Origin of the sequence: Arthrobacter hankyongi (genome assembly GCF_022012395.1) — a bacterium.
Classification (GTDB): domain Bacteria; phylum Actinomycetota; class Actinomycetes; order Actinomycetales; family Micrococcaceae; genus Crystallibacter; species Crystallibacter hankyongi.
The window spans coordinates 1-56,607 of sequence record NZ_JAKLTQ010000026.1; the positions used below are offsets into that span (position 1 = coordinate 1).

Annotated in this window: 54 protein-coding genes, 1 tRNA gene and 1 pseudogene (1 of these 56 only partly in view); 20 read left to right on the plus strand and 36 right to left on the minus strand. The window is 67.1% G+C overall.

What is annotated here, in order from left to right; all coding sequences use genetic code 11:
* Window positions 1-44: 44 nt before the first annotated feature.
* The 4 genes and pseudogenes from LVY72_RS21590 to sigE all read right to left on the minus strand — a co-directional run bounded on the left by LVY72_RS21590 (window position 45) and on the right by sigE (window position 2,064).
* The gene (locus LVY72_RS21590; protein WP_237826439.1) at window positions 45-428 is read right to left on the minus strand and encodes a sec-independent translocase; all 384 of its coding nucleotides are present in this window, start codon (window positions 426-428) and stop codon (window positions 45-47) included.
* A 14-nt stretch (window positions 429-442) separates the two neighbouring features.
* Entirely contained in the window at window positions 443-1,330 is an 888-nt protein-coding gene (locus LVY72_RS21595; protein ID WP_237826442.1) for a hypothetical protein, read from the minus strand.
* Window positions 1,331-1,348: 18 nt separating this feature from the next.
* Window positions 1,349-1,441 (minus strand): annotated as a pseudogene (locus tag LVY72_RS24985) (zf-HC2 domain-containing protein); the annotation flags it as partial.
* 8 nt (window positions 1,442-1,449) lie between these two features.
* On the minus strand, window positions 1,450-2,064 hold the full coding sequence (gene sigE / locus LVY72_RS21600; protein WP_237826446.1) for an RNA polymerase sigma factor SigE: 615 nt from the start codon (window positions 2,062-2,064) through the stop codon (window positions 1,450-1,452).
* A 422-nt stretch (window positions 2,065-2,486) separates the two neighbouring features.
* On the opposite strand from sigE, the gene LVY72_RS21605 reads away from it, so the two are divergent.
* Window positions 2,487-3,119 (plus strand): O-methyltransferase, encoded by a 633-nt coding sequence (locus tag LVY72_RS21605; RefSeq protein WP_237826448.1) that lies wholly within the window; start codon window positions 2,487-2,489, stop codon window positions 3,117-3,119.
* Window positions 3,120-3,130: 11 nt separating this feature from the next.
* Here the strand turns inward: LVY72_RS21605 and LVY72_RS21610 are convergent, their stop codons facing one another.
* The 5 genes from LVY72_RS21610 to LVY72_RS21630 form a co-directional block, all read right to left on the minus strand.
* Window positions 3,131-4,750 carry a leucyl aminopeptidase family protein gene (locus tag LVY72_RS21610; protein ID WP_237826452.1) on the minus strand — a complete coding sequence of 540 codons (1,620 nt, stop codon included), beginning with the start codon at window positions 4,748-4,750 and terminating at the stop codon, window positions 3,131-3,133.
* A 9-nt stretch (window positions 4,751-4,759) separates the two neighbouring features.
* Window positions 4,760-4,927: a DUF3117 domain-containing protein gene (locus tag LVY72_RS21615; RefSeq protein ID WP_168485075.1), complete on the minus strand. Its 168-nt coding sequence runs from the start codon at window positions 4,925-4,927 to the stop codon at window positions 4,760-4,762.
* A gap of 193 nt (window positions 4,928-5,120) precedes the next feature.
* Complete coding sequence (locus tag LVY72_RS21620) at window positions 5,121-6,356, minus strand: hypothetical protein (RefSeq protein ID WP_237826454.1); 1,236 nt, start codon at window positions 6,354-6,356, stop codon at window positions 5,121-5,123.
* A complete protein-coding gene (locus tag LVY72_RS21625; RefSeq protein WP_237826456.1) occupies window positions 6,353-6,769 on the minus strand; it encodes a DivIVA domain-containing protein in 417 nt (138 codons plus the stop codon). Before LVY72_RS21625 ends, LVY72_RS21620 begins: the two co-directional genes overlap by 4 nt.
* A gap of 120 nt (window positions 6,770-6,889) precedes the next feature.
* Window positions 6,890-7,672, minus strand: coding sequence for an LOG family protein (locus LVY72_RS21630; protein ID WP_237826458.1), 783 nt, complete (start codon window positions 7,670-7,672; stop codon window positions 6,890-6,892).
* A gap of 123 nt (window positions 7,673-7,795) precedes the next feature.
* On the opposite strand from LVY72_RS21630, the gene LVY72_RS21635 reads away from it, so the two are divergent.
* From LVY72_RS21635 to LVY72_RS21650, 4 genes are all read left to right on the plus strand, one after another.
* On the plus strand, window positions 7,796-8,548 hold the full coding sequence (locus LVY72_RS21635; protein WP_308190857.1) for an amino acid ABC transporter ATP-binding protein: 753 nt from the start codon (window positions 7,796-7,798) through the stop codon (window positions 8,546-8,548).
* A 71-nt stretch (window positions 8,549-8,619) separates the two neighbouring features.
* A complete protein-coding gene (locus LVY72_RS21640; protein WP_237826460.1) occupies window positions 8,620-9,516 on the plus strand; it encodes a glutamate ABC transporter substrate-binding protein in 897 nt (298 codons plus the stop codon).
* A gap of 71 nt (window positions 9,517-9,587) precedes the next feature.
* A complete protein-coding gene (locus tag LVY72_RS21645; RefSeq protein WP_237826462.1) occupies window positions 9,588-10,235 on the plus strand; it encodes an amino acid ABC transporter permease in 648 nt (215 codons plus the stop codon).
* Window positions 10,232-11,098, plus strand: coding sequence for an amino acid ABC transporter permease (locus LVY72_RS21650; protein ID WP_237826465.1), 867 nt, complete (start codon window positions 10,232-10,234; stop codon window positions 11,096-11,098). The genes LVY72_RS21645 and LVY72_RS21650 overlap by 4 nt, the downstream gene beginning before the upstream one ends.
* Before the next feature lie 12 nt (window positions 11,099-11,110).
* Here LVY72_RS21650 and dapE read toward each other — a convergent pair whose 3' ends face one another.
* Window positions 11,111-12,199 (minus strand): succinyl-diaminopimelate desuccinylase, encoded by a 1,089-nt coding sequence (gene dapE, locus LVY72_RS21655; RefSeq protein WP_237826471.1) that lies wholly within the window; start codon window positions 12,197-12,199, stop codon window positions 11,111-11,113.
* Between the two features lie 178 nt (window positions 12,200-12,377).
* Between dapE and dapD the strand changes: the two genes are divergently transcribed.
* The gene (gene dapD, locus LVY72_RS21660; RefSeq protein ID WP_237826472.1) at window positions 12,378-13,349 is read left to right on the plus strand and encodes a 2,3,4,5-tetrahydropyridine-2,6-dicarboxylate N-succinyltransferase; all 972 of its coding nucleotides are present in this window, start codon (window positions 12,378-12,380) and stop codon (window positions 13,347-13,349) included.
* Between the two features lie 9 nt (window positions 13,350-13,358).
* Window positions 13,359-14,213 (plus strand): hypothetical protein, encoded by an 855-nt coding sequence (locus LVY72_RS25015; RefSeq protein ID WP_443627203.1) that lies wholly within the window; start codon window positions 13,359-13,361, stop codon window positions 14,211-14,213.
* A gap of 18 nt (window positions 14,214-14,231) precedes the next feature.
* Here the strand turns inward: LVY72_RS25015 and LVY72_RS21670 are convergent, their stop codons facing one another.
* A complete protein-coding gene (locus tag LVY72_RS21670) occupies window positions 14,232-14,843 on the minus strand; it encodes a hypothetical protein (protein ID WP_237826473.1) in 612 nt (203 codons plus the stop codon).
* 125 nt (window positions 14,844-14,968) lie between these two features.
* On the opposite strand from LVY72_RS21670, the gene galE reads away from it, so the two are divergent.
* On the plus strand, window positions 14,969-15,982 hold the full coding sequence (gene galE, locus LVY72_RS21675; RefSeq protein ID WP_237826474.1) for a UDP-glucose 4-epimerase GalE: 1,014 nt from the start codon (window positions 14,969-14,971) through the stop codon (window positions 15,980-15,982).
* A gap of 153 nt (window positions 15,983-16,135) precedes the next feature.
* Here the strand turns inward: galE and LVY72_RS21680 are convergent, their stop codons facing one another.
* The 3 genes from LVY72_RS21680 to fdxA form a co-directional block, all read right to left on the minus strand.
* Window positions 16,136-17,419, minus strand: a complete 1,284-nt coding sequence (locus LVY72_RS21680) for a citrate synthase (RefSeq protein ID WP_237826476.1) — start codon at window positions 17,417-17,419, stop codon at window positions 16,136-16,138.
* A gap of 188 nt (window positions 17,420-17,607) precedes the next feature.
* Entirely contained in the window at window positions 17,608-18,735 is a 1,128-nt protein-coding gene (gene dapC, locus LVY72_RS21685) for a succinyldiaminopimelate transaminase (protein WP_237826482.1), read from the minus strand.
* A 2-nt stretch (window positions 18,736-18,737) separates the two neighbouring features.
* The gene (gene fdxA / locus LVY72_RS21690) at window positions 18,738-19,061 is read right to left on the minus strand and encodes a ferredoxin (protein ID WP_237826490.1); all 324 of its coding nucleotides are present in this window, start codon (window positions 19,059-19,061) and stop codon (window positions 18,738-18,740) included.
* Between the two features lie 89 nt (window positions 19,062-19,150).
* Between fdxA and LVY72_RS21695 the strand changes: the two genes are divergently transcribed.
* Window positions 19,151-19,381, plus strand: a complete 231-nt coding sequence (locus LVY72_RS21695) for a putative acetyltransferase (RefSeq protein WP_237826492.1) — start codon at window positions 19,151-19,153, stop codon at window positions 19,379-19,381.
* Window positions 19,382-19,802: 421 nt separating this feature from the next.
* Here the strand turns inward: LVY72_RS21695 and LVY72_RS21700 are convergent, their stop codons facing one another.
* From LVY72_RS21700 to LVY72_RS21710, 3 genes are all read right to left on the minus strand, one after another.
* A complete protein-coding gene (locus LVY72_RS21700) occupies window positions 19,803-20,333 on the minus strand; it encodes a hypothetical protein (RefSeq protein ID WP_237826494.1) in 531 nt (176 codons plus the stop codon).
* Window positions 20,334-20,444: 111 nt separating this feature from the next.
* Window positions 20,445-22,367 (minus strand): translational GTPase TypA, encoded by a 1,923-nt coding sequence (typA, locus tag LVY72_RS21705; RefSeq protein WP_237826504.1) that lies wholly within the window; start codon window positions 22,365-22,367, stop codon window positions 20,445-20,447.
* A gap of 147 nt (window positions 22,368-22,514) precedes the next feature.
* Window positions 22,515-24,353, minus strand: a complete 1,839-nt coding sequence (locus tag LVY72_RS21710; protein ID WP_237826506.1) for an ABC transporter ATP-binding protein — start codon at window positions 24,351-24,353, stop codon at window positions 22,515-22,517.
* A gap of 65 nt (window positions 24,354-24,418) precedes the next feature.
* Between LVY72_RS21710 and LVY72_RS21715 the strand changes: the two genes are divergently transcribed.
* Window positions 24,419-25,039, plus strand: a complete 621-nt coding sequence (locus LVY72_RS21715) for a PH domain-containing protein (RefSeq protein WP_237826508.1) — start codon at window positions 24,419-24,421, stop codon at window positions 25,037-25,039.
* Window positions 25,040-25,121: 82 nt separating this feature from the next.
* Here LVY72_RS21715 and LVY72_RS21720 read toward each other — a convergent pair whose 3' ends face one another.
* The 3 genes from LVY72_RS21720 to LVY72_RS21730 form a co-directional block, all read right to left on the minus strand.
* Window positions 25,122-26,207: an ABC transporter permease gene (locus LVY72_RS21720; RefSeq protein ID WP_237826510.1), complete on the minus strand. Its 1,086-nt coding sequence runs from the start codon at window positions 26,205-26,207 to the stop codon at window positions 25,122-25,124.
* Window positions 26,204-27,739 (minus strand): ABC transporter permease, encoded by a 1,536-nt coding sequence (locus LVY72_RS21725; RefSeq protein WP_237826511.1) that lies wholly within the window; start codon window positions 27,737-27,739, stop codon window positions 26,204-26,206. The genes LVY72_RS21720 and LVY72_RS21725 overlap by 4 nt, the downstream gene beginning before the upstream one ends.
* 184 nt (window positions 27,740-27,923) lie before the next feature.
* Complete coding sequence (locus tag LVY72_RS21730; protein ID WP_237826513.1) at window positions 27,924-29,726, minus strand: ABC transporter family substrate-binding protein; 1,803 nt, start codon at window positions 29,724-29,726, stop codon at window positions 27,924-27,926.
* Window positions 29,727-30,170: 444 nt separating this feature from the next.
* Here LVY72_RS21730 and LVY72_RS21735 point away from each other — a divergent pair, with 444 nt between their 5' ends.
* Window positions 30,171-32,504: a coiled-coil domain-containing protein gene (locus LVY72_RS21735; RefSeq protein WP_237826515.1), complete on the plus strand. Its 2,334-nt coding sequence runs from the start codon at window positions 30,171-30,173 to the stop codon at window positions 32,502-32,504.
* Between the two features lie 161 nt (window positions 32,505-32,665).
* Here LVY72_RS21735 and selB read toward each other — a convergent pair whose 3' ends face one another.
* From selB to LVY72_RS21750, 3 genes are all read right to left on the minus strand, one after another.
* Window positions 32,666-34,453, minus strand: coding sequence for a selenocysteine-specific translation elongation factor (selB, locus tag LVY72_RS21740; RefSeq protein ID WP_237826517.1), 1,788 nt, complete (start codon window positions 34,451-34,453; stop codon window positions 32,666-32,668).
* Between the two features lie 2 nt (window positions 34,454-34,455).
* Window positions 34,456-35,787: an L-seryl-tRNA(Sec) selenium transferase gene (gene selA / locus LVY72_RS21745; RefSeq protein ID WP_237826518.1), complete on the minus strand. Its 1,332-nt coding sequence runs from the start codon at window positions 35,785-35,787 to the stop codon at window positions 34,456-34,458.
* A 23-nt stretch (window positions 35,788-35,810) separates the two neighbouring features.
* Window positions 35,811-35,905, minus strand: a tRNA-Sec gene (locus tag LVY72_RS21750).
* Window positions 35,906-36,004: 99 nt separating this feature from the next.
* Here LVY72_RS21750 and selD point away from each other — a divergent pair.
* Window positions 36,005-37,018: a selenide, water dikinase SelD gene (selD, locus tag LVY72_RS21755; protein WP_237826519.1), complete on the plus strand. Its 1,014-nt coding sequence runs from the start codon at window positions 36,005-36,007 to the stop codon at window positions 37,016-37,018.
* A gap of 43 nt (window positions 37,019-37,061) precedes the next feature.
* Here selD and nrfD read toward each other — a convergent pair whose 3' ends face one another.
* From nrfD to LVY72_RS21790, 7 genes are all read right to left on the minus strand, one after another.
* Entirely contained in the window at window positions 37,062-38,144 is a 1,083-nt protein-coding gene (nrfD, locus tag LVY72_RS21760; protein ID WP_237826521.1) for an NrfD/PsrC family molybdoenzyme membrane anchor subunit, read from the minus strand.
* Window positions 38,141-39,136: a 4Fe-4S dicluster domain-containing protein gene (locus LVY72_RS21765; RefSeq protein ID WP_237826523.1), complete on the minus strand. Its 996-nt coding sequence runs from the start codon at window positions 39,134-39,136 to the stop codon at window positions 38,141-38,143. Before LVY72_RS21765 ends, nrfD begins: the two co-directional genes overlap by 4 nt.
* Window positions 39,137-42,436, minus strand: a complete 3,300-nt coding sequence (fdh, locus tag LVY72_RS21770; RefSeq protein WP_237826527.1) for a formate dehydrogenase — start codon at window positions 42,434-42,436, stop codon at window positions 39,137-39,139.
* A gap of 130 nt (window positions 42,437-42,566) precedes the next feature.
* On the minus strand, window positions 42,567-43,130 hold the full coding sequence (locus LVY72_RS21775; protein ID WP_237826530.1) for a dihydrofolate reductase family protein: 564 nt from the start codon (window positions 43,128-43,130) through the stop codon (window positions 42,567-42,569).
* Window positions 43,131-43,225: 95 nt separating this feature from the next.
* A complete protein-coding gene (locus LVY72_RS21780; protein WP_237826532.1) occupies window positions 43,226-43,663 on the minus strand; it encodes a VOC family protein in 438 nt (145 codons plus the stop codon).
* A gap of 210 nt (window positions 43,664-43,873) precedes the next feature.
* Window positions 43,874-44,170, minus strand: coding sequence for a HigA family addiction module antitoxin (locus LVY72_RS21785; RefSeq protein ID WP_237826594.1), 297 nt, complete (start codon window positions 44,168-44,170; stop codon window positions 43,874-43,876).
* Between the two features lies 1 nt (window position 44,171).
* On the minus strand, window positions 44,172-44,453 hold the full coding sequence (locus LVY72_RS21790) for a type II toxin-antitoxin system RelE/ParE family toxin (protein ID WP_308190859.1): 282 nt from the start codon (window positions 44,451-44,453) through the stop codon (window positions 44,172-44,174).
* 346 nt (window positions 44,454-44,799) lie between these two features.
* Between LVY72_RS21790 and LVY72_RS21795 the strand changes: the two genes are divergently transcribed.
* The 3 genes from LVY72_RS21795 (at window position 44,800) to LVY72_RS21805 (ending at window position 47,365) form a co-directional block, all read left to right on the plus strand.
* The gene (locus LVY72_RS21795) at window positions 44,800-45,942 is read left to right on the plus strand and encodes an ABC transporter permease (protein WP_237826533.1); all 1,143 of its coding nucleotides are present in this window, start codon (window positions 44,800-44,802) and stop codon (window positions 45,940-45,942) included.
* Complete coding sequence (locus LVY72_RS21800) at window positions 45,939-46,670, plus strand: ABC transporter ATP-binding protein (protein ID WP_237826535.1); 732 nt, start codon at window positions 45,939-45,941, stop codon at window positions 46,668-46,670. Before LVY72_RS21795 ends, LVY72_RS21800 begins: the two co-directional genes overlap by 4 nt.
* Window positions 46,671-46,765: 95 nt before the next feature.
* Entirely contained in the window at window positions 46,766-47,365 is a 600-nt protein-coding gene (locus LVY72_RS21805) for a TetR/AcrR family transcriptional regulator (RefSeq protein ID WP_237826536.1), read from the plus strand.
* A 448-nt stretch (window positions 47,366-47,813) separates the two neighbouring features.
* Here LVY72_RS21805 and LVY72_RS21810 read toward each other — a convergent pair whose 3' ends face one another.
* The 5 genes from LVY72_RS21810 to LVY72_RS21830 form a co-directional block, all read right to left on the minus strand.
* Entirely contained in the window at window positions 47,814-48,227 is a 414-nt protein-coding gene (locus tag LVY72_RS21810) for a PIN domain-containing protein (RefSeq protein WP_237826539.1), read from the minus strand.
* Window positions 48,224-48,442, minus strand: coding sequence for a type II toxin-antitoxin system VapB family antitoxin (locus LVY72_RS21815; RefSeq protein WP_237826541.1), 219 nt, complete (start codon window positions 48,440-48,442; stop codon window positions 48,224-48,226). The genes LVY72_RS21810 and LVY72_RS21815 overlap by 4 nt, the downstream gene beginning before the upstream one ends.
* A 224-nt stretch (window positions 48,443-48,666) precedes the next feature.
* A complete protein-coding gene (locus LVY72_RS24800; RefSeq protein ID WP_237826543.1) occupies window positions 48,667-48,939 on the minus strand; it encodes a HepT-like ribonuclease domain-containing protein in 273 nt (90 codons plus the stop codon).
* A gap of 60 nt (window positions 48,940-48,999) precedes the next feature.
* Window positions 49,000-49,443 (minus strand): helix-turn-helix domain-containing protein, encoded by a 444-nt coding sequence (locus LVY72_RS21825; protein WP_237826546.1) that lies wholly within the window; start codon window positions 49,441-49,443, stop codon window positions 49,000-49,002.
* A 172-nt stretch (window positions 49,444-49,615) separates the two neighbouring features.
* Window positions 49,616-50,551: an alkaline phosphatase family protein gene (locus LVY72_RS21830; RefSeq protein WP_237826547.1), complete on the minus strand. Its 936-nt coding sequence runs from the start codon at window positions 50,549-50,551 to the stop codon at window positions 49,616-49,618.
* A gap of 1,570 nt (window positions 50,552-52,121) precedes the next feature.
* Between LVY72_RS21830 and LVY72_RS21835 the strand changes: the two genes are divergently transcribed.
* From LVY72_RS21835 to LVY72_RS21850, 4 genes are all read left to right on the plus strand, one after another.
* Window positions 52,122-53,279: a DUF1611 domain-containing protein gene (locus tag LVY72_RS21835; RefSeq protein ID WP_237826548.1), complete on the plus strand. Its 1,158-nt coding sequence runs from the start codon at window positions 52,122-52,124 to the stop codon at window positions 53,277-53,279.
* 18 nt (window positions 53,280-53,297) lie between these two features.
* The gene (locus LVY72_RS21840; RefSeq protein WP_237826553.1) at window positions 53,298-54,923 is read left to right on the plus strand and encodes an ABC transporter ATP-binding protein; all 1,626 of its coding nucleotides are present in this window, start codon (window positions 53,298-53,300) and stop codon (window positions 54,921-54,923) included.
* Between the two features lie 189 nt (window positions 54,924-55,112).
* The gene (locus LVY72_RS21845; RefSeq protein WP_237826555.1) at window positions 55,113-55,325 is read left to right on the plus strand and encodes a hypothetical protein; all 213 of its coding nucleotides are present in this window, start codon (window positions 55,113-55,115) and stop codon (window positions 55,323-55,325) included.
* Window positions 55,325-55,801, plus strand: coding sequence for an alpha/beta hydrolase-fold protein (locus LVY72_RS21850; RefSeq protein WP_237826556.1), 477 nt, complete (start codon window positions 55,325-55,327; stop codon window positions 55,799-55,801). Before LVY72_RS21845 ends, LVY72_RS21850 begins: the two co-directional genes overlap by 1 nt.
* 13 nt (window positions 55,802-55,814) lie before the next feature.
* Here LVY72_RS21850 and LVY72_RS21855 read toward each other — a convergent pair whose 3' ends face one another.
* The gene (locus LVY72_RS21855) at window positions 55,815-56,384 is read right to left on the minus strand and encodes a TetR/AcrR family transcriptional regulator (RefSeq protein ID WP_237826557.1); all 570 of its coding nucleotides are present in this window, start codon (window positions 56,382-56,384) and stop codon (window positions 55,815-55,817) included.
* Between the two features lie 55 nt (window positions 56,385-56,439).
* On the opposite strand from LVY72_RS21855, the gene LVY72_RS21860 reads away from it, so the two are divergent.
* Window positions 56,440-56,607, plus strand: partial view of a DUF4188 domain-containing protein gene (locus tag LVY72_RS21860; RefSeq protein ID WP_237826559.1) — the 5' end (the start) only. 336 nt of this gene lie beyond the right edge of the window; 168 of the gene's 504 nt are visible here — the first part of the coding sequence; the start codon lies at window positions 56,440-56,442; its stop codon lies beyond the right edge, outside the window.

A 56,607-nucleotide genomic window follows, 5' to 3' on the forward strand; every position in this document is an offset into this window, starting at 1 on the left:
GTGGAAAGGGCGTTAAATGGCGAGTGGATGGGGGTGGGAGGGGCTTAAGTGGCTTCTGGGTCGAAGGGTGCCGGGACACCGGGCTCGAGCTGTTCCACGGGCCTGGCCGCCGGCCGCGCCTGGGCAGCGACGGCCGCCGTGCCCGCCGCGGCGGCCATGCGCACCGGTGCCTCGTCGTCGTCCATCAAGGCCTCGCGGATGATCCGGCGCGGATCGTACTGCCGGGGATCGAGCTTGCGCCAGTCCATGTCCACGATCTCGTCGCCGACTTCCTCGCGCAGCTGCTCTTTGGCGCCGGCTGCCATATTGCGCAGCTGCTTGACCAACCGGGCCAGCTGAGCGGCGTATTCGGGCAGACGCTCGGGACCGAGCACAATTACGGCGATGACCGCAAGAATGATCAGTTCCGATCCATTAATTCCGAACACCTTTGAAGATTACCCTACGGCCGGGCGGGCTGGACCATCATGCCCAGTCCGCGCACGATGCGGCTGATCGGATCATTCTCCGCCTTGGAACGGGGCAGCATCAGGCGGGACTTCTCCGTCACCACCACCTGGTTGACGGTCGCCGGCAGTTCCGACACCGGCAGGTCCGACCACACCGTATAGGTGACGTACTTGGAGTCCAGCACCACCGTCCACTCGTCTGAGGCACGCACCCACATCTGACGGTCCATGCCGTCCACCTGCCACAGACCGTCCTGCGAGACCCGGTGGCCGGTGAGTCCGTTGACCGGCTCCTCCGAGGGCACCACATCCAGTTCGCTGCCGGCCATGTCTTCGACGCCGCGCCGCTCCTCGACCACCACCACGGTGTCCTTGCCGTTGCTGAGCTTGAGCTGCACTGCCGGGTAGCCGTCCACTTCCTTGCCGCTGGCGGCAACCATGCGGTATCCCAAGGCACCGAGCTGGGGGCAGTTCCAGCCCTCGCTGCGCAACTGGCGCAGGGCTTCCTGGTCCAGCGATGTGGCCGTGGCCGCGCCGCCGGCGGGCGCGACGCCGGGCGTGGACCAGACCGAGGCGAGGGAGGGCGCCCGGCCGGACACCAGTTCTTCCTCGCCGCCGAGCATATATGCCCCGGCAACGGTCAGCACGGAGATGCCGGCCAGCGCCGCAGAAGCGGTCCAAGCCACCCGGCGCACCGCCCTGCGGCGGCTAGCAGTATTGCGCGGGGGGACACCGGCGGACGGCGCTGCCGGCCGCGCCGGCGGACCGGACCGGACCGAGGCCGTCTGGCTTTCGCGCAGGATCTTGTTGGCCAGGTCAGGGCGGGGCGCCGGCACGTCCAGCGAGCGCAGACGCGCCTGCACATCCCGCTGGTCTGCCACTGCTTCACGGCATCGGGCACACCTTTCCAGATGCCGTTCGAGCAGCAACCGGCGGCTGTCCGGCAGTTCACCGTCCAGAAACTCACCTAGCTCACGTACAGGATGACGCATCGCAATTATCAGTGTGCACCGGCCACACGGGGTAGTTTCAGGCGGGGGGAACGCTTGGCGGCGGGGTCGCGGTGGGCGAGCTTCTCACGAAGCATTGTCCGCCCCCGGTGGATCCGCGAACGCACGGTGCCAAGCTTGACGCCCAGCGCTTCGGCCACTTCGTCATACGAAAGGCCCTCCAGGTCGCACAGCACTACGGCGGCCCGGAAGTCCGGCGGCAGTTCTTCCAGGGCCGCCTGGACATCCACGTCGAGGTTGTTGAATTCAAAGCTGCGTTCGGGCCCGGGTTCCTTGCCGGGGATGCGCGCTTCGGCGTCGTCGCTGAAGCCGTCGAAGCGGATACGGCTGCGCCGGCGCGCCTGGTCCAGAAAAAGGTTGGTGGTGATGCGGTGCAGCCAGCCGTCCAAGGTACCAGGCTTGAAGTTGTCCAAGGCCCGGAAGACCCGGACGAAGACTTCCTGCGTCAGGTCCTCGGCATCGTGCCTGTTCCCAGTGAGCCGGAAGGCGAGGCGGTAGACCTTGGCAGAGTGATCGGTCACGACTTCTTCCCAGGTGGGCCTGACCCATTCCTGGTCGGCGCCGGCAGGACTTTTCCGCCCGGCTCGCTGGCGCAGCTGTGACATCGTCACTCCCCTCCAAGCTACCGAGGCCGGCCCCGGTCCTGGAACCGGTGGAGCCGGCACGGACAGACGTGCCGATGCAGCCTTGTGGTAGCCGTAATGTTATCCGGAACTCCATCTTTGCCCACGAAGCTGTGAGAATTCTGGAAACCGGCTGCATAAACGCTTCTACTGGTATCCTCCAGCCTCGGCCGCAGAACCGGCAAGAGGGCAGGGCCGCGGCGGTCCTGAATTCACCCTCGGAGGCAGTACTCTTGACATTGACTTCTGCCACCGGCAGGAGCTGGTGACAGCTTCTGCTCCAGAGGGCTGCCCCCGTTGCACAATTTCAGCGGGGCCGTGCCGCCATGGCCGGTGGCCTCCCGGACCGCAGCACCGCGCTGCGTCCCGCCCCATTCCGCCTTGATCAGAAGGAGCGATTCTTCATGAGCGCCGACAAGCAGACCAGCTGGTCCTACGCGGAGGGCCTGCCCACCGAGGACGAGGTCCTGCTGCGGGCCCGCGAACGTTCCTTCGAGCTCGGAGTAGCCAGCATCAGTCCCGGTGTGGCTGCGGCCCTGACCGTCTGCGCCGCCGCCACGAAAGCCCAGACCGTCGTCGAAATTGGCTCCGGCGCCGGTGTCTCGGGCGTCTGCCTGCTGCGCGGGCTTCCGGACACCGCGGTACTGACTACCATCGACAGCGACGTGGACCATCTGCGGGCCGCGCGGGAGGCCTTCCACGACGCCGGCATCCCCGGCAACCGGACCCGGACCATTTCCGGCCGTGCCGCTGACGTGCTGCCCCGGCTCACCGATAACGCGTACGACCTGGTCTTTATCGATGCCGACAAGCAGTCCTACCTGAATTACGTGGAACAGGCCGTGCGGCTGCTCAAGCGCGGCGGCACGCTGATCATCAACGATGCCCTGGACCAGGACCGGGTGTCGGATCCGGCAATCCGGAACGAAACCACCACCATCCTGCGCCAGGTGGGCAAGGCCGTGCGGGCGAACAAGCAGCTGGTCTCGGCCATGCTGACCACCGGCAACGGCCTGCTGGTGGCCGTCAAGAGGTAAGCCCGGCGGCGTCAGGCCAGGCTGCGCAGGAATTCCAGCAGCAGCCGCGTGCCGTAGCCCGTGGCACCCTTGGTGACTTCGGCCTCGTCCTTGTCCGCGCGGGCCGGGCCGGCGATGTCCAGATGGACCCACGGGGTATCCGCGACGAACTGGCTGAGGAACAGCGCTGCCGTAATGGAACCTCCGCCCACCTTCGAGGCGGCGGAGGCAATGTGCGAAATGTCCGCCACAGAGGACTCGAGCGCGAAGCCATACTCCTCCTGGACCTCGGCCAGCGGCATGTGCCAGACCCGCTCCCCGGAGCCGTCCGCCGCAGCCTCGAACGCGGATACCAGTTCCTGCCGGTTCGAGTACAGCGCCGCATGCCGGCGTCCGAGGCCGCGCGAGGCGGCACCGGTGAGGGTGGCAATGTCCACCAGCACGTCGGGGGCCAGCCCGGCGACCGCGTAGGCCAGTGCATCCGAGAGCACCATCCGGCCCTCGGCGTCGGTATTGCCGATTTCCACCGTGGTGCCCCCGTAGACCGTCACTACGTCGCCCGGGCGGTAGGACGAGGCGCCGATCGCGTTCTCCGCCAGCGGCAGCAGGCCGGTGATGCGGTGCGGCAGGCCCAGTTCGGCCGCTGCGGACAGCACGGCAAGTACGACGCCGGCACCCGCCATATCGGTTTTCATCGGGACCATCGCCTCGCGCGGCTTCAGCGACAATCCGCCGGTATCGAAGGTGATGCCCTTGCCGACGAGCACAATGTGGCTGCCGCTGCCCGCCGGACCGGTTGGCGTGTAGGACAGCTCCAGCAACCGGGGTGGGCTGGCCGAGCCTTGGCCCACCGCGAGGGTCCCGCCGAAGCCTTCCCGCGCCAGGTCCTGCTCGTCCCGGACTTTGAGCTGCAGCCCGTGCCCGGCCGCCAGCCGCTGTGCCTGCGAGGCCAGCCAGGCGGGGTTCTTCAGGTTCGACGGCATGTTCGCCAGGTCCCGCGCCAGCCAGACGGCCTTGGCTGTGGCGGCAGCCCGCCGCAGCACCTCGGCAGCTGCACCGGTCAGCTCCAGCACGGACGCCATCGGCTTTGGTCCGCTAGCCAGACCGGCGCGCGGCGGACGGTAGCCACCCAGGAGGAACCCTTCGACAAAGGCGGCCTGCAGCGGCTCGGCGAGTCCGTCCACGACGCTCGAGCGGAGCAGCTCCAGCCCGGCGGTGGCCTTGGCCAAGGCTGCCCCGGCCGTGCGCAGCGCGGCGGCGGATTCGTCCCCGACGCCAAGGAGGATCAGCCGCTGCGGCAGCCCGCCACCGCCGGTGCCAGTGCGGCGGCTCGGCGCGGCGACGGTCAGCAGATCGCCTGCCTTGGCGGCGAAGGAGGTGACATCGGCCCAAGCGGCCACATCGACCTCGAAGCTGACGGCGGCTTCCGCCGCACCCCGCCGGGGCTGGGGCGTGCTCGGTCCGGAGCCCTCATCGGGTACGGCGGCCACCGGGACCACCACCGCGGCCACCTGCTGTGCGCCGTCGGCCAGCGACATGCCCTTGGGCAGCGCGGGCACGGCGGACAGCCGGGTGGGCGTCCGGGCTTCCAAGGCATCCTCGAGGGCTTGTTCCGTCCGCTGTTTACCGGGTACTGCAGCATGCACGCTCACGGACACTGCCTACTGCGTCACGTCCAGCAGGCAGTCCTTCAGGTGACCGGCTTCTTCGGCGTTCATCTCGAGCACCAGGCGGCCGCCGCCATCGATGGGCACGCGCAGGATCAGACTGCGCCCTTCCTTGGTGACTTCCATGGGTCCGTCACCCGTACGCGGTTTCATCGCAGCCATCCGGAATTTCCCTTTCCACCGTGGACCCTGCCGCCATGGCTCACCGTGGCTGGCAGGGTCCGTCAACATCACTGGCGCGCCTGGGACCTGGCCCGTGGCCGCACCCTCCACCGTCCACTTTATCGTCCACATCACACGTTCGCGCGAATTGTGCCAAAACACACCTGAACGCCGGCTTGAACATGTCTGCAGGTCACGGCGGATAATCTCCGCCGCCGGGCAGCTCAGCCCAAGACCAGAGCCAGGTCACCCAGACCACCTGGCCGGCCAGGAACATGACCAGCAGGCACACCCGGTAGGCTCTGCTGCCAGAGACCAGCGACGCCGCCAGGGCCAGTGGAAACAGCGGCAGCAACATGCGGAAGGTGCTGGTCTGCGGATGCAGGAAGGCAAAGAGGTACACGGCGTAACTGGCACACCATAGCCGCAGCACCGGTCCCAGTTGGCGGACAGGCTTGGAAAACAGGCTCCACAACGCCGCCGCGGCCAGGACCAGTGGGGCGAGCACGCCGCCAACCGGGCCGAAGAGCTGGGTCCCCATATCGAACCACGGCTTGAACAGCACGAGGTCCCCGCCGCGCCAGGCCGTTTCGGTATCCGTATAGGCCCGGGGGTCGCCCGTGACGGTCCAGGCCAGCACGGGCCAGACCAGTGCGGCCGCGCCGCTGGTAACGACCAGGGCCGCCAGGCCGGCGAATTCGCCGGCTGGCAGCGGAACGGTGCCACGCCGGCGGAACCGCCACAACAGATACAGCCCCGCCATGGCTGCGAAGGGCACACCGACCGGCCGGGACAGGCACATCAGCACCGTTACCGGTATGGCGGCCAGATAGCGGCCCCGCACCATCAGGTACAGGCTGGCAGCCAGCAGAGCCAGGTTCAGCGACTCGGCATACGGCACCTGGAGGATCGGCGAGACTGGGAAGGTCGCGACGAACACCACCCCCCAGAGGGATTCCCGATGCCCCGCGAACTGCCGGAAGAGCTTGTAGATCAGCAGTGCCGCAGCAAATCCTGCGGCCGTGGCCAGCAGGGGCGCCAGCACCCGCCACTCCAGCCCGGTGACTGCATTTCCGGCACGGACCAGTGCAGGGAACAGGGCGTAGAAGGCCCATTGGTTTTCCAGCGCCCGGCCGTCCGTGCCGCGTGGAATCTGGTCCGGATAGCCTTCGCGGTAGATCCGCTCGTACCAGGCACTGTCCCAGATCCCGATGAAGTCCAGGTAGCCCGGATGCGCAGGACCCCACGGGCTCGGGCCCTGCTGCCGGGCGACGGCCAGGAAGACCAGCAGCGAGAACAGGCGGGCCAGCGCGTAGATTCCGCAGGTCTGGACCCACCAGGGCCAGCGGGCAAGCTGCAGCCGGCCGCGGCGCACGCCGTCAGCCAGCAACGTGTGCAGGCCCGCCGGCCGCTGTCCGAGTCCTGTCACTGCTGCGGTTCCTCCGACGCGGTACCGCGGCCCCCCGCAGGTCCAGTCCTGGCCAGCTCGCGGATCAGCGCTTCCTTGGCAGCCAGTTCCGCACGCAGGGCGTCCAGCACCTCATCCACCTGATCCATCCGGTACCCGCGCAACGCCACCGAAAACCTGATGCTGTCAATGTCCTCGGCGCGGGGATGATCCGGCAGCAGGACCGCCGGCAGCCTCGCTTCGTGCTCGCTCAGTCCGCCCAGTGCCGCCACTTCGCCCCGCCGCCAGCCGGCACCGTCCTCGTCCGGCCCGTCCGATGCGGGCCGTTGCGGCGCATCGATCCGGCGCTGCAGCCTCGCCGGCAGCTTCCCGCCGGCCGCTGCCGCGGCGGCACCGGCGACGGCAATGGCCAGGAAAACGAGGAAGAAGCTCACTGCACCATCGTGCCAGAGATTGGGGCACTCCCGCGGTGTCGGCTGCGCCCGTTCGCAGCCCGCCCCGCACGCTTCGGCGGGTCCCTCGTGCCCCACTCTATTGGGGCGCTCCCGGGGGCCTTACGGACGGGGCAGCGACCCGACGCCGGCGACGATCTTCTGGACGGCATCTTCCGCCGTGTCCACCACGTTCACCAGGCTCAGGTCCCGTTCGGAAATCATGCCCTCGCCCAGCAAGGTCGAGCGCACCCAGTCCATCAGCGGCGTCCAGAAGGAGGAACCGACCAGCACGATCGGAAACGAGGTGACCTTTTCGGTCTGGACCAGTACCATCGCCTCGAACAGCTCATCCATGGTGCCCAGTCCGCCGGGCAGCACGACGAATCCCTGCGCATACTTGACGAACATTGTCTTGCGGGCGAAGAAGTAGCGGAAGTTAATGCCCAGGTCCACCCACTCGTTGAGCCCCTGTTCAAAGGGCAGCTCGATGCCCAGCCCCACCGAGAGGCCTCCCGCCTCGCTGGCGCCCTTATTGACCGCTTCCATCGACCCCGGACCGCCGCCGGTGATCACGGCGAAATTGCGCTGGACCAGCAGCCTGCCGATGGCCTCGGCAATCGCATAGTGCTCCGTGCCCCGCTTGGTCCGGGCCGAGCCGAACACGCTGATCGCCGGTCCAAGGTCCGCCAGGGTTCCAAAGCCTTCCACGAACTCGCTCTGGATCCGCAGCACCCGCCAGGGATCGGTGTGCGTGAAGCCGGCCTGGTCACGCGTGTCGAGCAGGTATTGGTCGGCTTGCGGAATGTCCGCCTGGCTGCGCCGCAGTTCAACCGCGCCTTTGTAGCGCGTCTTGAGCGCCGTCGGCAGCTCGGACGGCAGCGGGATCCCTGACTGATTACTCATGTCCATAGGCTACTCACCGCCACAAGATGACAGCACCGGAGCAGGTTGCTCTTGAGTTACGATTCACCTCCGGTAACTGCAGGGGGGATGGTGCCGCCGTCGTGTCCTCGCTAGATTCAGTGCATGACTACTGAACCGGCCGTCCGCCCGCTGGTGTCGCTGAAGAACGTCAACAAGCACTTCGGCGCCCTGCATGTGCTGCAAAACATCAACCTGGACGTGTCCAAGGGTGAGGTTGTCGTCATCATTGGTCCATCCGGCTCCGGCAAGTCCACCTTGTGCCGGGCCATCAACCGGCTGGAGACCATCGACGACGGCGAAATCCTCATCGACGGCAAGCGCCTGCCGTCGGAGGGCAAGGAGCTGGCGGCCCTCCGGGCAGACGTAGGCATGGTGTTCCAATCCTTCAATTTGTTCGCCCACAAGACGATCCTCGAAAACGTCACCCTGGGGCCGATCAAGGTCAAGAACATGCGGCCGGCCGATGCCAAGGAACTCGCCACGAACCTGCTGACCCGGGTCGGCGTGGCCACCCAAGCCGAAAAACTTCCCGCGCAGCTCTCTGGCGGACAGCAGCAGCGCGTGGCGATCGCCCGTGCTCTGGCCATGAAACCCAAGGTCATTCTCTTCGACGAACCGACCTCGGCGCTGGACCCGGAAATGATCAACGAAGTCCTCGACGTCATGGTGGAACTGGCCGCCGAGGGCATGACGATGGTGGTCGTGACCCACGAGATGGGTTTCGCCCGCAAGGCTGCCAACCGGGTTGTCTTCATGGCGGACGGGGAAATCGTCGAGCAGGACACCCCGGAGCAGTTCTTCACCAACCCGCGGAGCCTCCGGGCCCAGGAATTCCTCTCCAAGATCCTGAAGTAACCACTCCGATCCGTGCCGGCACGGACTACCGAACCGCATAATCCGGAGCCGGCCACCAGAAAGGAAGTTGTATGAAGCCCGCAAAGAAAAAGGCAGGCCTGCTGGCGTCGCTGGCGGTGGCCGCCCTGGCCCTCACCGCCTGTGGCGGGGGCGGCAGTGGCGGGGGCGGCGGTGAAACCGCTGCCAGCGCACCGTACACGGTGGCGAGCAACGTATCGCTGGACGGCAGCCCCACGTTCGACAAGATCAAGCAGGACGGCAAGGTGGTCATCGGCGTCAAGCAGGACCAGCCCGGCCTCGGTTTCAAGGACGCGGCTACGGGCGAATACAGCGGCTTCGACATCGAAATTGCCCGCTGGATTGCCGCGGACCTGGGCTACCCCGCGGACAAGATCGAGTACAAGGCCATCCCCTCGGCGAACCGCGAATCCGCGATCGTCAACGGGGACATCGATTACTACGTCGGCACCTACTCCATCACCGACAAGCGCAAGCAGTCCGTTGATTTCGCCGGGCCGTACTTCGAGACCGGGCAGGGCCTGCTGGTGAAGAAGGACAACACCAGCATCAACTCCGAAAAGGATCTGGCGGGCAAGAACGTCTGCTCCGCCACGGGTTCCACCCCGATCCAGAACATCAAGGAAAACTTCCCCGATACCAAGACCACCGAATTCGACACCTACTCGCAATGCATCGACGCGCTGAACAACGGCCAGGTGGATGCGGTCACCACCGACCAGGCCATCCTGATCGGCTATGCGGCCCAGGATCCGGAACACCTGAAGGTAGTCGGCGAGCCGTTCACGGTGGAGAAGTACGGCGTCGGCCTGAAGAAGGGCGACGATGTGCTGCGCAAGCACATCAACGAGATGTTCACCAACGGCAATGACACCTGGACCAAGATCTACGACCAGACCTTGGGCCAATCCGGCACCAAGGTGGAACAACCGGCAGTGGACAACTACTAAACACCAGGACCGCGGTGGTGCGGCGGCTTGCGCGGCCGCACCACCGCCCGGCCCGGAAGTGGCAGCGATCTGTGGACACTCTGCTGAACAACCTCGACATCTTCACCACCGGATTCAAGAACACGGCCATCCTCTTCGTCGTCTCCGCCGTTTTCGCCCTGATCCTCGGCACCATCGTGGGAGGCATGCGCGTATCCCCCGTCCCGGTGATGCGGGCGATGGGAACCGTGTACGTGAACATCGTGCGCAACACGCCGCTGACGCTAATCTTCTTCTTCTTCGTCTTCGGCTATCCCAAGCTGGGCCTGGCGGAGCTCTCCTACCCGGTGCTGGCCATCATCGCGCTGACGCTGTACACGGCAACCTATGTGGCCGAGACGCTGCGCGCCGGCATCAACACGGTGCCGCTGGGTCAGGCAGAGGCGGCCCGCGCGATCGGGCTGCCCTTCATGCAGTCGCTCAGCCTGGTCATCCTGCCGCAGGCCTTCCGTGCGGTGATGCCGCCAATGATCAGCGTCTTCATCGCACTGTTGAAGAACACCACCGTGGCGGCCGGTTTCTCGGTGGCCGAAGCCGGCGCCATCCGCGCGAATCTGTCCGAACGCGGTGAACCGGCCATCGTCGTGCTGCTCTGGGTGGCGTTCGTCTTCGTGGTCCTGGTCGCGCTGCTCTCCGCGATCCAGCACCACTTCGAAAAGAAATGGCAGGTAACCCGATGAGCTCCGTCCTCTTTGACGCGCCCGGCCCCGCGGCCGTCCGACGCAACAAGTGGCTGGCGGTGCTCACCGTCATCGTGGTGCTGGCCATCCTGGCGTTCGTGCTCTACAAGTTCGCCGAGACGGGCCAGTTCTCCGCCACCAAATGGCGGATCTTCACCTTCCCCCTGGTGCAGCAGACAATTCTCGGGGCAATCGGCAACACGCTGCAGGCCTTTGCCGCCGCCACGGTGCTGAGCCTGGTGCTCGGCCTGGTGCTCGCCGTCGGCCGATTGTCCGAACGGCGGTGGATTAACACCCCCTGCCACTGGTTCACCGAACTGTTCCGCGCCATCCCGCTGCTGATCCTGATGATGATCATCTACTATGGCCTGCCCCCGCTCGGGGTACAGGGCATTACCCCGTTCATCGCCGTCGTCACCGGCCTGACCCTGTACAACGGCTCGGTCCTGGCCGAAGTCTTCCGCGCCGGCATCCAGTCGCTGCCCCGCGGGCAGTCGGAGGCCGGCTACGCGATCGGGCTGACCAAGAGCAACGTGATGAGCAGCATCCTGCTGCCGCAGGCGGTGCGGGCCATGATGCCGGTCATCGTGTCCCAGCTGGTGGTCATCCTCAAGGACACGGCGCTGGGCTTCATCGTGACCTATGACGAGATCCTGTTCCAGGCCAAGTTCTTCGGGTCGCAGGTCCAGTACGGCTCCCCCATCATTCCGGCAGCCATGGTGGCGGCCGTCATCTACATCGGCCTGTGCCTGCTGCTGGCCGGCGTCGCCAAGTGGGTGGAGTGGCGGATGTCGCACAGCCGGAAGATCGCTGCGGGAACACACCTCGTGGCGCCGGCGGGAACCGGCATCCCGCAGGTCTGAGCTACGGCCCGGTCAGCCCAGCCAGGTCCGCAGCGCGGCCAGGCAGGCGCGGATGGCCTCGGCGCTGACATGCTCGTTGTCCGTGTGTGCCAGCAGCGCGTCCCCGGGACCGAAGTTGACGGCCGGGATCCCCAGTTCGCTGAAGCGTGCGACGTCGGTCCAACCGTACTTGGGCTTCGGCTCCTGCCCGACGGCCCGGACAAAATCCGCCGCGGCTGGGTGGTCCAGACCCGGCCGGGCACCGGCGGCAGCGTCCGTGCGGACGACGGCGAAGCCGTCCAGGAGCCGGCGGACGTAGGCTTCGGCGTCATCCGGCGTCTTGTCCGGCGCAAAGCGGTAATTGATTTCGACGACGGCATGGTCCGGAATCACATTGCCGGCCGTCCCGCCGTGGATCTTCACGGCGTTGAGGCTCTCCCGGTAATCCAGCCCGTCCACGGTGACGGTTGCCGGCTCGTGGTCGCGGAGCCGGACCAGGATTTCGGCCGCCGCGTGGATGGCGTTCTGCCCCATCCACGCCCGAGCCGAGTGGGCCGCCTTGCCGACCGTGCGTGCCTCGAGACGGATGGTGCCGTTGCAGCCGCCTTCCACGGTCCCGTCGGTGGGCTCGAGCAGAATGGCAAAGTCACCCTGCAGCAGCTCCGGCTGGTTCCGGACCAGCCGGCCAAGACCGCTGAGCGAAGCCTGGACTTCCTCGTGGTCATAGAAAACGTAGGTCACGTCACGGGTCGGTGCGGCCAGCGAGGCGGCCAGGGCCAGCTGTACCGCCACGCCGCCCTTCATGTCCGTGGCGCCACGGCCGTAGAGCAATCCGTCCTGCCAGCTCGATGGCACGGTGCCCCGCGATCCCGGTACCGCCGGCAGCGGCACCGTGTCCAGATGCCCGGCCAGGATGACGCGTTCGGCCCGGCCAAGGTTGGTCCGGGCCAGCAAGGCGTCGCCGTCGCGCAGCACCTGAAGGTGTCCCAGTTCCCGCAAGGCGGACTCGACGGCGTCCGCCAAGGCCGCCTCGTTGCCGGAAACGCTCTCGATGTCGATCAGCGCCGCGGTCAGGTCGGCGACGTCGGCGTGCAGGTCCAGTGCGGGTGTGGAAGTAGTCACTTCCCTAGGTTACCCAGCGGCCGCTGCGTCTGCGGCGGGTCCCTCGGCCAGGGAGGACGCGCGGGAACCGGCACGGCGACGAAGTCGACGGACTGGGGAGCGTACTCCCGTAGCGTCCAGCGGCCTCCCACCCTTCGCTGCGCTCAGGGCGGGTCCCTCGGCCGCTAGACTGGAGCGCATGACTGAGAGCACTTCTGCTACCGCTTCCCCACGCACCGCCCACGGTACGGGTCTGGCCACGGTGGCCGCGAACGGCACCATCCTGGACGTCTGGTATCCGCGCCCCGCACTCGGTGCGGCTCCGGCTGGAGACGACCCCGCCGCGGCCGAACTGGCCGGGATTGCCGCCGACGGCGAAGACACTGCCCGGGGCACCCGCCTCGAGGTGGTCAGCCGCAGCATCAACCTGGACGACGCACCGGCTGACACTGCCGATGCCTACCTGCGCCTGCATCTGCTCTCCCACCGGCTGGCCGCTCCCAACACGCTGAACATGGACGGCATTTTCGGCCTACTGGCCAACGTGGTGTGGACCAACTTCGGGCCTTGCTCCGCCGACGACTTCGAAGCGGCCCGGCTGCGGCTGCGCCGCCGCGGTCCGGTCACGGTCTACGGCGTGGACAAATTCCCGCGCATGGTGGATTATGTGGTCCCCGCCGGAGTGCGCATCGCCGACGCGGACCGGGTGCGGCTCGGCGCCCATCTGGCGGCCGGGACCACGGTGATGCATGAGGGCTTCGTCAACTTCAACGCGGGCACCCTGGGCACCTCCATGGTCGAGGGCCGCATTTCCGCCGGCGTGGTCGTGGCGGACGGTTCCGACGTCGGCGGCGGCGCCTCGATCATGGGCACCCTGTCCGGCGGCGGCAAGGAGCGCATCACCATCGGCGAGCGTGTGCTGCTCGGCGCCAACTCGGGCGTCGGCATCAGCATCGGGGACGACTGTGTGGTCGAGGCCGGACTCTACGTCACCGCCGGCACCCGCGTGGCTGTGCTGGATGCCGGCGGCGACAGCCGCCAGGCCAAAGCCGTGGAACTGTCCGGGGTGTCCAACCTGCTCTTCCGCCGCAATTCGGTCACCGGCGTCGTCGAGGTCCTGCCGCGCAAGGGACAGACCGTCGAACTGAACGCTGCCCTGCACGCCAACTAGGAGCCGGCAATTTCCACAGCGTTACGGACACGGCGGCAGCGCAGACTGATCGCGCTGCCGCTGTGCCTCGCCCTGATCGGCGGGGGCATCTATGCGGCCGCCTCCTACCTTGAACAGTCCCAGATACTGGTCCTTGAGCGGTGCACCGCGGCGGCCGGCGATGAAACCTTCAACCTGGCTCCGGACCAGGCGGCCAACGCGGCGCTGATCGCCGGCATTTCACTGCAGCGGGGCCTGCCGGCCCGTGCCGCTTCGATTGCGCTGGCCACCGCCATCCAGGAATCCAAGCTACGGAACCTGGACTATGGCGACAAAGCCGGGCCCGATTCGCGCGGGCTCTTCCAGCAGCGTCCGTCCCAAGGCTGGGGCACGGAAGCGGAAGTGATGGACCCGGTCTATGCGGCCAACAGGTTCTTTACCGAACTTCAGAAGGTGGACGGCTACGAACAAATGTCCGTCACCGAGGCCGCCCAGCGGGTCCAGCGCAGCGCCTACCCGGAGGCTTATGCGGACCACGAGGCCGAAGGGAAGGCCTTCGCCTCGGCCCTGACCGGGCACTCCCCCGCCGCACTGACCTGCGTGCTGAAGCGGGCGACGGCTGCCGGCGACCCGGCTACCGTGGCGGCGCAGCTGGAATCGTCGTATCCCGCGCTGGAGACGGTGGCCGGGGACGGTTCCGTGGCGGTTGCCGCGGCGGGCCCCACCGGCTGGGCTGTGGCGCAATGGGCGGTAGCCACCGCCGACGAGCTGCAAATCGAGTCCGTGGACTATGCAGGCCTGGGCTGGACCAGGCAGGACGGCGGCTGGCAGCCGACCGGCCGGAACACCCCCAACGTGCAGATCACCCTGGCAGACCGGCCCTAGAGCGGCAGCTCCGCCGGGTCAGACGAGCAGTTCAATGATCGGCTGGAGGTAGCTGCGGAAGTCCTGTTCGTCGTCGAGCAGTGTCTGGCACAGCAGTACCCGGTCCGGCTCCACGTACCAGGCGCGCGGCTCGCCCAGCGGCAGCTCGATCAGCTTCAGCTCGAAACTGCGGGCGCCGCGGCCGAGTTCCATCTCCCGGTCCTGGACCAGCCGGCCGATCAGCTTGTCCTTGCCGCTGGCCTCCCGCTCCTGGGTAAGGACACGGTATTCGCTCATCCGCTCGCGGGCCCAGGTGATGGCTGCGCCGAAGTGGGCCTGCAGCAGCTTCTGCAGCGCCGGACTGTCCGTAAATGCCGGGAAGGACGGCGGTGCCAACGCCGCCATGATGTCCGGGTCCTCCGCAAGCAGCAGGGACCACCATTGCTCCCATTCGCTGCGCAATGCCCCGGTACCGCCTACATGGGCGGTGAGCTGCCGCGGATCCGCCCGACGAACTTCGGGCTTGGCGGCGCACAGGGCCGGAGTTCCTGCTCCGACCAGCCCGGCGACATCCTTCAGATATAAGGCTATGAGCATTTGTCCGGAGGTGTCGGAGGATATCCGCCATCCCGGTCCGCCGGTCTCGTGCATACTGGCATGAATCCTTTCGCGCCCGTACGTTGATAAATCCACTGTAGACCTTGCGCCGGAGGGCGGCCACAGTGCCGGAGACCGGCCTCGATCCGCCGGCAAAACAAACCGATAGGCTGGGAACCATGAAGATACTGGTCACCGGGGGAACCGGCTACATTGGTTCACACACCACCCTCGCCCTGCTCGAAGCCGGGCACGACGTCGTCGTCCTGGACAACCTGTCCAACTCCAGCACCGAGTCCCTGCGCCGGATCGAGGAACTGACCGGACGGTCCGCCCGCTTCCACCGGGTGGACCTGCTCGACGAGGCAGGACTGGACGCCGCGTTCGCCGCGGAGCAGGTGGAGGCGGTAATCCATTTCGCCGGGCTGAAGGCCGTCGGTGAATCGGTGGCCGAGCCGCTGCGCTACTACCGCAACAACGTCGGCGGCACCCTGAACCTGCTGCGCTGCATGGACGCGCATGGGGTACGCACCTTGGTCTTCAGCTCTTCGGCGACCGTGTACGGCGCCACCGAAGAGGTGCCGCTGACAGAGAAGATGCCGCTGGACGCGACCAACCCCTACGGACGGACCAAGGAACAGATCGAGGACATCCTCAGCGATCTGGGGGCCGCGGACAGCCGCTGGCGGATCGCCATGCTGCGCTACTTCAACCCAGTGGGCGCCCACCCCTCGGGCCGGATCGGCGAAGACCCCACGGGGGTGCCGAACAACCTGCTGCCGTTCGTGGCGCAGGTGGCCGTCGGGCGCCGCGACAAGGTCCGAGTCTTCGGCAGCGACTATCCCACGCCCGACGGCACCGGCGTGCGGGACTACATCCATGTGGTGGATCTGGCAGCCGGCCATCTGGCGGCGCTGGACTACGTTGCGTCCCGGCCCGGCGTCGGGCGCTGGAACCTTGGGACGGGCAAGGGATCCTCCGTCCTGGAAGTCCTCGACGCCTTCGGCCGGGCGGCGGGAGCGCCCGTCCCCTACGAACTCGCCGACCGGCGGCCCGGGGACGCGGCCGTCAGCTATGCCGACCCTGGTGCGGCGCTGGCGGAACTGGGCTGGGCAGCCACGCGGGACCTGGACACCATGTGCGCGGACCACTGGCGCTGGCAAAAGAACAACCCGAACGGCTACGCAGACTGACCCCCTGCCCCACGCCTCCCCAATTCGAGTTGCCACATAACGACCGTTTCAGCGCTGGGAAGGTCGTTATGTGCCAAGTCGATTTAGAGACGACGGAAGGCCCCGGATTGCTCCGGGGCCTTCCGCCTGCTGCGCCGCTCCGCCGTCGTACGGTTAGCGGACCGGGTAGTTGCGCTCGTGCTCGCCGACGTAGAGCTGCCGCGGGCGGCCGATCTTGGTCTGCGGATCCTTGATCATCTCGCGCCACTGGGCAATCCAGCCCGGCAGGCGGCCGATGGCGAACAGGACGGTGAACATCTTCTCCGGGAAGCCCATGGCCTTGTAGATCAGGCCGGTGTAGAAGTCCACGTTCGGGTACAGCTTGCGCTCGATGAAGTAATCGTCCGCCAGCGCCTTTTCCTCCAGACGCAGGGCGATGTCCAGCAGCTCGTCATTGCCCCCAAGCTTGCCCAGGATCTCGTGGGCGGTGTACTTGACCAGGCGGGCGCGCGGATCGTAGTTCTTGTACACCCGGTGGCCGAAGCCCATCAAGCGCACGCCCTCTTCCTTGTTCTTGACCTTCTCCATGAACTGCTCGGGGGTCTGGCCGGTGGCCTGGATCTGGCGGAGCATGTTCAGCACCGCCTCGTTGGCGCCACCGTGCAGCGGGCCGAAGAGCGCGTTGATGCCGGCGGAGATGGAGGCGAACATGTTGGCGTTGGAGCTCCCCACCAGACGTACCGTGGAGGTGGAGCAGTTCTGCTCGTGGTCCGCGTGCAGGATCAGCAGCAGGTCCAGGGCCTTGACTACCGTCGGGTCCAGTTCATACGGCTCGGCGGCGAGGCCGAAGCTCAGGCGCAGGAAGTTCTCCACCAGGTTCATCGAATTGTCCGGGTAGAGCAGCGCCTGGCCGATCGACTTCTTGTGCGCGTAGGCCGCGATGACCGGCAGCTTGGCCATCAGCCGGATGGTGGAGAGCTCCACCTGCTCGTCATCGAACGGGTCCAGGGAGTCCTGGTAGAAGGTCGACAGCGCGCTCACCGCGGAGGACAGCACCGGCATCGGGTGCGCGTCCCGTGGGAAGCCGTTGAAGAACCCCTTGAGCTCCTCGTGCAGCAGGGTGTGCCGGCGGATCTTAGAATCGAAGTTCTCCAGCTCGGTCGGCGTCGGCAGGTTGCCGTAGATCAGCAGGTAGGAGACCTCAAGGAAGCTGGAGTGCTCGGCCAGCTGCTCGATCGGGTAGCCGCGGTAGCGCAGCACGCCGGCGTCGCCATCGATGTAGGTGATGGCCGAGGCGGTCGCCGCGGTGTTCATGAACCCGGGGTCGAATGTGACCGCACCGGTCTGCTTCAGCAGCTTCGAAACGTCGAAGCCGTCGTTTCCTTCGGCTGCCTTCAGCCGCGGGAGTTCCAGCTCGCCACCCGGATAGTGCAGGGAGGCACCGCTTTGCTCAGTCATTGAATCCCCTTCAGGAGGTGTTCGAAAACAACTGCGCACGCATCGCTCCGATCGGAGCCGCAAACCCGTGCACACTCGGATAAGACGCTACCTGCATCGGGCCTCAGTTTTCTAATCGGCAAGTCACCGGCCCGTCACGCTGGCCGCGCCCCTGCCCGTGATCGGGGCCGGGGCGCGGGCCGGGCGAATCAGCCCAGCCGCTCCACCGCGGCGTCGATGCGCTCGTCCGTTCCCGTCAGGGCAACCCGGACGAACCCCTTGCCATGGTCCCCGTAAAACACCCCGGGACCGACGACGATGCCTTGCTGGGCGAAGCGGTCCACCGTGGCCCAGGTGTCCTCGCCCGCGGTGCCCCACAGGTAGAGGCCAGCCTCGGAATCGTGGATCTGCAGGCCGAACTTCTCCAGCGCCGGCAGCAGGCGTTCGCGCCGGCCGCGGTATAGGTCTTTCTGCGCCTGTACGTGTGCGCCGTCGGCCAGGGCGGCAGCCATGGCGGCCTGGACCGGGAACGGCACGATCATGCCGGCGTGCTTGCGGCTGTTGACCAGGTTGGGCATCAGCGCGCCGTCGCCGGCGATGAACGCGGCACGGTAGCCGGCGAGGTTGGACTGCTTGCTCAGCGAATAGACGGACAGCAGGCCCTCGTGGCTGCCCTGGGCGACTTCCGGGTCCAGCACGCTGGGCACGGCCTCCCCGCCGCGGGCCGGGTCCCACCTTCCCCAGCCGAGTTCGGCATAGCACTCGTCCGAAGCGACGACGGCACCGGCCTGCCGGGCCTGTTCCACGATCCGGCCCAGGGACTTCTTGTCCCGCACACTGCCGGTGGGATTGGCCGGCGAATTGACCCAGACCAGACGGACTTTGGCGCGCACCGCAGCATCCAGTTCGTCCAGGTCGTCCGCGGCCACCGGTTCGGCACCGGCGAGTTTCGCGCCGATATCATACGTCGGGTAGGCCACACGCGGGCGGACGACGACGTCGCCGGGACCCAGGCCCAGCAGCAGCGGCAGCCAGGCCACCAGCTCCTTGGACCCGATGGTGGGCATGATGGCTTCCGGATCCAGGTCCGGCACACCGCGCCGCCGGGCGTACCAGGCGGCGATGGCTTCACGGACAGCCGGCGTGCCGTGGGTGGTGGGATAACCGGGGGCGTCGGCGGCGGCCTTCAAGGCCTCCTGGACCACAGCCGGGGTGGGATCGACGGGTGTTCCGATCGACAGATTTACTACGCCGCCGGAATGCCGGGAAGCCTTGCTGCTAAAGGGTTCCATGGCATTCCATGGATAGTCGGGCAGCTGCAGACCGAACTCCCTCATGCTCAGCCCTGGTTCTGCGGCGGTAGGACGGCGATGATCGGATGGTCCTTGCCGGTGTTGCCGAGCTTGGCAGCACCGCCGGGAGACCCCAGATCCTCGAAGAACTCCACGTTGGCCTTGTAGTATTCGGCCCATTCGTCTGGGACATCGTCCTCGTAGTAGATGGCTTCCACCGGACAGACGGGTTCGCAGGCTCCACAGTCGACGCACTCGTCCGGATGGATGTAGAGGGATCGTTCACCCTCGTAGATGCAGTCAACCGGGCACTCTTCGATGCAAGCCTTGTCTTTGACATCCACGCATGGCTGCGCGATTACATACGTCACGGACCTGTACCTTTCCTCAAGATGCTGCGCCGGCAGCGGCGCCACGTCCATTATCCAACAGAGCGCGGCAGCGTCCGTACCATGGAGGGGTGAAGCCCGTCCCGCTGTTGCTGACCTTGGCCCCGGACACCCGCGTGGTGGTCCGATACCGGATCGAGGGCGGCTTGACCGATGCGCTGGGGGAACTGGTCAGGGCCGGTCCGGCCGACTGCGTGGTGCGCACCCGCCGCGGCGAAGTGTCCATACCGCTGGATGCGGTGGTGGCGGCCAAGGAGGTTCCCCCGCCCCCGGTACGCAGGCCCTCCCGGCTGACCGGCTAGGTCCAACAGGTGGGCTGCTGCCTTCGGTTCAACGCCGCCTCGGGGCAGGCCGGCGCATGACCTGGCGGATGACGGCTACCAGTTTATCGGGCCGATAGACGGCCAGTTCATAGGTCACGCGCAGCAACGGACGCCTGCGCTCCGGAACGGGAGCAAATGTGCACCGGCGGCGGCCGACTCCGGTCTGTGGAGACAGGGTCAGGTACACACGTGTCCAAGATTCACCTGCCCGGGGTGGGCAGATCCTGAATCTGCCCACTTTGACCGTGGCACCAGTGGGCAGGAGCGTCCGGGCGCGGACGCCGGGCCGGAACGGCATGGTTGCCGGGAGCGGCCGGTCCTTCGCGCCGCCACTTCAGGGGTCAAGAGTGGGACGGAGGCTCCAGGCAGGAACCAACGGCAGGGCGGCTCCAGGGAGGAGTCAGTCCTTGCGCGGCGGCTTCAGCGCCCAGGCGGTGACAGCGACGGCGATCACCGTAGCCACGGCGAGGCCGACCACCCAGATCTTCCCGGACAGGGCCACCGCCAGCTCCGGCCGCAGCGACGTCGCGGTAATGATCAGCGGCTCCTGGCCCATCCCGGTGGCCATCAGGCCGACCAGCACATACGCGATCAGCCCGGCCACTCCCGCCATCAGCACGCTGCCGGCCCGCACCCCGGCCCAGACCAACAAGGCCAGGGCGAGCAGCAGCGCGGCGGCGGCACCCCATGGCAGGGCCGTCCCGTCCGCCAGGTAGAGGATCTGCCCATGCAGGCCGGTGCCGAGCAGGGCGGCGAGGACACCGCAGACGACGGCGGTGCCCAGCCCCGCACGGGCCGGGCGCCTGCGGGCCCGCGTGCCGTCCGTGGAGGCACCGGCGGCCGGCAGGTACTGGTTCGCCGGCGGGTCCTGATTAACGGCCGGAGGCAGCCCGCCGGTATCGTGTCCGGCGGGCTGCCTCTGTTCGGTCATGTCTTCAAGAGTAGTAGCCCGGCACCCCGGTGCCGAAACCGGAGGGGCCCTCGGCGGTCAGCGCCTACCCGCCTCCCACCGCTCGCACGCTCGCGGCGGGGCCCTCGGCGGCTAGGCTTTGGCGCGGGAGCGGTTGGCCTTCAGGCGCTCGTTGGCGTCGAGAATGACCTTGCGGATCCGGATGGCTTCCGGAGTGACTTCGACGCACTCGTCCTCGCGGGCGAACTCGAGGGACTCTTCCAGGGTCAGAAGACGCGGCGGGGTAAGGTTTTCGAACGTGTCCGAGGAAGCGGCACGCATGTTGGTGAGCTTCTTTTCCTTGGTGATATTGACGTCCATGTCGTCGGCGCGGGAGTTCTCGCCCACGATCATGCCTTCGTAGACCTCCGAGGTCGGCTCAACGAAGAACGAACCGCGTTCCTGCAGGTTGATCATCGCAAACGGGGTGACGACACCGGAGCGGTCGGCGACCATCGAGCCGTTGGTCCGGTACTCGATTGGCCCGGCCCAGGGCTCGTAGCCCTCGGAGATGGACGCAGCGATGCCGGCACCGCGGGTGTCGGTCATGAACTTGGTGCGGAAACCAATCAGGCCGCGCGCCGGAACGATGAATTCCATTCGGACCCAGCCGGTGCCGTGGTTGGCCATGTTGACCATCCGGCCCTTGCGCGCGGCCAGCAGCTGGGTCACGCTGCCCAGGTACTCTTCGGGCACGTCGATGGTCATATGCTCCATCGGCTCGTGGATCTTGCCGTCTATGGTCCTGGTGACCACCTGCGGCTTGCCGACAGTCAGCTCGAAGCCCTCGCGGCGCATCTGCTCCACCAGGATGGCCAGCGCAAGCTCGCCGCGGCCCTGGACTTCCCAGGAGTCCGGACGCTCGGTCGGGAGCACCTTCAGGGAAACGTTGCCGATCAGCTCCTTGTCCAGCCGGTCCTTGACCTGGCGGGCAGTCACCTTTGCGCCCTTGACCCGGCCGGCCAGCGGAGAGGTGTTGATACCGATGGTCATGGAGATGGCGGGGTCATCCACGGTAATCAGCGGCAGCGGCTGCGGATTCTCCGAATCCGTCAGTGTTTCGCCAATGGTGATGTCTTCGATGCCGGCGACGGCGACAATCTCGCCCGGGCCGGCGGACTCGGCCGCAACACGGGTCAAACCCTTGGTGGCCAGCAGCTCGGAAATGCGCACGTTCTTCAGTTCGCCGTCGTGCCGTGCCCAGGCGACCTGCTGGCCCTTCTTCAGAGTGCCGTTGTAGATGCGCAGCAGCGCGAGGCGGCCCAGGAACGGGGAAGCGTCCAGGTTGGTCACATGCGCCTGCAGGACCCCGTCGGGATTGTAAGTCGGGGCCGGGATGTGCTCCATGATTGTGGAGAAGAGCGGCTCCAAGTCCTCGTTGTCCGGGGCGGTGCCGTCGGCCGGCTGCTCCAGCGAGGCGCGGCCGAGCTTGCCCGAAGCGTAGACCACCGGAACGTTAAGCACGGCATCCAGGTCCAGATCCGGCACCTCGTCGGCCAGATCCGAGGCCAGGCCCAGCAGCAGGTCCATGGATTCAGCGACGACGCCGTCAATGCGCGCATCAGGGCGGTCCGTCTTGTTCACGAGCAGGACCACCGGCAGCTTGGCCGCCAGTGCCTTGCGCAGCACGAAGCGGGTCTGCGGCAGCGGGCCCTCGGAGGCGTCAACAAGCAGCACAACGCCGTCCACCATGGACAGGCCGCGCTCCACCTCGCCGCCAAAATCGGCATGGCCCGGGGTGTCGATCACGTTGATGGTGATGGTATTGCCCTCGGCGGAGGGACCGGAGTAGAACACCGTGGTGTTCTTGGCCAGGATAGTGATGCCCTTTTCGCGCTCCAGGTCACCTGAGTCCATCACGCGCTCCTCCACCGCGGCGTGGGTGGAGAAGGCGCCGGTTTGGCGCAGCATGGCGTCAACCAGGGTGGTCTTACCGTGGTCGACGTGGGCAACGATAGCGACGTTTCGAAGGTCGCTGCGAACGGCGCTCTGCGTCGACGCGGTCATTTCAGACATGCGGTATTACTCTTCCGTGGTTGGCGTGGGTTCTGGGCCTGCAGGAAGTGATCCGCCCTGCGAATCACGTGCAGCCTGCCAGCGCCCCCCGGATGCGGGTGGGCACTCCATTCTACGGCCCAGTGCCACCATTGACCTAAACGGGGTTCACGAGGACTCGATGGCAAGCAGCTGGGCGCGCAGTTCGCGGCGTTCGCGCTGCTTATCCGGGTCCGGCAGCGGCACGGCCGCCAGCAGGCGCTGGGTGTACGGTTCCTGCGGGTTGCGCAGGATCTCGTCGCGGGTGCCCTGCTCGACGATCCGGCCGCGCTGCATCACGCAGATCCGGTCCGCCAGCACATCGATCACCGCCAGGTCGTGGGTGACGAACAGGCACGCAAAACCCAGTTCCCGCTGCAGGTTCCGGAACAGCTCCAGCACCTTGGCCTGGACCGATACGTCCAGCGCCGACGTCGGCTCGTCGGCGACCATCAGCTGGGGCTTCAAGGCCAGGGCGCGGGCAATGCCCACACGTTGCTTCTGCCCGCCGGAGAGCTCGTGCGGATACCGGTTGCGGTAGGAACGCGGCAGCTCCACCTGGTCCAGCAGCGTCTCGATCCGATGCTGCAGGGCCGCACCCTTGGCGGTACCGGCCAGGTACATGGGCTCGCCGATGCTCTCGCCGATAGGCAACCGCGGGTTCAGCGACGAGGACGGGTCCTGGAAGACCATGCCCACCTGGCGGCGCAGCGACTGCAGCTGCCGGCGTTTGGCGCCGGCGATCTCCTGGCCGGCCACCTTCAGCGAGCCGGCGGCCACCGGCAGCAGCCCGACGGCGGCACGGCCGATGGTGGTCTTGCCGGAACCGGACTCCCCAACCAACCCGAGGACCTGGCCCGGGTAGATGGCCAGGCTGGCGCCTTCCACCGCGCGGAAGGCAGGCACGCGGCCCTGTTTCGGATAGTCGATGGCGACGCCGGACAGCTGCAGGATGGGTGTCCCGGCAGCTTTCTCCGCCTCTGCTTCCGCCTGGGCCAGCGCCTCGGCGTTCTCGCGCTCGCGGCGGCGCAGTTCGGCGTCGTCCACGTCCTCCAGCGAGGCGCCGGTCGCGGCGGCGAGTGCCGCGTTGATATCCACGTCCTCGGCGGCCGCGCCGGTGCTGTCCTGGGCCATGCCCAGGTGCGGGACCGCGGCCAGCAGCGCCTGGGTGTATTCGTGCCGCGGATTATTGAAGATTTCCACCGCCGTTCCGGTTTCCACGATATGCCCGCGCCGCATCACCGCGATCCGGTCGGCCAGGTCCGCCACCACGCCCATGTCGTGGGTGATCAGCACGATGGCGCTGTCCAGCTTGGTACGCAGGTTGCGCAGCAGGTCCAGGATTTCGGCCTGCACCGTCACGTCCAGGGCGGTGGTCGGCTCGTCCGCGATCACCAGCTTTGGATCGCAGGACAGGGACTGGGCAATCATCGCCCGCTGCCGCTGGCCGCCGGAGAGCTGGTGGGGATAGGACCGGAAGGCCTTCTCGGGATCCGGCATTTCCACCAGTTCGAGCATCCGCAGGGCGCGCACCTTGGCCTCGTCCGGCGAGACGGCATTGTGCAGCCGGATGGTCTCCACTATCTGGAAACCGATGGTGTACACCGGGTTCATCGCCGTCATTGGTTCCTGGAAGATCACCGCCACGTCGTTGCCGCGCAGCTGGCGCAGCTTGGCCGGGCTCAGGCCCAGGAGTTCCCGGCCGTTGAGCTTGACGCTGCCGCGCACCCTGCTGTTGGCGGGCAGCAGGCCGAGCAGGGCCATCGAGCTGGCGCTCTTGCCGGAGCCCGACTCCCCCACGATCGCCAGCACTTCGCCGGCGGCAACCTCGTAGTCCAGGTCGACCGCAGCCGGCACCCATTCCTTGTCCACGCCGAAGTCCACGGACAGCCCGCGGACCTGAAGCACCGGCACCTGCCCGGCGTGTGGTGCCGGGGCCTCGTCGGAGATATCGAAGACGTCGCTCATGGCTGCAAATGTCCTTCCACCGGGCGCCGGATGTGCCCGGTCCAAAATCCTGAAACGATGGAGGCATGGCTTCCTCCGAAACTGATGCCCGCACGGTCTTCCGGCCGCGCTCTGCGCCCTGGATCACCGGCGGGGTGTGGCTGGTGGCCTCGGCAGGCCTGGCCGTGTCCGCCGGCGGCGGGGCGGCCGGGCTGCTCCAGGCCGTCCCGCTGGCGGCTCTGGCCTACCTGGCCTGGTGGCTGGCCTGGTACCCCGCCGTCGTCGTGGACGAAACGGGGGTGACGCTGCGCAATCCGCTGTCCACGATCAAGGTTCCGTGGCAGGCCCTGGCGACCGTGGATACCCGCTATGCCCTGACCCTGGTCACGCCGCGGCGCAAATACACGGCCTGGGCGGCACCGGCCCCCGGCATCTTCGGCGTCCACCGGGCGCGGGTCGAGCACGCCAGCGGGCTGCCGGACACTACCTACGGTCCTGCCGGTTCCATCCGGCCCGGCGACCTGACCAGTTCGGATTCCGGAGCGGCCGCCTACCACGTACGCAAGCGCTGGAGCGAACTGCTCGCTGCCGGCACGGTGGAGGCCGGGGATGCCGGGACCGCCGCGGTCCAGGTGCGACCGAACTGGACCTTGATCACGGTGGGCGCGGTCCTGCTGGCGGCGGCCGCGGCAAGCCTGGCCAACTAGAGGTAGGAGCGGGTGCACCCCACTCCCCGCGGCCGGCCCGGACCTCCCCGCGGCCCGGGTCCCAGCGGACCCGCCACGGTCCCTAGGCATCGGTGAGCTGTCCGGGTCCGGACGGCGTCGGCACCGGCGACTGGACCGGTGCGTCCTTGGCCCGTTTGGAGTTGAACTTCTTCTGCCGCGGATCGAAGGCGTCCCGCAGGCCGTCGCCGATGAAGTTCACGCAGAGGCAGATGGCCACGATGAACATGCCCGGCCACCAGAACAGCCAGGGCCGGGTGGAGAATGCCTCCTGGTTCTGGCTGATCAGCAGGCCCAGCGACACATCCGGCGCCTTCACGCCCATGCCGATGTAGGACAGGCTGGTTTCGAGCAGGATGGCCGAGGACATGCTCAGCGTCACGCTGACGATGATCACGCCGACGGCGTTGGGCAGGATGTGTTTGAAGATGATCCGTGTGCTGGAGGCGCCGGCGATGCGCGCTGCATCGACGAATTCGCGCTCGCGCAGGGACAGGAATTCGGCACGTACCAGCCGCGCCAGCCCGGTCCAGACCGCCACGCCGACCAGCAGTCCGAGGACGTACGGCTGGACACCGGCCGGAACCCTGCTGCCCGCCAGCTGGCCGAGGACTGCCGCGAGGATGATCAGCGGGATGATGATGACGACGTCGGTCAGGCGCATCAGCACACTCTCGACGAAGCCGCGGAAATAGCCGGCCGCGGCGCCGATGACCACGCCGACGAATCCGCCCACCAGGCCGATGATGAACATGACGGCCACGGAAATCTGCACCCCGCGCATGGTCTGGGCGAAGGTGTCGCGGCCCAGCCGGTCCTGGCCAAAGGGATGCTCGCCGAGGCTGAACGGGAACAGCTGCAGCGTGGGGGCGCCGCCGTTGACCAGGTCGTTGACCTGGTTGTGGGTGTACTTCCACCAGCCGGGGATGCCGAAGAAGCCGCCCGCGCTGTATGCCAGCAGCAGGATCAGTGCGAGCAGCACCAGGCTGATCACGGCGCCGGTATTGCCCAGGAACCGTTTGCGGACGATCTGGCCCTGGCTCAGGCCCGCCTTTTCCCCGGCCGCCGTCCCGGACTTGCCGGGCTTAGGCGGCTTGGGCTCTTTCTGGAGCTTGGCCAGAGCCTTGTCTGTCTTGGCGGCGGTTGTCATGCCTTTACCCTCACTCGCGGATCCAGCGCGGAGTAGACGAGGTCCGCGATCAGGTTGAATACCAGCGCTACGATGCCGGTGACGAGGAAGACCCCCATGACCGGGTTGGGGTCAACCCGCTGCAGCGATTGAATGAACAGCTGGCCCATCCCGGCGAAGGCGAACACGTTTTCGGTGATCACCGCCCCGCCGATCAGGCCGCCAATGTCAAACGCGACGATGGTGGCGATCGGGATCAGCGCGTTCCGGAACGCGTGGCGCATCACCACCGTGCGCTCGCTCAAGCCCTTCGCCCGGGCGGTGCGGATGTAGTCCATGTTCATGATCTCCAGCATCGACGAGCGCGAATAGCGGCTGTACGAGGCCAGCGAGATGAGCAGCAGCGCGACCGTGGGCAGCAGCAGATGGGTGAAGGTGTCGATGCCCTGGATCCAGAAGTCGCCCCGGAGATTGGGGGTTTCCGAGCCGATGGTGGCGATCGGGCGGCCCTTGATCCGAGAATTGTCCACGTAGGCGGGCCAAGCCTGCATGAACCTGTCCAGCAGGATCAGCGCGCCGGTCAGGAAAGCGGTCAGTGCCGCGGCGTTCATGCTCTGGCGGCGGTCGTAGCCGCCCAGCAGGTAGCCGGCGGCAAGGCCCACCAGGATGGTCGCCACGGCCAGCAGGAAGATCATCAGGCCGGTAGCCTGTGCCAGCAGTGGCTGGATGGGAAAGTACAGGACAATGCCGACGCCGGCGCTGATCAGCGCCGCGTACAGGGCCTTGCGGTTCTTCAGCCCGGCGGTCAGCAGGGTGGTGCCGAAGGCAATGGCGACGCCGGTGAGGGCAATCAGGACCAGGCCCAACCCCGGGGCGGCGAACCAATCAGTGGCGGAGAGGACCCACAGCACCACGGCCGCCAGCACGAAGCCGATGCCGGCGGCCGCCAGCCGGCGCAGCAGCGTACCGGAGGCGCACACGAACCAGACCACGGCGCTCACCAGAGCGATCAGCAGGACGGCCTGCAGTGGTATTTCCGGATCGCGCAGGAAGTTGTTGAATCCGATGGCAGCAAATTCCTTGAGCAGGACCGCCACCCAGAAGACCGGCAGGGAGAAGAACAGGAAGGCCATGAACGTCACGCCGTAGTCCAGCGTGCTGTACTGGCGCAGCGCGGTGGCAATGCCGAGCGACACGCCGATCACGATGGCGAGGATGGCGGCGGCGCTGACCAGCAGGATCGTCATGCCCATGGCCCGGCCGAGCGCTTCGGTGACGGGCTGGCCATTGATGGCATAGCCGAGGTCGCACTGGGCCGGAATGATGCAGCGGGCCGCGCCGCCAAGCCACTGGAAGTAGCGGACCGGTGCGGGAACATCCAGGTTCAGCAGTTCGATGCGCTGCTGGATCAACTGTTCCTTGTTCGGGGAATTGGACTCCCGCAGGTCATGCAGGGGGTCGCCGGAGAGCGCGGTCAGCTGGTAAACGACGAACGACGCTCCGAGGAGGATGAGCACGGCGGTGAACAGCCGCCGCACGATATAGGTCACCATGGTGTCTGTTGCCTCGATTGGATCTATGCGGGTCCTGTGGATCCGGCATTATCACAGGGAGTTTAATGCACGTGGCATTCGGGCCGGAATATCGCAAGGCGCCGGGACCATGGTGCTCTCGGTCCCGGCGCCTCGCATCCGGTTCAGGGGAACATCGGAACTACCGGTTCAGCCTGCAGGCTGCCTAGCCCTTGACCCCCCACTCCCAGAAGTTCCAGAAGACACCCGTCTGGTTGGGCTGGTACTTCACGCCCTCGATGCGGTCGCTGTTGTAGGCATCCAGGCCCACCGACTGGAAGAGCGGCACGCCGTAGTAGGAGGCCCAGACCAGCTTGTCGATCTGGGTGACGAGCTGGTCCTGCTTGGCCTTGTCCGTGGTGACGATCAGCTCGTTCATCAGCTTGTCGGCTTCCTTGTTGGAGAAACCGTTGAAGTTGGAGCCGGCATTGGTCTTGAAGATCTGCGGCACACCCGAGACACCGACCCCGGGGTTGGTCCAGCCGAAAATCGTGGCGTCGTAGGTGCCGCCGCCGAGCGCGGCGCTCCAGTCGGAGGCACCCAGGCCGGCGTCGACGATCTTGAAGCCGGCCTTCGCGGCCGATTCCTGGATCAGCGAGTAGGCATCCGCCCGGTTCGGGTTGTCCTTGTTGTACATGATGCGCACTTCGGGAGTCTTGCCATCGAGCAGCTTCTTGGCACCTTCGATGTCCACGTCCGCGTAGGCGGAGGAGCCGTTGTCCGCCGCTGACGGCTTGTAGGCCTCCTGGGCGGGGACGAAGAACTGCGAATCCAGCGGGGACGCGTCCTGCTTCAGCGGCTTGACGATGCGGTCCACGATCGCCTGGCGCGGCACCACCTTCATGAAGGCCTCGCGGACAGCCGGGTCGGCAAACACCCCGGAGTAGTTCAGGTCGATGTGGTCATAGGCGAGCTGGTCCTGGACGTCGACGGTGACCCCGTCGATGGCCTTGAGCAGTTCGACGGTATCGGCGGACGGCTGCGGGGCGATGATGTCCACCTCGCCGTTCTTGAGCGCCTGGACCTGGTCCGGGGCGGCCCCGATGAACCGGACGGTGATTTCGCTGGCCTTCGGTTCCGGACCCCAGGTGTAGGAGTCGTTGCGGACCAGGGTGACGGACTGGTCCGGGGTGATGCTGTCCACGATGAAGGGACCGCTGGAGAGGTAGAGCGAGGAGTCGCTCGGCAGGGACTTCGTGTCGAACGCCGTGTTCCAGACGTCCGCCACCTTCTTCAGCTGGGCGTTCTCCTTGGCCGGCTTCTCCGGGTCCCCCTTCTTCAGGCCCTGGATCAGGTCCACCAGAGCCTGCTCGTCCGCCAGGCCGGCCTTCTTGGCCACCACATGGGCGGGCAGGCCGATGCCGCCGTCGTTGAGGCCGCCGAACGCAGTTTCCCAGTCGGCATACGGCTTGGAGTAGGTGAGCGTGATCGAACGGCCGCCGTCGCCGATTTCGGGCTGCTTGGTCAGGTTCAGGCCGCTGGTATCGCCGGCGAAGTCGAAGTAGTTCGTCCCGCTGGTGACCTTGCCGTCCGCGTTGGTCTTGGCATCGTTCGCGAAGGCGGATTCGACGACCCAGTTCAGCAGCAGGTCGCCGGCATCAATGGGGTTGCCATCGGACCACTTGACGCCGTCCTTGACCGTGTACTTCACCACGAGCGGGTCGTCGGAAACCTTTTCATAGGTACCGAATTCTTCATTCCGCACGACTTTGAGCTCGTTGTCGATGTAGTAGAAGCCGCCCCGCGTCATGTAGGCGATCTTGCCGTTGATGTCGGAATTGCCTTTGGCGGAATCCGAGTTAAACGAACTGAACGCGTTGGTTTCAGCGACGCTGATCGACCCACCGGCCTGGGAACCACCGGCGCTTTCCGTGGCGCTGGAGCCGCCCCCGGCCGAAGCACAGGCGCTTAGCGCCAGGGCCGCGACCGCCGCGACGCCGATAGCTTTGGAAGTACGTCCGAAACGCATTCCGCCTCCTTGAGTATGAGTGTAGAAATTGCCCTCAGCGCTGACGCGGAAGGACTGGCACGCGCCTTCATAGTAGCCGCCGCAAGGCGGTTCCTTTCAGTGGCGCGCTGACGTGTCTACGAGGGTAGTCCGCGGCGTCCTGGAGCGGTATAAAAGAGACGTTTCAAAGTTGGATCGTTATGGAGCTGCAACGAAAAACCACCGGCGGCCCCGCACCGCTACTGCCCGGCCCGCCCAGCCCGTTCGGTCCCCCACGCACCCGCTCCGCCCGCAGGTCCGCCGGACCCCGGGCTCCAGCCAGGTAGTACCTGCGGGGAAACCGCTGAGTAAAACAAGTAGTCCTACCCGTAAGTACTACTCAATCGCTTGGCTGCCGGTCCAAATAAGGTTTAACCGGATGCGGTCAGGGACGAACGCATCCATTTCATCTGACTGGGGGTCTTAATGCTCAACACCGCTGCGGCATCTGCTTTCACGCGCCGGGTCACCTGTGCCCTGGTGCTGCCCGGCATGTTCACCGGCATGCTGGTCTTCGCCACGCAGGCGCAGGCAGCTCCCGGTCCGGCCACCGGCATGTGCAATGGCGTGGTGAACCAACTGGCCCACCGCGGGAGTGTACAGGAAAACCTGCTTAAGGCTGCTGCCCGCAAGAACGCCGGGCTCATCACCCGCCTGACCTCCGAACGCGCCGGACTGGAGCAGACCGCGGATTCGTTGGCACGGCAAATCACCGCCACCAGCCAGGACATTGCCGCTCTCGACGCGGAAGGCCGGAAGCTCGATACGGCCCTCGAGGCCGCAGCCAAGGATCTCGCCCGGGTCACGGACGAGCAGGCAGGCACTGCCCAGGCCGCAGCCGAGGCGCAGCAGAAGATTGCGGACCTCAAGGACCGGAAGCAGGCCCTGGAGGACCAGCTCGCACCGCTGCAGGCCCAGCTCGCTGCGGCAGAGGCCGAGGCCGCGCAGCTGCAGTCGCAGGCCCGGGACGTCCAGGCCCAGCTCGCGGCCAAGCAGCAGCAGCTCAACGCGGCCGAAGGCGAGCTGGCCCGCCTCCAGGACGCCGCGCAGGCCGCCGGCAACGCCCTCGCGGCCAGGCAGTCCGAGCTCGCGGCAGCCGAAACGGACCTGGGAGCGCTGAACGACGCGGCCAGGGCAGCCGCCAATGCCGTCGACGCTGCCGCCCTCGAGGTGGACGCGGCCGCGGCCGAGCTCGGGCGGCTCGAAGCCAGCGGCGCCGCGGCCCAGGCCGAACTCGATGCCCAGCGCCAGACGGTGGACGCGGCCCAGACGAAACTGGCAGCGCTGCGGGCCGATGCCGCCGCGGCATCGGACGCCGTCGACGCGAAGAACGCGCAGATCGCCGCCGCCCACGACGAGCTGGCGGGGCTGCAGGCGAAGGCCCAGTCGGCGTCGGACGCCCTCGCGGCGAAGAACGCACAGATCGCCGCGGCGCAGGATGAGCTGGCGGGCCTGCAGGACACGGCCCGCAAGGCAGCGGACGCCGTGGACGCCAATGCGGCGGACGCCGCGGCTGCGGACCGCCAGATCGCCGCGCTCCAGAACCAGCTCGCCACCACAAATTCGGCCATTACTGCCAAACAGGCGGTGCTGAAGACCGCCCAGGACGAGCTCGCGGCGCTGACCGCGCGCCGGTCCGGACTCGAGGCCACGATCGCCTCGCTGACGGCGCAGATCGATGCCATCAAGGGCAATTCCAAGGCCAAGCGCGACCTGATCGACCAGCGGACGGCGCAGCAGGCCGAGCTGGATACGGTCAAGGCCCAGATCGCCGACAAGACCGCGCTGATCTCCGGGCTCCAGGGCGATCTGGCCGCGCTGGAAAGCCAGATCGGATCCCTGAATACCCAGCTCACGGCCAAGCAGCAGGAACGGACCGAGCTGCAGCAGCAGGGCGTGAAGCTGCAGGCGTCGCTGACCGACGCGGAATCCTCTGCGGCCGCCAAGAAAACGGAGATCAAGGCGCTGCAGGACCAGCTGCCGTCGCTGCAGTCGGCCTTGGACGCGGCGCTGGAAGCCGCCGGAGCCAAGCAGTCCGAGCTCACCGCACTGCAGGCTGAGCTTCCGGGCCTGCAGGCCACGGCCGACTCCACCGCCGCCGCCGTCACCGAGCAGGAGAAGGTGGTCGCGGGACTAGAAGCGGAATTGCCCGGGCTCACGCAGCAGGTTGCCGAGGCCGAAGCGGCCATCGCCGCGCAGAAGTCGGTACTCGCGGACCGGACGGACCAGTACACCCAGTCCGTCCACGCCCTGCAGGCCGCCAACGACGCCGTCGACGCCAAGAAAGCGGAGATCACCCGCCTGACGGACGCGCTGCCGGCCCTGCAGACCACGGTGGACGACGCCAACCGGGCGGTGTCCACCAAGCAGGCCGAACTCTCGGCACTGACCAACGACGCGGGAGCACTGCAGGCGGCCCTGGTGCAGCTGGCTTCCCAGAGCGACGCCAAGGACGGCGAGGTCCAGGCGCTGCAGGCGCGGATCGCCCCGCTGGCGGACCAGCTCAACGGCGTCAATGGGCAGCTCGGCGCCGCGGAGGCCGAGCTGCAGGCCCTGCAGAAGCAGTTGACCGCGCTGGATGCCCAGCTCGCCGATGCTCAGGCGGTCCTCCGCGGGCTGGAAGCCCAGAAGAAGGCCAATAAGGACACGGTGGCGGCGCAGCGTGCCACGGTCAAGGACCTGGAGGCCAAGCTCGCCGCCGTCCAGACGCAGATCAACACGGTCGCCGGCCAGGCCGCGCTCGGCGGCTGCACCGTCTGAGGGCAGCCAGCCCCGGGTATCGATGCCGAACGCGGGTACCGGAATCCTCCGGTGCCCGCGTTCGGCGTGAAACGAAACTTTCGTGCGGCAGCGCGAGGCTGGACGTTGAAGCGGAACTCCACCACATTCCGTAGCGGAAACACCCTGGCGATCCCACCAGCTCAGGCGATGGTGCGCCGGGTCGCGTCGAGCCGCCGGGTCCAGCCGCGGCTGTCGAGGTACTCCAGCAGCGGGATCGCGACCCGCCGGGTGGTGCCCAACGCCTGGCGCGCCTCACTGGTCGTGAAGGGCTGTGGCAAAGCGGCGAGCTCGCGCATGGCCAAGGCAGGTGCCCGCGGCAGCAGCACGACGCCGTCGCCGAGCCTCAGCAGGCGGCCGCTGCGCTCAGCTGCCGCCAGTTCGCGGGAGCCCAGGCCGAGGGCAGTCAGGTCGTGGGCTTCGGGGGCCGCGAACGGCGCACTCTTCAGCCGGTGCTCCAGCACGCCGATGCCGGCCTCGGCAGCGCCGAGATCCTGGCGCTGTCCCGGGAGATTGATGAAGCCCGCCCGGTGCTCCAGTCCCGCTTCCCGGACCACCGCTTCCAGCAGCGCGCCGCCGGCCGGTCCGATCAGGTCCCGGGCGGCTCCGCGGGAGAGCCCGGCCGCCAATGGGTCCTGCTCGCCGAGTTGCTCCACGGCGCTGCGCAGCCGCCGCCGCCACGCGTCGAAGACCGGTTCGTGCACCCACCACTCGCCGAAGGCCCTCACCCCGTCGGGTACCTGGCCCAGATCGGAAACCCCCATTCGGCGCAATTGTTCGACACGGACCGCGCCCCGGCGGGCCACTTCCGTCAGCGCATCCCCGCCGGGTGACATCGCTGCGAGGGCCGCGGCCCGCCGGCGGCTGTCGCCGCGGCGGTCGAGCGCGGGCGGGTCGACGTCGAGAATCTGCGCCCCGGCCAAGACCGATCGGTTACCGGTCGCCCGCAGCACCAGACGGTCGCCCAGTTCGAGGGGAATCCGACGGTCGAGGGTCAGGCGGGCGTGGTCCGCACCGAACGGGCGCATCCGGCCCGGCACCGTGGCGGTGCCGACGTGCACGAGCAGTTGCCCTGGCGCGTCGGCGAACGAGGCCCCCATCGTGCGCCGGACGTCGACGGTGTCCACCAGCGGCCAGCTGTCCTCGGCGAGGAGAACGTCGCCGCGATGGATGGTGTCAGCGGACAGTCCGGACCGGAGATTGACCGCGACGCGGCTGGTGGGGCCGATGGAGCCGGCGCCCAGGTTACAGCTGTGCAGGGCCCGCACCGACACTGGTCTGGCGCCGTCGTGGCCGACGAGCAGCAAATGGTCGCCCTGGGTGAGCGTGCCAGCCGTCAAGGTTCCGGTCACGACCGTTCCGGCGCCGCTGATGGTGAACGACCGATCAATCCACAACCGGACGCGGGCGTCCGGCTTTGGTTCGGGCAGGGACGCCAGCATGTCATCCAGTGCGCTGCGCAGCTCGTCGAGTCCGGACCCGTCGACCGCGGACACGGTGACGGCCGGCGCGTCGCGCAGCCCGGTGCCCTCGAGTTCGGCCCGCACCCGCGCGAGCACCTCGTCCGCACTGCCGGGTGCGCGGTCGCTGCGGGTCAGCACCACGATCCCGTGGCTGATCCCCAGCGCTGCGATGGCGTCGCGATGGTCGCTGGACTGGGCCTGCCAGCCCTCATCGGCGGCGACGACGAAACACACGGCGGGCGCCGGCCCCAGCCCGGCCAGCATGTTGCCGAGGAATCGCTCGTGCCCGGGGACGTCCACGAACGCCACATCCCTGCCCGATGCCAGCCTGGTCCACGCGAACCCCAGGTCAATGGTCAGTCCGCGGCGGCGCTCCTCGGCCCACCGGTCGGGCTCCATCCCGGTCAGCGCGCGCACCAGGGTGCTCTTGCCGTGATCGACATGCCCGGCGGTGGCCACCACGAACATCGTCAGCTGCCTTCGGTTCCGAGCGGTTCGCCGGCGTGCGCCAGGGCTGCCCGCACCGCACCGACCAGCCGTTCATCGTCATCCTCCGGGATGCACCGAAGATCCACCAGGCAGGCGCCGCCGTGGACCCGGGGCAGCACCGCCGGGCTGCCCGTGCGCAGCAACCGGGCCACGCTCTCGGGGAGCCGGACGGCCCAGCCGGGCAGCGGCACGCCCGGCGCTCCCCCGCCGCCAACCCTGCCGTCGTGCTCGACGACGGCGCAGCCCACAGCTTCCGCGAGCGCCTCGGTGCGCTTGCGGAGCCGCACCGGGTCGGCGTGCAGGGCGGTGGTCACCGGCGGCGCCTCCCCCGAGATGGTCGCTTCCAGCGCGGCCAGCGCCAGTTTGTCCGCCCGCAGTGCCCGAGCCAGCGGATGGCGCGCCAGCCTGGCAATGACTTCGGCGCGGCCCAGCAGGAGTCCCGCCTGCGGGCCGCCCAGAAGTTTGTCGCCGCTGGCGATGACGACGTCGGCACCGGATACCAGCGCACTTGCGACATCGGGCTCCTCAGGCAGCACGGGGTCCGGGGCGAGCAGGCCACTGCCGAGATCCACCACCAAGGGGATATGGTGTTCATCGGCCAGAGACCGGAGTTGGCTGACGCCGACGCCGGAGGTGAAGCCGCTGATCCGGAAATTGCTCGGGTGGACCTTGAGCAGGCAGCCGGTCTGCTCCCCCATGGCGGACTCGTAGTCGCGCAGGTGCGTCCGGTTGGTGGTGCCCACTTCCCGCAATCGGGCACCGGCCGATTCGATCAGTTCGGGAAGCCTGAAGCCCGCGCCGATTTCGATGAGCTCCCCACGGCTGACGACCACCTCGCCGGTGCCGGCCAGGACGGTGGTGGCCAGCAGCAGGGCGGCCGCCCCGTTGTTCACTACCAGCGCGTCCTCGGCTACGGGGCAGGCTCGCATCAGTGCCTGACGCGCTCCGGCCCCGCGCCGGGAGCGCGTCCCGGACGGCAGGTCCATTTCGACGTCGACATAACCGGCCGCCGTGAGCAAAGCCCCCCGGGCGGACTCCGACAGCGGGGCGCGTCCCAGGTTCGTGTGCACGATGACGCCGGTGGCGTTGAGCACCGGGTGCAATGAGGTGGCCGCGCGGGATGATACTGCGGCCAGGATCTCCGGTTCGACGTCCCCGGGCGCAAGCTCGCCGGAGCGCGCCTGGTCTTGGATCTCCTGGACGATGGACCGGATCACATCATCGCCGAGGCGTCCCCGGGCGCGTCGAAGGTCCGGGTGCGCGAGCAGCCGATCGGTGCGCGGAATAAACCTGCGCGGGTCGTCTTTGCCCACGGCCCTCCTTCAGCTGCGGCAGTTGGCGGAGGCGGACGGGAATCGAACCCGCCAGACCGAGCTACTCGGTCTCACCGGTTTTGAAGACCGGGGAACCCACCAGGACCCAGACGCCTCCAAAAGGATGCTAACACTGCCCGGCGCTCCTAGCGTCGTCGTCGCCTCCCGCTGCTCGCTTCGCTTCGCAGCGGGGCCCTCGGCTCCTAGACTGAGGGCCATGGACGGGATCATGGCCCTCGATCAGGAACAGTCCGGAGCGGTCCGGCTCACCGGCTATGCGCATGGCGGAGGATGCGCCTGCAAGATTCCCCCCGGGGAACTCGAGAATGTCGTCCGTGGCCTGGTCGGCCAGACCCACCCCGACGTTCTGGTGGGGCTCGACGGCGGCGATGATGCCTCCGCCGTGCTCGTCGGCGACGACCTCGCGGTGCTCTCGACCGCGGATTTCTTCACTCCAGTGGTCGATGACGCCTACGACTGGGGCCGGATCGCGGCAGCGAACGCTATTTCCGACATCTATGCCATGGGCGGGCGTCCTATCAGCGCCATCAATCTTGTCGGTTGGCCGCGGGACGTGCTGCCGATGGAGTTGCTGGCCGAGGTTCTGCGCGGCGGGCTGGCGGTCGCCTCCGAAGCTGGCTGTCCGGTGACGGGAGGGCACTCAGTCGATGACCCGGAACCCAAATACGGAATGGCGGTGACCGGTGTCGCCGACCCCGGTAAGCTGCTTCGCAACGATGCCGCCCGGTCCGGGCTGCCGCTCACGCTGACCAAGCCGCTCGGCCTGGGTCTGTTGAACAATCGGCACAAGCAAACCGGCGAGGTATTTGCCGAGGCCATCGCGACGATGGTGCAGTTGAACCGAGAGGCCGCCGAGGCAGCCGTGCAGCGCGGTCTCCGAGCCGCGACGGATGTCACCGGTTTCGGCCTGCTGGGCCATCTCTACAAGATGTGCCGGGCCTCCGGCGTGGGTGCGGTCATCGACCGAAACGCGGTGCCGCTGGTCTCCGGCGCCCGGGAAGCGCTGCGCGACGGCTTCATCTCCGGCGGAACGCGGCGCAATCTGGAGTGGGTCCGTCCCCATCTGCGGCCGGGGCCGGGGATCTCCGAGGATGACCTGCTGATGCTCGCCGACGCCCAGACCTCCGGCGGCCTGCTTGTGGTGGGCGAACTGCCCGGGCACCCCGTCGTGGGACACACGACCGAGGGCCCGGGAATCGAGGTGCGCTAGCTGCGCGCCGTGCCTTCCTACCGCCCGCTTCGCTCGCGGCGGCTCATTCGCTGGTCGTGATCGAATCGTGGATGACGCCTGCACGGCGGCGTGCAGCGAGCCGGCTCTTCTGCGGTTCGATCGTGTACCGGGGATTTTCAGTGGAGCGAATGCCGGCACGCAGGATCCCGAACCGGGTGAGGGCCGAGGCGCCGAGCAGCACCACCCCCGATATTGCCGCGGTGAGCCTGTGCCGGCCGCCGATGAGCGCGCCGGCGCCGCCGGCGACGGCCAGCCGCTCACTCCAGGCGAGCATCCGCCCCGGCCCGTCCAAGTGCAGGGGCTCCGCCGCGACCGGATCCATGTTCTTCTCCATGAACCGGATGGCGGTCAACTCGCCGGCGACTCCGAGCACCGCGAGTGCCCGGGCCGGCCCGGCCTCCTCGGCCGGGGTGGTGATCATGGCCAGGCCCGCCGCGGCGAGGCTGGCAGAACTGACAAAGACGAAGGGTAAATCCTCCCGCGCGGCGTTCCAGGTCGGATTCGCGGTATCCGACAGCAGGACCGCGGTGTAGACGGACAACGGGGCTGCGAACACGGCGGCTTCCACCCCCGCCGGCCCCTCAAGCACCCGCAGCAGCCGGCGCAGCGGCCCAAGCGGCAGTCGCGAGCCGGTCATCCGGTCGATCTCGGAAACGGCTGAGACTCCGGCACCGGCGCTGAACGCCGTCAGGATCCACGAGCCCAGGCTCATCGGCGATGTGGGCTTGATCGTGCGGAGCATATTGAGGAACCGCTCGGGGCGGCCCAGGTCCGCCACCAGCGCCACGGCTCCCACCCCGACGGCGGCGAGCGCGGCCAGCCGGCTGTTGCGGCACAGTATCGGCCTGCCGGTCAGCTGTCCGCCGACTCCGAGCAGCGCCGAGCCGCCGGCCACTCCCCCCAGAAAGAGATAGACGGCAATCGGGTCTCCCCACGGCGGCGGCTTGACGACTGGCCGGCCGTAATAGGAAGTAAACTCGGCCTCGGGAACCACCGGCACTTCGCCACGGCCCTCACCCGTCCCAGCGCGACGGAGTTTGCCGCCGAGCTTGCGCCGGCGCGGCGGTTCGGGCGGGCGGTAGTCGTCGAAGCCGGAGACGGTCAAGCCCGGCCTCCCACCAGAAAGGCCGCGGTGGCGGCGGCCAGCATACCGGCAGCTGCGATGCCCGCCCGCTTGAACATGCGCGGCAGGTCCGCCGTGGGCACCCTGGGATCCGGCGGAAGCCCGTACACCTCCGGTTCGTCCAGCAGCAGGAAGACGGACCCGGTGCCGCCGACGCCGTCGGAATCATTGGCCCCGTAGAGCCGCGCCTCCGTCAGACCCTGCGCATGCAGTTGGGCCACCCGTTCCTTCGCGGCGGCCACCATGTCCTCGCGCTCGCCGTACTTGATCGACGTCGTGGGGCAGGCCTGGGCGCACGCGGGCGTCTGACCGTCCACGATCCGGTCGTGGCACAAGGTGCACTTCTGGGCGACGCCGACGTTGCGGGTCGGGGCCTGTTCCCCCGGCGTGAAGTCACGCTTGGCCTTCGGCCCTGCCGTGCCGTCGCTGCGCCGCTCGATCACCCCGAATGGGCACCCTGCCACGCAGGTTCCACAGCCGTTGCACACATCGTCCTGCACGACCACGGTGCCGTGCTCCGTGCGGAACAAGGCACCGGTGGGACAGACGTCGAGGCACCCGGCGTTGGTGCAGTGCTTGCACACATCGGAGGACATCAGCCACCGGAAGTCGGAAGTGTCCGGCGGCGTTGTGTCCGCGCCGGCCAGGTTCGACGCCTGATCCTGCCCCGGTGGACCGAAGCTGGGCATGCCAAGGCTGACAAGAGCCCGACCGGATTCGCGGGCCCGGCCGATCTGCTCCCGGTCTTGCTCAATGAACGCGACGTGGCGCCAGGTGTCCGCTCCGAGAGACCCGGTGTTGTCATAGGACGACTTGAGCAGTTCGTATTCCGAGTCGTGGGGATTGCGGTTCCATTCCTTGCAAGCGACCTCGCAGGCCTTGCACCCGATACAAATCGAGGTGTCGGTGAAGAAGCCCTTGCGAGGATGCCCGGTGTGCCTGACATGGTCCGGAGATTCGGTCAGCTGGTTCATTCAGTTCTCCTCCTTCGACTCGTGGCCCGATGCTCGGCCGGGGCCGGTGAGCTTCTGGTTTCCGGTCTCCGGTGTCACCCCTGCGCGGGTCTGGTATTCAGCGACCAGCGCGAGGAGCGCGGCGCCACGCGGCCGCCGCCCGGGGACGATGTCGCACGATCCGGCCTTGGACTCCTGGATCTGCACGTTCGGATCGAGTGTCACGCCCAGCAGGTCGTTGGCCGCGTCGCCGGAAACCACGGCGTCCTGTCCGACGCCCCAGTGGTAGGGCAACCCGATCTGGTGGAAGGTCCGCCCGCTCACGACCAGGGGCTTCACCCGTTCGGTCACCAACACTCTGGCCTCGATCGCCGAACGGGGCGAGATGATGGTGGCCCAGCCGTAGGGTTCCAGTCCTCGTTCGGCTGCCAGTTCCGGGGACACTTCACAGAACATTTCCGGTTGGAGTTCGGAGAGGTAGGGCAGCCATCGGCTCATCCCTCCGGCCGTGTGATGCTCGGTCAGGCGGTACGTGGTGAATACGTACGGGTAGACCTCGGCACCGCGCTCGCCTGCGCTGGGGGCGCTGAGGTTGTCCGGGCGCGGATAGGTCAGCCGGGCAGGGTTCTGCTGCTGCCGGTAGAGCGGGTTCGCGATCGGGGACTCCTGGGGCTCGTAGTGCGTGGGCAGGGGTCCGTCCACCATGCCCTTGGGCGCGAACAGCCATCCCTTGCCGTCCGATTGCATGATGAACGGATCGTCGCCGGCGAGCGCCGCGGCCCCGCCGGCGTCGAGATCCGGAGGAGTTCCCGGTGCGCGGTCCACGGGGAAGTCCGGCACGTCCTCTCCGGTCCACCGGTTCTGCTCAGGGTCCCACCAAATGTATTTCTTGCGTTCGCTCCACGGTTTGCCGTCGGGGTCCGCCGATGCCCGGTTGTAGAGAATCCTCCGGTTCGCGGGCCACGCCCAGCCCCATTCGGGGGCGACCGGGCCTTGCTCCTGCCCCGGTTTCCGATCGGCGGCATGGTTGACACCGTCCGCGTAGACTCCGGTGTAGATCCAGCATCCGCCCGACGTCGACCCGTCGGCGCGCATCTGGGTGTAGGACGAGAGGGGCCTGCCGGCCTGCGGCCCGGTCAGATGCATGCCGTTGATTTCCGCAAGCACCGCCTCGGCGTCGGGCTCGCCGTGTTCATCGATGGGATAGTCCCACGTCAGGTCCAGCAGCGGCCGGTCCCGCTCATCGGTCGAATCCGTCAGCTTCGCCCGGATGCGCTTGCCCAGTTCATAGAAGAATTGCAGTTCGCTCTGACAATCGCCCGGCGGCCGGACAGCCTGGTGGCGCCATTGGAGCATGCGCTGCGTCTGCGTGAAGGAACCGGCTTTCTCCACATGGGTGGCTGCCGGCATGAAGAAGACTTCTGTGGCTATGTCTTCGGTCTTGAGTTCGCCCGAGGCGATCTCCGGACCGTCCTTCCACCACGTTGCCGATTCGATCAGGCTCAAGTCCCGCACGACCAGCCATTTCAAGTGGGACATGCCCAGCCGCTGCATGCGCCCATGGGCCGATCCGACGGCAGGGTTCTGGCCGAAAAGGAAGTAGCCCTCGACGTCGTCATCGAGCATGCTCATGACCGTCTCGTACGTGCCGTGAGGGCCGTTGATCCGGGGCAGGTACTGGTAGGCCCATTCCGAGTCCTCGTTGGCCGCGTCGCCCCACCAGGCCTTGAGCAGACTGATGGTGTAGGCGTCGGCGGCCGCCCAGTATCCCTTCTGCTGCGGCGAGGCGATGCCCGCCAGGTATTGCTGCAGGGTCTCCATCTCGGCCTTGGGCATTGGGAGGTAGCCCGGCAGCAAGTTGAACAGGGTCGGGATGTCGGTGGAACCTTGGATGCTGGCATGACCGCGCAGCGCCATGATCCCCCCGCCGGGCCGTCCCACATTGCCCAGCAGCAATTGCAGGATCGCCGAGGTCCGAATGAATTGGGCGCCCAGGGTGTGCTGCGTCCACCCGACGGCGTACGCGAAGCACGTGGTCCGGTCCCTCCCGGAGTTCTCCGTGACGGCCCGGGCCAGATAGTCGAAATCCTCGAGGGAAATGCCGCAGGCCTCGCGGACCATCTCGGGGGTGTAGCGCGAAAAGTGCCGCTTGAGGATCTGGAACACGGTCCGCGGGTGCTCCAGCGTGTGGTCCTGTTCGAATCGAGGGCTTCCCAGCGGCGGGCCGCCACTGCCGTATTGGTCGCCGGCCGCCCGCGCCGCGGAATCGGCGCCGTGCTCGTGCCCGACAGGTTCTGCCGCCCCGTCCTTCCGCTCATAGGCCCAGGAAGACAGGTCGTAGTGCCCGGTCTCGGGGTCGAATCCGGAAAACAGTCCGTCCAGGTCCTCGGTGTCACGGAAGTCTTCGCCGACCAACGTCGCCGCGTTGGTGTAGGCGAGCACATACTCCTTGAACCACAGGTCGTTGCTGATCACATAGTTGATCAGGGCGCCAAGCAGCACAACGTCCGATCCGGCGCGGATGGGCACATGCTTGTCGGCCACCGCGCTGGTGCGGGTGAACCGCGGGTCCACATGGATGACCTTCGCACCCCGCGCCTTGGCCTCCGCCACCCACTGGTAGCCCACGGGATGGCATTCGGCCATGTTCGAGCCCTGGATGACAATGCAGTCGGCATTGGCCATGTCCTGGAGCGATTGTGTGGCGCCGCCCCGCCCAAACGAGGTTCCCAAACTGGGAACCGTGGCGGAGTGTCAAATGCGAGCCTGGTTCTCCAGCTGGATGGCTCCTGCAGCAGTGAAGAGCTTCTTGATCAGGTAGTTCTCTTCATTGTCCAGCGTTGCCCCGCCCAGGCCGGCAATGCCCATGGTGCGGCGCAGCGGCCGGCCTTGCCCATCGTTCTGCTGCCAGTTGTTCCGACGTGCCTCGAGGAATCTGTCGGCAACCATCTCGATGGCGGTGTTCAGGTCCAGCTGCTGCCAGTCCTTGGAGTGGGGTGCCCGATAGAGCACCTTAGTCTGCCTGCCGGGCGCGTTGACCAGTTGCTCGCTGGCCGCTCCTTTGGGACAGAGTCTCCCCCGGGAAATCGGTGAATCCGGATCCCCTTCGATTTGGACGACTTTTTCATCCTTGACGAAGACACGCTGGCCGCATCCGACGGCGCAGTAGGGGCACACGCTCTGAACCACCCGGTCCGCAGTTGACGTACGCGGCGTAATCCCGCGGGTCTTCGGCGATGTCACAGCTTCGCCGCGGCCAAGTGGATCGCCCGACCGGAATTGCCGTACCACCGGCCATCCTAAGAAGCTGAACCGCGACATGCGCCCACCATAGCCCACCGCGCCTCCCCGGCAACAGGGGTGCACGGCAACTGCAGCCGGAGCGTCAGTAACGCTGGACGTTAGCCTAATTCAATAGCGGGATGCCCGGCCCGCACACGATCGGCGAGCCTTATCGAGGCAGGTATCGCAGATAGGTAATGCCGTTGTCGAAGATTCTGTGTTCGGCCAGGCTCAGGTCGAGGTGCACGTCGTCAGGCAGGGCGCGCAAACCTCCGCCCACCATCTTGGGAACCACGAAGAACCGGAAGTCCTCGACCAGGCCCGCACGGATCGCGTCTGCCGCAACCGTGGGCCCGAAGATCTCGACCAGACCCTGGGCACGCTCCACGACTCGCTGCAGCTCGACCAGGCTCAGGTCCGGCACGATGCGGGCCCGGTCCGAAGTGAGCTCGTCGCCCGTCATGGTCGACGACACCACGATCTTGTCTATGCCCCGCCAGCGCCGGGCGAACTCCCGCTCAGCCGCAGGACGGCCCTCGGCGTCCGGATAGGTGTCCCAGTACCCCATCAACTTATAGGTCTTTCGCCCGAGCACCTCGGTCGACACCTCGGCCATGCGATCGAGGTGGACAGCAAACACCGCATCGGTCGGGGCCGTCCACTGGAAGTCGCCGTCGGCATCGGCGGCGTAGCCGTCGATGGACACGGTAGCGACATAGGCGAGGGTTCCCACGACCGTTCAGACCTCCTCAAGCTGGGTGGTTACCGGTGTCGGCAGCGAGATTAGCACCCGTGACGAGCCAGCCGTGAGCAAAAGCACTCAAGCCCTCAGCTCTTCTTCAGTTCCTCAGCGAGCATCACGATGATGCCGCTGGGACCGCGGACGTACGTGAGCCGATAGACGTCCTCATAGTTCGCCACACCCCGAAGCGGACGGCAGCCGTGTTTCGCGGCTATCTCAAGGGCCTTGTCCAAATCGTCGACCGAGAAGGCGACGCGGTGCATGCCAATCTCGTTGGGGCGGGTGGGCGCCGACTCGATCGCTTCGGGGTGGATGTATTCGAAGAGCTCGAGCCGACCGTGACCGTCCGGGGTCTGGAGCATGGCGATGTTGGCGTGGTTTCCATCGAGTCCGACGGCAGTGTCGGTCCACTCGCCGCTGACCGTGTCACGGCCGACGACTGTGAGCCCGAGGTCGGTGAAAAAGGCGATCGCTGCTTCGAGGTCGCGAACGGCGATACCGACGTTCTCAAGTTTGATGGCCATGCGCGACATGCTAACGAGCCGGGAGCGCAGAAAGAAGCCCCCTACCAGCCACGCGCCGCGCCAATATCGCTAGACGTTGAACCTGAATTCCACCCACGTTCCGGGACCATGCAACATTTACCGCCGGACCAGGTCCCGCCCAGCCACAGCCCCAGCGCGTACTACACACGCCCCCGGCCTCATACCAGCCCTCAACGCGCGGCAGCACTGTCATGCAACCTGGAGCGGCGTGATGGTGGCGATCTGATCTGAGACGCGGTCCTCAGCAAGGTCAAGATCGTACTGCGTCTGGAGGTTAAGCCAGAACTGCGGCGATGGGCCGAAATACTTCGCGAGCCGCAGCGCAGTATCGGCCGGAACAGCGCGCTTGCCGTGCACGATCTCATTGATTCTGCGCGGAGGTACGCCGATCGACACAGCAAGCTTGTTCTGCGTGATACCAAGACCTTCAATGAAGTCCTCCATGAGGACTTCTCCCGGATGAATGGGGGCGAGCTTGTCACTCATATCAGTGGTAGCCAACGATCTCCACCTCCTCTGGCCCAGTGTCCGTCCACGTGAAGCAGATCCACCACTGGTCGTTGATCCTGATGCTGTGCTGACCAGGTCGATCGCCCCTCAACCGTTCAAGCCTGTTGCCGGGTGGTACTCGAAGATCCTCCAAGGACTCGGCCGCACCGATCTGGCGGAGCTTCCTCAGAGCGACCCGCTGAATCCTTGGATCCAGCGCCGGGACCCGCTCACGACGCCAGGGCCGTTCGGCGGATGAGTGGCCGAACGATCTGATCACGCCGCCATCACATAACGCGCTGCGTCAATAACGCTAGACGTCAAACCGAAACTCCCCCACGTTCCGCCACATAGAAACCCTATACGCATCACGACGGATCATAGGATCACGGCCGCAGTCAGGTTTCCCGCGACCGCTCCGGGAACCAGGTGGCCGCTCGATGACCGGGCGGCTCGAAAACGCCGGGGAAGCAACCGACGGCACCCTTCAATGAGCCTACGCGCCGTCTTGGCGCCAGTCCGGCGCCGTGAGATTTGAAGGAATCGTCTTTTCCTGACAAGCTGTCGGAAAGATGCCGACGACATGTCGGCAACTTCATCCTCCTCCTCTGAACCTAGGACTGCCAATGTTCCTTGCTCTCCGCGAACTGGTGTTCGCGCGTGGCCGCTTCAGCCTGATGGGCGGTGTCATTGCACTCATCGCCGTGCTGATGGTGATGCTCTCCGGCCTTTCCTCGGGCCTCGTCAACGACGGCGTGTCAGGCCTGAAGGCGATGCCGGTGACCGCATTCGCCTTCGACCAGGGCACCAAGACCGACAACGCCTTCTCCCGCTCCGTGATCGATGACCAGCAGCTCAGCGCCTGGCGCGGCGTCGAGGGCGTGGCCGCCGCCGAGAAGATGGGCGTCGGTATGGCCAATGCCACCACCGATTCCGGCAAGCAGGTTGACCTCACGCTTTTCGGCGTAGAGCCCGGCTCCTTCCTGGAACCTTCCCGCTCCGCAGGCACGGGCCTCGGAGATACCGACGGCATCGTCGTCTCCTCTACCGCTAAGGCCGAGGGTGTCGACCTCGGCACGGTCGTAACGCTGGACCGGATCGGCACGAAGCTCAAAGTTGTCGGCTTCACCGAAGGCCAGGCAACCTTCGGCCACGTCGACGTCGCCTACCTGCCGCTGAAGACCTGGCAGCTGATCGCCTCCGGCCGGGCCGCAGCCGGAATCCCGAGCGCCGCGCAGCTGTCCGCACTTAGTTTTGATACCGCCAGCGTCGTTGCCGTCCAGGCCAAGCCCGGCGCGAAGCTGGACCTTGCCGCCGGTGATACTGCCGCCGGAACGTCCAGCAAGTCATTGTCCGCCGCCTTCGACGCATCTCCCGGCTATGAGGCCGAGACCATGACCCTGAGCATGATCCAGGTCTTTCTCTACGCGATCTGCGCCCTGGTGGTTGGCGCGTTCTTCACCGTGTGGACGATCCAGCGCAAGCACGAGATCGCTGTTTTGAGGGCCATCGGTGCTTCGACCGGCTACCTGCTCCGGGATGGACTGGCGCAGGCCGCCATCCTGCTGGTGGGCTTTACCGCGCTGGGGGTCGCCGCCGGCCTCGGACTCGGCGCCGCCATGCCTGACGCCATGCCGTTCGCGCTGGAGGCCGCCCCGATCGCCGTCGCCACGACTCTCACCATTGGTCTGGGGTTGATCGGCGCCGCCGTGGCCGTGGTGCGCATTTCCCGGATAGACCCGCTCAATGCCCTTGGAGGACAGCGATGACCAACCCAACGTTCCCTGTGGCCGGCACGGGCCTTGCTGGCACGCCCCAAAGCACCGGCCTGTCCATCCGCCACGCTGTGATGGAACTCGGCGACGGCGGCACCCGGGTGACAGCCCTAGATGACGTCAGCCTCGACGCTGCCCCGGGCGAGTTCCTCGCCATTGTCGGGCCGTCCGGTTCCGGCAAATCCTCACTGCTCGCCGTCGCCGGGGCGCTGGCCACCCCGGATTCCGGAACAGTCACGGTCCACGGCCAAGACCTTTCCCAGCTGAACCAGGGCCGACGTGCTGCCTTCCGACTCTCCAACATCGGCTTCGTGTTCCAGTCCGGAAACCTCATCCCGGCCCTGACCGCCGCAGACCAGCTCCGGCTAGTCAACCGGCTCGCGGGCGGCCCGAAGACCTTCGATCCCATTGCGCTGCTGGAATCCGTCGGCATGGCCCACCGCGCCGGGAACCGGCCCGGCCAACTCTCCGGCGGCGAAAGGCAGCGCGTCGGCATCGCCCGCGCACTCGTCACCGGGGCGAAACTCCTGCTCGTCGACGAACCGACCGCGGCCCTGGACCGCACCCGCAGCCGCGAAGTAGTGGAACTGCTCGCCCGGCAAAGCCACGAGCACGGCGTCGCAACCGTCATGGTCACCCACGACCACGACGTCCTCGGCTACTGCGACCGCGTCGTCGAAATGGTGGACGGCCGCTTAGTCGCCGCCGCCCCGGTCGCCTAGGACGCCCCGTGCACGGGCGCGGCGGCCTGCCCGACCGGCCGCCGCGCCCGTCGTAGGCTTGCTATGTAAGCAAGCCGGCACCAAAGGACCCCGCAATGCCCAGAATCAGCGCCGCAACCGTCGCGGAACACCGCGCCGCACAGGAGCGCGCATTGCTGGACGCTGCGCACGAACTGCTGCAGGAAACATCCGAAGCGCCGACCATGGCCGCCGTGGCCTTGAGGGCCGGGCTCTCAAGGACCAGCGTCTACCAGTACTTCGACTCCCGCCAGGACCTGCTCCAGGCCCTGGTGCGTGATATCTTCCCCCGCTGGACCGAGCGCGTCACCGGGGCTATGGCGGACGCCGCCACCACAGCGGACCGCATCCTGGCCTACGCCCTGGCCAACGTGGACCTTGTCGCCGAAGGCGCCCACGCCGTAGGTTCGGCGTTGGCCGCGCTGGCCCCGGGCGCCGAACTGGACGAACAGGCCACCAGGATGCACCGCCAACTGCAGGAACCGCTGATCGAAACGCTCACGGATCTCGGGGTTGAGGACCCCGAGTCACTGGCCGAGATGATCAACTCCGTCGTCCACGCCGGCACCCGCATGCTCGAATCCGGGCAAACGCTGAAACAGGTCCACTCCCACCTCAGGACGCTGCTCGGCCCCTTCGTGGCAGAACGCCAAACCGCAGAAGCCACGAGGAATTAATTCCCTTCCAACCGCACTCCAGCCACGTTGGTTTCCCCACGCCGGAGGCTAATGCGGCCTAGGAAAGCAACCTGGCCGGAGTGCTACTCGACCAAAAGCTTGAGCCTCCGATGAGGGTCCGTCGTGGAGACATCAAACACGGTCTCGCTGATGTCCTTGCTCTCCCGAGGTTTTCGATTCTCGTAAGGACGACGTGGCGATTGACACCGTATTCGAGTCGATCAGCTCTCCAGCCCCCGATTTCTCGAAACCGGTATTAAGTTGACCCCCGCTGCCAACAGCTTTCTGCCGGAAGAGGGGTCCTGAAATCATGCGATCCTAGACATTGAATCTGAATTCCACCACGGTCCGGCACGGAAAAACCTCAGCTGTCACCCACCGGCCACGGGTATCGCCCACACGCAGCAGCGATACCTGCAGCCACATCGATCGCCGCTCTTCGAAGACATCATGGCGAAGGCGCGATGTACTCGTGCTGCAATTCGGTCACCCTGGCGATGTGGTCAAAGTCGCGGTCCGCCGCCAGCACGGTCGCGTCATTCGCAATGGCGTAGCCCGCGATGAGGATGTCCAGCGAACCAGCGGCGCGCACGAGACCCGAGTTCCACAGGGCGCTTTGGATGTCGAGTACCAGCGATTCGTCGGGCGCATGTTCGAGCGGAAATCCGAGGGAGATCTGCTCCCGGTAGTGCGTATGCTCCTCCGGCGTCCGGGCGCTATGGCAAAACTCAAGCACCTGCGGCGGGCAGGTCACGAAGAGGTCGGCCGATGCTCGCTCGATCCGCCTCAGCCGTGCGGTGATGCCCGGGTCGCCGGAGGCCAGCCGGGCCCAAACAGAGTTGTCTACCAGGTAGTCGGTCACGAGGGCTGTGACGCGCCCGGAGGGACCACCGGCGCGCCGAGTTCGGTCTCAAGGCCGGTCAGCTCCGCAATGCCGTCGATCATCGCACCCTTCTGCTTCGAGGCGATCAGCCGGCGCAGAGCAAGGTCGAGAACGGCTCGGATCGACCGCTCGCCCGTGAGCGCCTTGGCGCGCTCAATCAGCTGCGGATCCAGGTCGACGCTGGTGACTGCCACGATAAACTCCTTCCGTACTTTATATATCCGACTATATAATGAACGGCTTGTCGTAGAAACTCGTCGACGAGACTCATCTAAAGTCTTGGCGAAACGGGGTGCGTGCCTCATTCTGCCGTCCGTGGATAACTCGAGTCGACGGACCGGCAGTTGTCAGACGTTAAACCGGAACTCCACCGCGTTCCGTCACGGAGCAACCTCACCGGCGGCCGGTCATGGAGGTCTCAATCTGCTTCGAGCGATTGAATGTGCCTGCTGATTGTTGGCAGATCGACGACCATCGTGTCCCAGACCGCCTCATAGTCGGTGCCTTCGTAGTGATGCGCCAAGCGGTCCCGCATCCGCTTGATCAGCGTCCACGGCATCTCGCGATGCCGGTCGGTCGTGTCGGCGCTCAGACGAGCGACGTTCCCGCCGATCTTCATGCTCAGCGATTCCGCGGCCAGACCCGGCACGTTGTCGGGATCACCGAGGTACCACTCACGGCCGCGCGCCACGAGATTCGCACCAACGCCACAGGCGAACGATCTCCCTCAGCACCGCAGCGTCCCGCTCGTTCATACCGCGACGGCCGTTGCCAAGATCTCGTGATCGGCGCGCAGACCGCCGTCGGTCACCACGTCGACCTCGACACCGAGCAGCTCCCCCGCTTCTGCAGCGAATGCCGCAACCGTGAGCAGGCCGGTGCCCGGCGAACGGGTAACAAGGATGTCCAGATCGCTGCCGGGGCGGTCGGTGCCGCGTGCCGCGGAGCCGAAGACGCGGACGTTGCTGAGGCCATAGCGCCCGGCGAGACTCACCAGGTCGGCACGGCGCGCAGCGAGCGCATCGTGAGGCAGTGGCCGCGCGGCCGCGCGAAGGCGCTCCAGCATCTCGGCCGAGACCCTGCGCCGCCCAGCCTCGTAGGCGGCAACGTTCGGCTGAGCGACCCCGGACCGTCGGGCTAGCTCTGCCTGACTGAGGCCAGCAGCCTCACGAAGCTCCCGGACAGGGTTCGCCATGACCTGATCGTATCGCGTGAGATGCCCAGATTGACAGCAGATGCCGCGGACTCAGCCACGCCATGAGCCCCACTTCTTGCGGACAGGACGGAACCGCTTGAGAGGAGGCGGCAGAAGGGATGTTTGCGGAAGGTGCCAGGATCGGACATGGCAATGCTGGGAGAACCGGCGGTTACCGGGCGTTGAAGACGTCCGGGCCGAAACTGTTCAGGCCGGGTGCTCCCGCGTATCCGAGTCGGGGTACCGAAAAGATGTCCTCGATGCTGGCGAGCAGGCTGTAGTGGTTGTACATCCTGTCCGACGTGGTTCCCCCCTTGGTGAATTGCGAGATCACCAGCGCGCCGACCCGGCCGCCCGCCGTGCCTCCGGGGACCCCAGACGGGCCGGAGGTGTTGCTTTCGGATTCGTCGAAGGTAATGACCAGCACCCCGTCCTGCCTGAAGGCCGGTGAGTCCAGGATGGCCGGGATCTGCTGCTGCAGCCAACTGTCGGTACTTTCGAGACCGCCGGGCCTTCCGTCGACGCAGGGGCTGTCGTGTCCGTCATTGCACAAATTGGGGGTGATGTAGGAAAGATTCGGTGTCGTGTCCGAGGACTTCAGGTCATCAGCGAAATGGGTGTAGTCCACCACGTTGTTCTGGCAGTCCGGGGACGAGGTGATTTCCTCGAAGTATACGAACGGGTTGTGGCGTGTTGCATACTGGTCGCCGACCTGGGCGCGCTGGTGGTCGTCCCTGGAGCCGGGCTCGGGGTGCTTGCAGGGAGTGCCCATGTCCTCCATGTAGCCTTTCCAGGTCTTGCCGGCGGAGGTGGGTTGGCTTGCGAGTGTGGGAACCGAGGCCGGGTACACGCAGCCGATACCCTGCACCTGGCCCGGCTTGGACGTTCCGGTTTGTTTGAACCTGGCATATATCGGGCAATCGATGCGCGTCATGGCGTTCGAGCCTTGCCCGGAGATCTGGGCCAGGTAGTCGGGATTGGAGTTGTGTGCGGTCCCGTAATACTGGGAGAGCAGCACGCCTTGCGCGCGCAGGGTCTTCGACAAATAGGTGGCCGCCGAGTTGGCGCCCCAGACCTCGTCGTAGTCCTTGTTCTCCAGGTTGATCACGAAGACGTGACCGGGCTTCCCCGAAGCCTGTGGGGATTGGGACTTGCTCTGACCCGGCGACGGTCCGCCTCCTGGCGAAGTGGGCTCGCACCCCGTGGCAGCCACGGCGAGAACGGCAGCAAGAAGCAGCACCGCGGGTCGTGCCGCGCGGTTCAGTCCCTGGAAATTTCCGGCATTCCGGCTCATCGGCTTCGGCTTTCTCCGTGTCCTCCGGCTTGCCCCGAGAATCGCCGGACTAAGAGAGAAGAGCGAGATCCTCTTGGCCACGCGGAAAACACGAAGGTGACTGGTCTGGTAATCGGTGTGATCACGGCGCAACCCGGTCTTCCATGGGGAGACGTTCAGGATACTCCGCGAGGCATCGAGTGCGCGTCCCATCAAGCTTAGGGACGGCGGCCAGCGTGCAGGACCTGACCAGCGCCGGTCAGGTTCGCGGCACTGCACTGGCATCAGGACCAAGGCAGTTTCCAGAAAGATGACGAGGGGCCGCGGATCACGCGGTGGGCGGCTATTTTCGTGCGTGGCCGCCCGTCCGACCCCGGATGTTGCCTCCACTGATCAACTTCCCCGGATGAGGACCACGCTCCGGTGCGGGCAGAGAACGATCGTACTTGCCAGTGGCGGCGCTGGCCGCCGCAACCATTTCGGAATGGAGCCTCCAATGTCGAGAACACACCCGATCCTTGCAGGATCGATCGCGCCGCGGCAGCCGTGGCACTGCTCACCGGCTGCGGATCTTCCCCCCGTTACCTTCTTTGTAGCCCTCCTTGAGAGAGGACGTGGGTGTGCTGGCCTGAGGGCCCCGGCATGATTCCTGCCCCAGTCGACCATGATCCGGGGGGGGTGATGTCACCGGGGCCCGAAGGTGCCGGGGACATCGCTGATGGGGGCCGGGCAGAATCAGGAGTGTGCCTCTCCTGAAAATGGGTTAGGTAAATGGCATTGATGGATTCATTGATCAATTTGCCGGCTGTCGGCACCGAGGCATTCGCGGCTGACTCCCGCCGCGGGAGGGTGTTGGCCGCCCGCTGCGAGGTGTCCCGCTGGAACCGGGAAGAAATCCCTGCCTGCCTCCTGGTCTCAGGTAGGCCAATCTATACCCGATTCCTGCTGCAGTTAAGAATTTGTCAAGAATTTCCGAGGGGATGGACTTCCAGCCGTGGTACATCCAGAATGGGTCGCAGACGCGGTCCGGAGGAATTCAGAACCCAAGACCAGGCAGCAAGCGTGGCACCGGTCCGTATGTGCGTCGTGGGGATGATGGCACCTCGGGGGAGGTTTCATCATTCCGGCGAAGGTGCCCTGGGGCGGGCCGGCTCGACAAATCTTGACTTCATGCGACAGGCGGCACGTGCCTTCCCCGGAGCGATTTGCATCCCTGCCTACCGGTGCCCAAGGCCGGCATCGAATCAAGAACCGCAAGAAGAAGACAGCCGGTTTCCCAACCTGACGATTGCCTTTCATGGTTAATGGCGGCACTGCCCCGCGGCAGGCAAAGTGTGCCCGGTCCCGTCATGCCCGGGCTGCGTGGTCATGGTACTGAAGGGGACGGCTGCCTTGAAGGAGACCCGTGACGCATACCCTCAGCTCATTTGACGTTGCCGCCGGCCGGCCCGGTCCGGTGGCCGGTGACCCGATCCGGATCGAGCCGGTGCCACCGCTGCGCCTCCTGCGGGCCAAGAAAGCCTATACAACGCGCTTCCTGGCCGACCGGCTGGACCGTTCACCCGACGGGTTTTCCCTTCGGGAAGGACCCGGAGTGGCACCTCAAGCGGGTGATATTGTGCTCGCGAAAGTTGCGGGGATCGGACAACATCCCAAACTGGAAAGCCCGGTATCCCGCCGCCAGGCCCTGTTTATTGGTGACGAGATCCTGGTGCCCTACGGCAACCGGTACGCCGCGGATCAGTTCCTAGCCCAGGTGCCGCCCAGCCTGGATCCGTGCCACCTGGTCGCCGCCGGCGGAGTAGCGGGTCTGGTGATCGCCCAGCATGCCGCGATGGGCACGGCCACCCGGATTACCCCGGTCGGGCTGCTCGCCGACGATTCGGGGGTGGTCAACCTCAGGCAGCTGGCCCCGCAGCAGTTGGATCCGACAGCTACGACGACCCCGCGGGACGCGGCTCCCGTGCAGCGGCCGCCGGTCATTGCCGTCCTGGGAACGTCCATGAACTCCGGCAAATCTACGGCACTGAGCTGCCTGGCCAGGGGGTTGACCGAGGCCGGTCTGGCGGTCGCGGCGGGCAAGGCCACCGGAACAGGCTCCGGCAACGATCCCGGCATGTATGTGGACGCCGGTGCCGCCAAGGTCATGGACTTTACCGACTTCGGCTTTCCCACCACGTTCGGACTGGACTACGCCAGCATCCAGGCCGTGTTCTCCGGCCTGGTTGCCGAGCTCAGCGATCCGGCCACCGATGTGGTCCTGATCGAGATCGCCGACGGAGTGTACCAGGGCGAAACGCACCGGCTGTTGTCCGACCCTCTCTTCCGGGATGCCGTCGATGCGGTGGTCTTCACCGCCGCCGATGCCCTCGGTGCCACCGCCGGACTGCAGGTCCTGCGGGCCGCCGGCATCCCGATCGCCGCGGTGTCCGGCGTCCTGACGTCCTCTCCGATCGCGGCGCAAGAGGCGTCGGCGGCCGTCAACGTCCCGGTTGTGCAAACCGTCTCGCTGTGCGAGCCTTCGGTGGCAGTGACTTTACTGCCGCAGGCGGCAGACGGTTAACCCTGTTGCGGAACGGACATGAACCAGGCTGACACCGGCACGCCGAAACTGCCCAGACTGCTGGTTGGACCGCGGCGGAAACTGATGGCCCTGCTGGTCGCGACGGGGCTGGGCATGGCGGTCCTGTCCGGGGCCAGCGCGTTCATGATGGCCCACCTGCTCAGGGCCGCTGATGCCCGGACCCGCACCGTCGCGGTGGCGGGCCTGCTCGCCGCGGCCGGCGGCATCGCTGCCGGGCGCATCGCCGAGCGGGTGCTGGCCGAGCGGCTCGGCCAGCACTACGTCCAGGAACTGCGCACCGGCCTGATGGCCGCCGTCCTGGCGGACGGGAAGGGACCGTCGGTGGGCATCACCATAGCCCGGATCACCAACGATCTGACCAGCGTACGGAACTGGATCACCCAAGGCATCGCCCCGCTGGCAGTCGGCATTCCAGTCCTCGTCGGGACGACGGCCGCGCTCTGGTTCCTGTCACCGCCGCTGGCCCTGGCCATGGCGCTGCCGCTGGGCTTTCTCGGCGCCATCCTGGCGGTGCTGACGCAGCCGGCCTTCGCCAAGGCCCGGGCACTGCGCAAAAAGCGCGGCCGGCTGGCAGCACAGGTCTCCGATACCGTCGCTGCCGCCGTGATGATCAGGGCCGCCGGCGGCGAACACCGCGAGGTCCAGCAGGTCGGCAGGCTCGGCGGCGAAGTGGCAGAGGCCGCCGTCGCCCGCGCCAGAGTGGGCGGATACATCCGCGCCGCCGCGGGTGCCAGTGGAACGGTCACCGTGGTCATCGTCGCCGCCACCGGTTCCTGGTTGTCGATCCACACGGCAACAACGGCCGCCGCCCTGACCCTGGTCGGCCTGCTCGCGCACCACGTGAACGACCTGGGCCGTGTGGCAGAATTCCGCCAGACCTACAACGCGGCCAAACGCATGATTGCTCCCGCCCTGGCCCCGGCAGCCGGGCTGCCGGCAGACCACGATCTGTCCCTTCCCGGGGATGCCGTCCGGACGGCGATCACCGGGCCGCCAGAGTCCGGCGGCGCCACCGTCCGGATCTCCGGCCTGCGCCTGGACGCGGACCGGCCGGTGCCGGAGCTCGCCGCCCGGCCGGGCGACCGGATCGTGCTGAAGACGAACGAACCGGGGGAAGCGACGGAAGTTTTTGAAAAACTGCTCGCGCTGCGCCCGAACCCGCAGCTGAACATCCGCGTGGCAGGCAACGACCTGCGCGCGGCCCCCGGGCCGGAACGGCGCCTCCTGGCCGGCTACGCCGCCAGGGGAGCTTTCACCGAGCGCGGCACCATTGCCCGGGCGGTCCGCTACCGTCGCCCCGACCTGCCACGCGGCGGAACCGGCGAGATCCTGGCCCGTGTTGAGCTGGCTACCCGGGTGGCCCAGCTGCCTAAGGGCGAACACACCACCCTGCGGCGCGGCGGCGAGCCCCTGACAGTCTCGGACCGGGCCAGGCTGCAGCTGGCCCGGGCCACGCTCGGCGACCCGCCGTTGCTGCTGCTGAACCACATCGACTCCGACCTCGGACCGGAAGGCTGCCGGATGCTGGCGGAAGTCCTCAGGTCCTACCCCGGCGTCGCGATTATCGCCTCGGACCATCCCGGCCGGTTCGTGTCCGCCTATACGGTCTGGGACCTGCACTGATCAGCCAACCGGCGGCGCCGCCCTTCCCCGCAGAGGCCAGGCGGCGACGCAGGGTGTAAGTATTGGGCCAGGCGGCAAGCGGAATGACGCCGCGGCGGACCGGAGGGACGGTCCCGGAGCCGGGCCGGCTCCTGATCCGCGGCCCGTCCGGGGACCGGGACTCCCCCGGTGGACGAAGGGGGAGCACGCATGACCCACCTGTCGCTCGTGGACGGCCCGGTGCCGCTGCTGTTCAACCTGCTGGCCGCACTCGGGGCGCTGTGGCTGCTGGCCGGCAACCTGCCGGTACTGGTCATGATCCACGGCCGGCCGGGCGGACCCGGCGCCTGGATTTCCTCCGGCAACCTCGCTGCGGCCATGGATAACTACGCCGCCCACCACGGGCTGGCCCGCTGGTGGTGATGCCGGACCTGTCCATGGGCGGGGCGTCCCGGTGGCCGCTGTGCCTGGACTCGCAGGTGGCCCGATCCGCCACCTACCTGAGCGTGGACGTGCCGGCCTGGGTGCACAGCACACTCGGGGCCGGCACCGCCGGCAGCCGGCAGTGGGCCATCGGCGGACTCTCCTCCGGTGGGACCTGCGCCCTGCAGTTGGCGGTGAACTTCCCGCAGGCCTATCCCACCTTTCTGGATCTCTCCGGCGAGACCCAGCCCTCCGTCCGCGGCGGCCGTGCCCGGCTGGTCGACGAATACTTCGACGGCGACGAGGACGCGTTCATCGCCCAGAACGCTCTGGACGTGCTGGCCCGGCACAGATTCCCGCACACGGCCGGCCGGTTCGTTGCCGGCACCGCGGACAGCAAATACGGAACCGAACTAGACCCGCTCTACGGGTTTTCGACGGCTGCTGGCCGACGCCATGGTCCGCCGGCTGCTTGAGGACTGATCTTCCCTAGCGTCCCAGCGAGCGGCCGATCTGCCCGATGGCGGCATCATAGGCCGCATCCCAGGTCCAGCCAGCAGCCGGTGCACCGGCCAGCTCCAGTGACACCAGCCCGTGGACTTGGCCCCACACAACGCCGACCATCGAGGCGATCTCGTCATCCGCTGCTCCGGGCAGCGCTGCGGCAACCGCGGCGAACAGCGGCGCGATCGATGGCCCGGCGGCTCCCGGCGTCGGCCGGCACGGGACCTGGCTGGCCAGTGAGCCGCCGAACATCAGGCCGTAGAGGACCGGATGCTCCAGCGCCCAGGTTCGGTAGGCCCGGCCCAATGCTTCGAGGCCGGCAGCGGCGGCTTCTTGTTGGGAGGCGGCAAAGGAAGCGAAGCCGTCGTCGAGCACGGCAGTCAGCAGTTCCGCCTTGCCCCCGAAGAGTGAGTACACCGCGGTCGTCGACGTCCCGGCGGTAGCGGCAATACTGCGCAGCGAGACGGAGGCGGCGCCGTCGCGGGCGATTAGGGAGGCTGCGGTGTCGAGCAGCCTGCGACGCAGGGTCTCATCGTGGACTATGGGTCTTGCCATGGGACCAGTATTGCATAACACTGTTCTGTAACACTGTTATGGACAGGAGAGGCACATGTCGGAACAAGTGCACGCAGGACGTTTCACTGCCGATCCCGGGGGCGGCCCGGTGACAGTCTTCCTGATCGGGATGCGAGCCAACCGGTGGTGGAAGTTCGGGAAGGTGGCACGGGTGGGGGCGGCCATGCCCAGGATGCTTGCCTATTTGGCCAAGACGCCGGAG

What these genes read in the sequence shown, in the direction of transcription:
- LVY72_RS21720 (WP_237826510.1), bottom strand. Translation starts at nt 26,207, where the DNA reads ATGACAACCGCCGCCAAGACAGACAAGGCTCTGGCCAAGCTCCAGAAA.
- LVY72_RS21800 (WP_237826535.1), top strand. Translation starts at nt 45,939, where the DNA reads ATGACCAACCCAACGTTCCCTGTGGCCGGCACGGGCCTTGCTGGCACG.
- LVY72_RS21855 (WP_237826557.1), bottom strand. Translation starts at nt 56,384, where the DNA reads ATGGCAAGACCCATAGTCCACGATGAGACCCTGCGTCGCAGGCTGCTC.
- LVY72_RS21730 (WP_237826513.1), bottom strand. Translation starts at nt 29,726, where the DNA reads ATGCGTTTCGGACGTACTTCCAAAGCTATCGGCGTCGCGGCGGTCGCG.
- LVY72_RS21765 (WP_237826523.1), bottom strand. Translation starts at nt 39,136, where the DNA reads ATGAACCAGCTGACCGAATCTCCGGACCATGTCAGGCACACCGGGCAT.
- LVY72_RS21780 (WP_237826532.1), bottom strand. Translation starts at nt 43,663, where the DNA reads ATGGCCATCAAACTTGAGAACGTCGGTATCGCCGTTCGCGACCTCGAA.
- selD (WP_237826519.1), top strand. Translation starts at nt 36,005, where the DNA reads ATGGACGGGATCATGGCCCTCGATCAGGAACAGTCCGGAGCGGTCCGG.
- LVY72_RS21605 (WP_237826448.1), top strand. Translation starts at nt 2,487, where the DNA reads ATGAGCGCCGACAAGCAGACCAGCTGGTCCTACGCGGAGGGCCTGCCC.
- LVY72_RS21635 (WP_308190857.1), top strand. Translation starts at nt 7,796, where the DNA reads ATGACTACTGAACCGGCCGTCCGCCCGCTGGTGTCGCTGAAGAACGTC.
- LVY72_RS21840 (WP_237826553.1), top strand. Translation starts at nt 53,298, where the DNA reads ATGAACCAGGCTGACACCGGCACGCCGAAACTGCCCAGACTGCTGGTT.
- LVY72_RS21630 (WP_237826458.1), bottom strand. Translation starts at nt 7,672, where the DNA reads ATGAGTAATCAGTCAGGGATCCCGCTGCCGTCCGAGCTGCCGACGGCG.
- LVY72_RS21785 (WP_237826594.1), bottom strand. Translation starts at nt 44,170, where the DNA reads ATGAGTGACAAGCTCGCCCCCATTCATCCGGGAGAAGTCCTCATGGAG.
- dapC (WP_237826482.1), bottom strand. Translation starts at nt 18,735, where the DNA reads ATGAGGGAGTTCGGTCTGCAGCTGCCCGACTATCCATGGAATGCCATG.
- LVY72_RS21805 (WP_237826536.1), top strand. Translation starts at nt 46,766, where the DNA reads ATGCCCAGAATCAGCGCCGCAACCGTCGCGGAACACCGCGCCGCACAG.
- LVY72_RS21735 (WP_237826515.1), top strand. Translation starts at nt 30,171, where the DNA reads ATGCTCAACACCGCTGCGGCATCTGCTTTCACGCGCCGGGTCACCTGT.
- LVY72_RS21680 (WP_237826476.1), bottom strand. Translation starts at nt 17,419, where the DNA reads ATGACTGAGCAAAGCGGTGCCTCCCTGCACTATCCGGGTGGCGAGCTG.
- typA (WP_237826504.1), bottom strand. Translation starts at nt 22,367, where the DNA reads ATGTCTGAAATGACCGCGTCGACGCAGAGCGCCGTTCGCAGCGACCTT.
- LVY72_RS21825 (WP_237826546.1), bottom strand. Translation starts at nt 49,443, where the DNA reads ATGGCGAACCCTGTCCGGGAGCTTCGTGAGGCTGCTGGCCTCAGTCAG.
- LVY72_RS21650 (WP_237826465.1), top strand. Translation starts at nt 10,232, where the DNA reads ATGAGCTCCGTCCTCTTTGACGCGCCCGGCCCCGCGGCCGTCCGACGC.
- LVY72_RS21640 (WP_237826460.1), top strand. Translation starts at nt 8,620, where the DNA reads ATGAAGCCCGCAAAGAAAAAGGCAGGCCTGCTGGCGTCGCTGGCGGTG.
- galE (WP_237826474.1), top strand. Translation starts at nt 14,969, where the DNA reads ATGAAGATACTGGTCACCGGGGGAACCGGCTACATTGGTTCACACACC.
- LVY72_RS21670 (WP_237826473.1), bottom strand. Translation starts at nt 14,843, where the DNA reads ATGCACGAGACCGGCGGACCGGGATGGCGGATATCCTCCGACACCTCC.
- sigE (WP_237826446.1), bottom strand. Translation starts at nt 2,064, where the DNA reads ATGTCACAGCTGCGCCAGCGAGCCGGGCGGAAAAGTCCTGCCGGCGCC.
- LVY72_RS21710 (WP_237826506.1), bottom strand. Translation starts at nt 24,353, where the DNA reads ATGAGCGACGTCTTCGATATCTCCGACGAGGCCCCGGCACCACACGCC.
- LVY72_RS21795 (WP_237826533.1), top strand. Translation starts at nt 44,800, where the DNA reads ATGTTCCTTGCTCTCCGCGAACTGGTGTTCGCGCGTGGCCGCTTCAGC.
- selB (WP_237826517.1), bottom strand. Translation starts at nt 34,453, where the DNA reads ATGTTCGTGGTGGCCACCGCCGGGCATGTCGATCACGGCAAGAGCACC.
- LVY72_RS21715 (WP_237826508.1), top strand. Translation starts at nt 24,419, where the DNA reads ATGGCTTCCTCCGAAACTGATGCCCGCACGGTCTTCCGGCCGCGCTCT.
- dapD (WP_237826472.1), top strand. Translation starts at nt 12,378, where the DNA reads ATGACTGAGAGCACTTCTGCTACCGCTTCCCCACGCACCGCCCACGGT.
- LVY72_RS21725 (WP_237826511.1), bottom strand. Translation starts at nt 27,739, where the DNA reads ATGGTGACCTATATCGTGCGGCGGCTGTTCACCGCCGTGCTCATCCTC.
- LVY72_RS21615 (WP_168485075.1), bottom strand. Translation starts at nt 4,927, where the DNA reads ATGGCTGCGATGAAACCGCGTACGGGTGACGGACCCATGGAAGTCACC.
- LVY72_RS21850 (WP_237826556.1), top strand. Translation starts at nt 55,325, where the DNA reads ATGCCGGACCTGTCCATGGGCGGGGCGTCCCGGTGGCCGCTGTGCCTG.
- LVY72_RS21700 (WP_237826494.1), bottom strand. Translation starts at nt 20,333, where the DNA reads ATGACCGAACAGAGGCAGCCCGCCGGACACGATACCGGCGGGCTGCCT.
- LVY72_RS21845 (WP_237826555.1), top strand. Translation starts at nt 55,113, where the DNA reads ATGACCCACCTGTCGCTCGTGGACGGCCCGGTGCCGCTGCTGTTCAAC.